The following is a 56,829-nucleotide window of genomic DNA, read 5'->3' on the forward strand; positions in this document are numbered from 1 at the left end:
AACCGGAAGCGGTCGTGCCGCTTCCCGTACCGGAACCCGGGACAGCCGGTGCCTGGGCAGGGACGGGCGAAGGGTCAACCGTCACCGGCTCGCCGGCCCCGGCATCCGATTCCGCGGCGGCCGGGGCCCGCAGCGGGGACGACGTACCCGCTGTGGCCACCACACCCACAAAGGAACCGGCGGAACCCGTGCCCTGCACAGCGTCAACAACGGCCAAGCCAAGAAGCGTTGTGCTTCCAGAAAGTGCGGCCGAATCCTCGGCAACAGCCTCGTCACGTGTTGGAACGACAGCGCCTTCGGAAAGATCGGTGCTGCCGCCGGGAAGATCGGCGCCGTCGGAAAGACCGGCATCCACCGGAACAACAGGCAGCTCAGGAACCACAACGGGCAGCTCAGGAACCGCAACGGGCAGCGGAGCGGTGCCTGTGACCAGGTCAGCGACGGGCTCCACAACGGGTTCGAGAACCGGAACGGCCCCGGCAACAGGTGGAACAACAACGTTCACCACAGCCGCGGTAGCTCCGTCCGCCACTCCAGCGATAGGAGCCGCGATGACCTTCACGGCACCGGCGGGAACCACCTGGCTCACCACCGGGACCGCTGCAACGATGTTGTCCGCGAGCCCAGAAACCTGGCCCACCACAGGCCGAAGCAAACCCGCAGAGGGTGCCGCAACAGCAGGGGCCGCAGGGGCAGCGGGTGCAGAGCCGGCAAGTTTGTCCGTGACCGAAGAAACCGAACTGCTAACCCCGCCCAGCAGCGACGTGGTGTCGGAAAGCACGTCCGCTGAGGCCGCCGGGGACGAAAACGTCAGCCAGGTCAGGGTCGCCGCGCCGGCAAGGAACACAGGACGCAGCGCACGCCACGAAGAACGAGCCTTAGCCATGCGTACCACCCCCAGTACCGTTGCATTCGACGGATGCCAAAAGCCTAAAACCAAATGTTGCAGAAAGTCTAGGATCTACTAAAACAAATCGACAAAATCGAATTGTCCTGCAAACCGCCATCACGAAGACGGCGGTTGCAGTCACACTTCGACTGCCGCATTTGAATTAGTTACCCGCAAAAGCGCCGTTCAATCCTCTACGAACTCCAGCAGGTCGCCGGGCTGGCAGCTCAGGACCCTGCACATCGCCTCCAAGGTACTGAAGCGGACTGCCTTCGCGCGGCCGTTCTTCAACACCGCAACGTTGGCGGGAGTGAGGCCCACACGGTCCGCGAACTCCCCCACGCTCATCTTCTGTTTGGCGAGTTCGACGTCGATGTGCACCACGATGGGCATCAGATCACCGCTTCCATGTCTGCCCGCAGGTCCGCTGCCTGGCGCAGCAGGGCACGCAGCACCACCACCACCAGGCCGAGAGCGGCGCCGGCGACCAGCATCAGGATCAGCAGGATCGGTACGCCGGGGTCATCCGCGTTGAGCACAACCACGGCGGAGAACACCGCGAACATGGTCCAGGCAGCGGCGATGGACCACACGATCGCGTCCACCCACACCAAGGCTCCCCTGGTGAAGATCTTGTCCTGCTTCACCATGCTGAGCAGCTTCCAGGTACTCACGATGACCACCTGGACGCAGGCTACCTCCAGGACAAACAGGATGGTCAGGGGCCACTGCAGGTGCCCCCGCTCCGGATTCTCCTGCGCCATATGGGCGAACTGGCCGGGGATGGACATGACCTGGAACAGGAGCAGCAGAAGGAATGCCACCACGAGGACAGTTCGAAGGGCGATGACCGCCAGACCGTTTATTCGCATGCATCGAGTTTCGGTTATTACTTATCGTAAGTCAATCGAGGTTGCCCCAGTGTCGCAGGACTCTCACGCCTAGTTAGGGGTGGTGAATGCGCCGATGTCCCGGCGGACGCGTTCCGGTTCAGCTCCGGCGGGCATGTTCGCTTGGTCCCGGACACCGTCGAATGAACCCACCGGACCCTTGTCCAGTGCCGCAAATACGGGCTCCAGGTCCTCCTGCTCAAGCCCATGCTCGGCCACAAGTTCGAATGTGAGGCGATTGGCCCCGTCTGAGGCAAGACTGTCAACCAGCACCCGCGCGATCTGGTGCGCAGTCCGCACCGACTTCGCCGGCCGCTCACTCACTCACCCAGGCGGCGACGGCGATCGAAGACTACGCCGAAACGGCCGGCAAGCGGGGTAAAGAGAACGACACGATCCACGGTACCCAGCCGGGCGATCCTGCCAAGGCGGCCGAAGCCATCCTGGCGATCGTGGACAGCCCGAACCCGCCGTCGCTGGCGGTGCTGGGGCAGGACGCTTGGGACGCCTTCGCCGCCGTCGCCGATGCGGAGCTCACTGAGCTGGAGGAGTGGAAGGACCTCAGCGTCAGCACGGGTATCGACGAATAAGGGCGGGGTTTTGAGGGCGGGGCGCCGGGCCATTAGGGCACGCAACAGTTCCGTAATTCATGTGATGCTTGTCACTAAAAGCGCTTTCCTGCTTCTGCCTTAGGGTTGCCTACCCTACAGTTCCTCGGGTGGGCATCTTTCCCCAAGGCCCACAGGGACCCCGGTCCGCCCTCACTCTTCCCCAGAAAGCAGTGCCTCAATGAAGATTCGCAACAGCGCTCTGGCCGGCATCGCCATCGCCGCCAGCGCCGCACTCAGCCTGTCGGCCTGCGCCGGCAGCCCCACGCCTGCCTCCACCGGCGCAGCCTCCGCTTCCGCCTCAACCGGAGCAGCCTCGGGCGAAATCACGGTGTACAACGCCCAGCACGAAAGCCTGACCAAGGAATGGATCGATGCCTTCACGGCAGAGACCGGCGTCAAGGTGACCATGCGGCAGGGTTCGGACACGGAACTGTCCAACCAGATCATCCAGGAAGGCGCGGCGTCCCCGGCCGACGTCTTCCTCACCGAGAACTCCCCCGCCATGACGCAGGTTGAGAACGCAGATCTCTTCGCTGATGTGGACAAAGCCACCACCGAGCAGGTCCCCGAAGAATTCCGGCCCTCCACCGGCAAGTGGACCGGCATCGCGGCCCGCTCCACCGTCCTGGTCTACGACAAGAACAAGCTGACCGAGGACCAGCTGCCCAAGTCCATGCTGGACCTGGCGAACCCGGAGTGGAAGGGCAAGTGGGCAGCTTCACCGTCCGGCGCCGACTTCCAGGCCATCGTCTCCGCCCTGCTTGAGCTCAAGGGAGAGGCTGCCACCGAAAAGTGGCTGGCCGGCATGAAGGAGAACTTCAAGGCCTACAAGGGCAACAGCACCGCCATGAAGGCAGTCAACGCCGGTGAAGTGGATGCTGCGCTGATCTACCACTACTACTACTACGGCGACCAGGCCAAGACCGGCGAGAACTCCAAGAACGTCACCCCGTACTACTTCAAGAACCAGGACCCGGGCGCGTTTGTGTCCGTTTCCGGCGGCGGCGTGCTGAAGACCTCAAAGAATCAGGCCGCGGCGCAGGCGTTCCTGAAGTTCATCACCGGCAAGAAGGGCCAGGAAGTCCTCAAGGACGGCACCTCCTTCGAGTACGCCATCGCCTCGGATGTCCCGGCCAACGAGAAACTGGTCCCGATTGCGGACCTGCAGGCGCCCACCGTTGACCCTGCCAAGCTGAACTCCGAGAAGGTCACCGATCTGATGACCAAGGCGGGACTCCTGTAATTTCGTGACTCCTGATCTATCGGCTCCCCCTCGAGGGAGCACGACGACGGCGGGCCGGGGCAGCAGCCCCCGCCCGCCTTTCGGCGTTTCAGCAGTGTCCATCCTGGCGGTGCTGATCGCGCTCTTTTCCCTCGTCCCCCTGGGGTACGTGGTTTACATGACGGTGGCAACCGGGTGGGACGCCGCCGTCGAACTCATCTTCCGGCCGCGGGTCCTCGAACTGCTCCTCAACACCCTCCTGCTGATGGCATTCACCGTGCCGCTCTGCCTTCTCCTGGGCGTGGCTGGCGCGTGGCTCGTTGAACGCACTGGGCTGCGCGGTGCCCGGATCTGGGCGGTTCTGCTGGCAGCACCCCTGGCCATTCCCGCGTTCGTCAACAGCTACGGCTGGGTTTCGGCCGTCCCGTCACTGGGCGGGCTGGGTTCGGGCGTCCTCATCGCCACGCTCTCCTACTTCCCGCTCGTATATATCCCTGCTGCCGCCACGCTCAGCCGGCTGGACCCGGCCATTGAGCAGTCGGCGGCTGCGTTGGGACTGGGCGCCTGGCGGACATTTTTCCGCGTGGTGCTCCCCCAGCTGCGGATCGCCATGACAGGCGGCGCCCTCCTGGTGGGGCTTCATCTGCTGGCCGAGTACGGGGCCTTCGCGATGATCCGCTTCGACACTTTCACCACTGCGATCATGGTCCAGTACCAGTCCACCTTCAACGGCGCCGCCGGGAACATGCTGGCCAGCGTCCTGGTGTTCTTCTGCCTCCTCCTGCTCCTCGCCGAAGTCCGTAGCCGCGGGAATGCAAGGTACGCCCGCATCGGATCAGGCGCACAGGCCAAGGCGCTGCGGCTGCCGTTGCGCGGTTACCAGGTGCCGGCGCAGCTCTTCCTGCTGGCGCTCACCGCGCTGGCCCTCGGGCTGCCCCTGTTCTTCGTGCTGCGCTGGACAGTAGCAGGCGGGGCGGACATCTGGGCCGCGGATGAATTCCTGCCTGCCCTCCTGACCACCCTCGGTTACGGCCTGGCGGGAGCGGTGGCTACTACTGCGGTGGCCTTTCCCATGGCCTACCTCGCCGTACGCCACCCTGGTTGGTTCAGCAAGTCCCTGGAACTTTCGAACTATGTCACCAGTTCACTGCCGGGCATCGTGGTGGGCCTGGCCTTCGTTACTGTCAGCATCCGGGTGGTCCCGGGGATTTACCAGACGGCGGGGGTGCTGGTGGCGGCCTACGTCCTGCTGTTCCTCCCCCGGGCCCTGGTAAACCTGCGGGCAGGGCTTGCCCAGGCGCCAAAGGAACTCGACGAGGCCGCGCAGGCACTCGGCAAGCCGCCGCTGCTCTCCTTCATCCAGGTCACCCTGCGGCTCACGGCACCCGCGGCCGCGGGCGGAGCCGCCCTGGTGTTCCTTGCCATCGCCAACGAACTCACTGCCACCCTGCTGTTGTCCCCCAACGGAACCCGCACGCTGGCCACCGAGTTCTGGAGCAAAAGCAGCGAAATTGACTACGCCGGCGCCGCCCCCTACGCACTCCTGATGATCCTGCTCTCGGCCCCCATGACCTACCTCCTCTTCCAGCAGTCCAAGAAAGTAGCCGGCCAGTGACCGAACAATCCCCTCCTCGGCTGCCGGAACCGCGGGTCGCCCCATCGGTGGCGCCGTCAACCAACAGCCACCTGGAGATCGCCGAGCTCACGCGAAACTTCGGCACGCAGGCTGTGCTGAAGGGCGTCAACCTCTCCGTCGCCAAGGGCGGAACCACCGCCATCGTTGGCCCCTCCGGCTCGGGCAAAACCACCCTGCTTCGACTGATTGCCGGGTTTGAGCACCCGGCTACCGGCAGCATCTCGCTCAACGGGAAGAAGGTAGCGGGGGACGGGGCGTGGGTTCCGGCCCACAAACGGCATATCGGGTACGTGGCCCAGGACGGCGCCTTGTTCCCGCATCTCACTGTCGCCAAAAACGTGGCCTTCGGACTTGACCAGGCCAATCTGGACGGCGGCCGGCGGGCGGTGGCGGACCGGGTCCGCGAGCTCCTGGAGATGGTGTCGCTGGATCCGGACATGGCTAAGAGGCGTCCGCACCAGCTTTCCGGGGGCCAGCAACAACGTGTTGCCCTGGCCCGCGCCTTGGCCCGTGAACCGGAACTGATGCTCCTGGATGAGCCGTTCTCCGCGCTGGATGCCGGACTCCGCGTAGCCACCCGCAGGGCGGTGGCCAAGGTCCTTAACCAGGCAGGTGTTACCACCATCCTGGTGACCCACGACCAGGCCGAAGCGCTCTCCTTCGCCGACCAGGTAGCGGTGATGCGCGGCGGAAAACTCGCGCAGATCGGCAACCCGTTTGTGGTGTACACCCGCCCCGCAGACCGTGCCACCGCCGAATTCCTGGGTGACGCCGTCATCCTGGACGCCTGGATGGAAGGGTCCTTGGCGACGTGTTCCCTCGGCGGGATCCCCGTCAGACGGCCACCGGCCCAAGGCCGGGTGCAGCTGATGCTCCGGCCCGAACAGATCCGGATCGCCGAGGACGGCCCCATCCGCGGCGTGGTGGTGGAGACCGACTATTTCGGCCCTGAAACCACGGTGCGTCTCAAGCTCGCGGTCCCGCCCGAACTGGCCAGCGGAGCTGACCACCGCTATCCGGGCGGCGGCGAGGTCATCACCATCCGGCACTGGAACGCCTCCCTCGCCCGGCCAGGGATGGAACTTTGCCTGCGCGTTGTGGGCGAAGGCGTGGCGTTTCCATCTGAATCCTGACCGGCCGAAGGAGGCTTCAGTGAATGCGGATTTCAGTCCGTGCGCACCTGGCCGGTGGCCGTGCCGCCGCGGCTGGATTCGGCCCTTACGGAGGTGACCTGGTAGGTCGGGCCGGGCTTGGCCGTCAGGGACCAGTTACCGAGCGAGTTGATCATGACCGTTCCCAGCTTGGTCTTGGCACGTCCGAAAGAGACATCGTAAATGGTGACCGACGCCGAACCGGACGGGACGGCTCCGCCGACCCTGGAGGTGCCCGCAATGGCCAAGTCCTTCCGGAGGCGGTGCCGTGCGGTGGTGATGCTAAGGACCTCGGTCTGCGCGGCCGGGGCTTCAGCCGTTGGGGTCGGGGTGGGCGTTGCTGTTTGAGTGGGTGTTGCGGTGTCCGTCGGTTCAGGCGAATCGCTTGAATCGTCACCATCGGCTGGTTCAGTATTTGTTGGTGCCGGTTCCTCCACCACCACCGGGGTGATGGGATGCGGCCGGGAAGCCTCGATGGGGTCGTTGGGGTCGGGATCGTTAGTGTCCATGCCCACGCTGAACTGGGCCATCATGTCGTGATCCTCGTGCGGGAGGTTGTGGCAGTGGATCATGTACCTGCCGCGGTGGTGCTCAAACTTCATGAGCAGCCGGACCGTCTCGCCCTCGCCAACGTAGACCACATCCTTTGGCCCGCGTTCGTAGTTGAAGGGTGCTTTCCCGTTGCGGCTGAGGATCTGGAAGTCCACCAGGTGAATGTGGACCGGATGGAACCAACCACCTGAGCTGTTTTCGATTTCCCAGATTTCCACATCATCAAGGTCTGGGTCTGCCAGGACTTTCCTGTAGCCGCTCTCCACTACCTCGTCCCACGTCATGCCGCCGAAGGTCCATATGTCGCCGTCCCGCTTCACGCGCATGCGCCGGGTCTTCACCGACTCGGAAGTCTTCAGGCTCATGGTGGTGCTCGAGGTGAGCAGTGTCGGCATGACCTTTGCGGCCGGTCCGGACGTATCCACCGGTTCATCAGTCACATCAAAAGCCATGACCCTGCCGGTGTAGTCGTAGTCCACGTTGTTTTTGTTGGACGCGTTCCGCAGTTCCACGCGCTTTCCTGCCGGGTACTTGGAGAAGTCGATGAGGATCTCATAGCGCTCCGCGCTGCTATGCCGCCATGACGTCACCTGCTGGGCCGAGGGCATCAGGCCACCATCCGTGGCGACCATTGTCACGGGATCCCCGGTGCTCAGGGAGAAACGGTAGGAACGTGAAATGGAGGCGTTAAGGACGCGGAAGCGGTAAATCCGCCGCTGGACCTTCATTACCGGCCAGGGAGCGCCGTTTACCAGGATGACGTCACCCCAAAGGCCGGAGTGGGTGTTGTCGTCGTAGCCCAGTGATCCGTCGGCCGCGAACATGGCATCAGAAATGGTCAACGGAACATCAAACTTCCCCTGCGGAAGCAGGCTGCGTTCAACTTCATCGTGCAGGTGGTAATGGCCCGCCAGCCCGGAATAAACGCTTTGCGAAGTGTTGTGGACAGCATGGTCGTGATACCAGAGAGTCCGGGCCGGCTGGAAGTTGGGGTACTCGTAGTCCTTGCAGTAGCCGAGTCCGGTCAGATCGTTGGCGTACCCGTCGAACTGCGGCAGCGAAGCCGAACCGTGAAGGTGGGTGGAGGTATCGAGGCGGTATCCCCACTGCGGATGGAGCAACGGCAGCACGTTGTCCATCATGAGAGTGATGCGGTCGCCCTGATTTACCTTGATGGTGGGGCCCGGGAACGTTCCGTTGTAGCCAAGGATGGGCGTCCTCAGCCCCGGCACAATATTCGCCGAACTGAGCTTCTGCTCAATGCGGTAATGGTGCCTTTTGTGGCCATCGGCATCCACCGTTGTTTTTGAGGGCGAAAGCACCGGAGGAACCGTCAAAGTCCGTTGGTAGGGCTTGGGCATGTTGCGGGCAGCCAGCCGGCTCGCTGATTTTGCGTCGACCGAACCCAGTGGGACGGCAAGCCCAAAGGCGCCGATGATTCCGATACCACCTATTTGCATTGCCTGCCGGCGTGAAATGGACATGCACACAGAGTGGCGGGAGCACATTGCGAAAACATTGGGAAATTCCGGGGACCCGGTGATGCCAAGGATTTCCCAAGCGGACCACGCCAAGCTGGCATGACATAAGAGGCCGCGTTGCCGTACGAACGGGATCAGGGCCAGCAGAGCGGCGGAAGGGGCGCAATGTCGCTGAGAACACAGGTAATGGCATGGCTGGCGCTGCTGGTGGGCGGGATGCTGTCGCTGGTCTGGGCCTACACCTACGGCAGCGGCGCGAACCCCGGCCTACTGGACAGGACAGGCCCGGCCGTGACCTGGGGCCTGCCCACCGCCAAGTTGGTGTTCAACCTCGCCAGTGCCGGCACCATCGGGGCCCTGGCGCTGGCGATCTTCGCACTCCCCCACGGTGGAGCCCCTCACCAACGGGCACTTCGACTTGCCGGATGCTCGGCGGCGGCCTGGGCTGTGGCCGCCGCGGTACACACATGCGCAAGCTTCCTGCTCCTTGCCAACCGGGCACCTACGGCGGGATTCGGTAATGAATTCCTGACGTACCTGACCAGTATTGACGCCGGCCGTGCCGGTGCCCTCAGCACCCTCTTAGCCGTGGCCGTGACACTAATGTGCTTCCGACTCAAGAGCCCGCGCATTCTTGCCGTCACCGCCGTCGTGGCTTTCGCAGGGCTGTTGCCGCTGGTCATGAAATCCCATGCGGCCGGCGGCACCGACCACGCCGACAGCACCACCGCCCTGTTCGTCCACGCGGCCACCGCGGCGGTCTGGCTCGGCGGCCTCCTGGCGCTGGTAGTGCTGCGACCAGTGCTGCTGGCGGGTCAGCTGGGCGTGACGGTACGCCGGTACTCGACCCTGGCGCTGATCAGCTTCATCGCCCTCGCAGTCTCAGGATTTTTGGGCGCCCTCAGCAGAATCAGTACGGTCGAAGCCCTGCTGAGCCCCTACGGTGTGATCGTCCTGGCCAAGGCCGGAGTCTTCGTCATCCTCGGGCTGTTCGGGGCGCTGCACCGGCGCTGGTCGGTGGGCCGCATTGAAAAAAACCCGGCCCGGGGCGGCAGGTACTTCGCCGGCCTCGCCGTCGTCGAACTCGCCGTCATGGGCGCCGCCTCCGGGATGGCTGCGGCACTGGCCCGAACAGAGCCTCCGCCGGCCGCCGGGTCCGGGAAGACGTCCGCCGGGGACTTCGCCGCCGGGCTGCCCGAGCCCGGCGTCTGGGAATACATATCCCGCTGGGCCCCTGACCCGCTATGGATCCTTGCCTGCGGCTTCGCCGTCGCTGCGTACCTGGCCGGCGTGCGGCGCCTCCAGGCCGAGGGCCGGTCCTGGCCCGCGCACCGCACGGTGGCGTGGCTTGCGGGAATGGCTGTCCTGTTCGTTGTCACGAACGGGGGCGTGCACGTCTACCAGGGCTACCTGTTTAATGCCCACGTACTGACCCAGATGATGCTCACCGCCGTGGTGCCGTTACTGCTCGTCCCCGCCGCCCCGCTGACCTTGGCCAAAGTGGCCGTCAGGGCCAGAACCGACGGCAGCACCGGAGTCAAAGAGTTCCTGGAACGGTCCGTTGAACCGGTTCTGGCAGCCCTGCGCAGGGATCCAATTCTGACCATGTTTATCCTCGCCGCGTCCCTGCTCGTCATCTACTACACCCCTCTGCTCGAATGGGCGGCCGTGGGACAAATTGGCTACAGCATCATGACCCTGCTCGCCCTGCTCACCGGCTCTCTCGCCACCGCGGCGCTCACCGCGGCCCCGGACCACGGGGCCGGCAGCAGCTCACGCAACCGGCTGTTTGTCCTGGCAGGAATGGCCGGCGTCTACGCTTTCGGCGGGTTGAAACTCATGGAGCAGGCACCTGCAATGGAAGTGCCCTGGTACACCTTGGTAGGCCAACCCTGGGGGTTGTCTCCGGCTGCTGCCGCGGAACTGGGCGGCCCCATTATGTGGTCCATCGCAGCCATGTCACTCGCCATCACAGCCGCCATGGTCATGGTTCGCCGCGGCCAAAGCCCACGGAACCAAAATCCGGGGCCGTCGGACAGCAGAGCCCGGGAGTCCGCGTCTGTACATGAAGAACTGGCCACTCCCTCTGCCTGACGGTAGCGGCTGGCTGGCTCTTTGACTCAGGGGTGGCGTTACAAGGTATTTCCGGGATAGTCCCGGAAGGCTGAGCACTGAACCGACAAACAAGGTCCGAGCGCTGGAGGCGGAGATGAGTACACGCTTGCTGCGTCTCGTGCGTCCGCTTCTGGTGACCGGAACCGTTTGGTTGCTTGCGGCCGGTGCGCATGTCGTCGGCGGAGGTACGCTTCCGGCGATGGAGACCTCGACGGCGTTGATCGCACTGGTCTTCCTGGCCGTCATGTTGGTACTGGGCCGCCGATTGTCCATGGGGAGAATTGCCGCCGTCGTTGGCATCGGGCAGGTACTGCTCCACCAGGCCCTCAGCCTGCTGTCCCATGAAGCCCCCTGCGTGAGTTCGCCGCACGGCGGTCTGCACCAGGCCGCCCCTGCCGGCGGGTGCCTGACCGGGGCCCCCGAACCCCTCATGCACGCCGACCCTGGGCTTGCTATGCCGCTGGCGCACATCCTGGCCACCGCTGCAACTGCGGCCCTATTAAACAGGGCAGAAGCAGCACTGTGGCGGGTCGTCGCCTGGTTTCGCCCCCTGACGCAGGCCCTCCAGCCCATCACCATCTTTTGGTACGGACAGCCCCGCGTTGGCTGCGGTTCCAGCCCAGTACCGACTCCCTGGCGGAACCACCGCGCCGCCGGTATCCGGGGGCCGCCGGCGCACGGCGTCTCCCCCAGTTGGCCGATCTGATTGCACAGGCCGGCGGAGGGAACGCTGCTGCCGTCAACCTACAATTTGCTGCCCTCCAAGCTTCCGATCCTGGGCGGCACCCAGCAAAGGACTTTTCCCATGGAAACCAAGCGTTCCCTCAAGGTGGCTGCCATTGGGGCAGCCACTGCCACTCTTATGACCTTCGGCCTCGGTGCGGCCTCCGCGCACGTGACCGTGACGCCCGACGCCCCCGCAGAAGGCGCCTCCACGCAGGTGACTTTCAGGGTTCCCAGCGAGTCGAAGACCGCCACAACCACAAAAATCAAGGTGGATTTACCAACCGATACTCCATTCACCTCGGTCCGGGTAAAGCCTGTTCCGGGCTGGACCGCTGAGGTGGTCAGAGGTCCGCTGCCGCAGCCGGTCACCGTGAACGGTGCCACCATCACCGAGGCACCCTTGTCAGTGTCCTGGACCGCCAACGACGCACCAAGCCAGTTGACGGAGGATCAATACCAGATGTTCTCCGTGCATATCGGGCGGCTTCCGAAGTCCGGTAGCACCGTGATGCTGCCGGTAGCGCAGTCCTACTCCGACGGCAGTGTCCGGAACTGGGATGATCCCGTGATCGAGGGCCAGGGCGAACCCGAGGACCCCGCCCCATCCTTCGTGACCACTGCCGCCCAGCCGGCACAACAACATGGCCACGCCGACACAGCTGCTGCAACCCCAGCCACTGAAGCGGTGGCCTCGGTGAGCTCGGATGCGCCCTCGCCGGCGCTGATCTGGGCAGCCTTGGCAGCCGGGCTGTTGGGGCTCGCCGCAGGCATTGCCGCGTTCTTCCGCTCGGGCCGAACCCGGAGGATCTGATTGCCAGGCCCCTGCCCGGCGTCGTCACACCAAGCGTGAGACAGCGCCGGGCAGGGGCTTTTTAACGTCCAGGAACGGCTCCTAGGGAATCCCTAGGAGCCGTTTCCGTTCCTTGGGAAAAACCAGTCATCGTGTCCCCGGACCGGGTGCTGCGGTCCCCTTCAGCGGGACAGTAACCAGCGTTTCCATAAGGTGAACTTCCTACTTTGTGAACATGCGTAAACCTCTTACGTACCAAAGATCAGTGAGGTTCTCATGAAAACTGCACCACACGAACCAGGAAAGCGGGGAGTCCGCGTCCAAGGTTATGGGAGGGCTGGGATCGTTGCGTCGGTTTCCGCCGTCCTCTGCGCAAGTTCCCTCCTGGCCATCCCCTCCGCCAACGCCGCCGTCCCGGAGTTCCCCAACAACGTGGTGGTCTTCCCCGACCGCGACTTCGTCACCATTGAGGGCTACCAGGAAAGGATCGGCCAGACCGCCACGGTGGAGGTCAAACGCGGCGGTGAAGTTATCGGTTCCGCGCAGAGCGAAGTGGTGGCCGGGGACGTAGCTTTTGAAATCAACCACCCCGGCGGAGTCTGCTGGGGCGCAGGGACAGGGTTGGCTGTCACCCCCGACATTAGGCCCGGCGACGCCGTAACCATCAAGTTCGGCGGCGTCGAGGCAGGGACAACCACCGTCCAGGACACCTACGTCAATGGTCCCTCCGTCCGCGAGGGCAACACCGTGATCGTCAAGGGTCATGTCGCGCCGGGGGTTAGCACTGAGCGGATGGAACAACGCATCGTCGAGCCCGCCCTCAAGGACACCAGCGTGGGGCGCCGCGACGCCCGCGCGGTCGCCGGAGCGGCAGGAGGGGACGACGGTTACATCTCCCGCCTTGAATTTGGCCTTGACGGCCCGAACACCTTCACCGCCACCTACGAATTCGACGAGGAAGCCGCCGCCGTGATTGCGGCTGCCGCCGGCGGTGCCCGCGCCATGGCCTGGGAAGCATCGGATGCGGACGACAACCGGCAGGGCTTGACCATTGCAGAGTATGGCGAGCTGGGCGGCCCCGGGATGGGCGGATGCCCGAACGGACCCCTGCAGACGGGCCCCAACGGGCCCACGGATGTAAAGGCGGCAAAAGTCAACGGCGAACTCAAAGTGAACTGGACGCCCGCCAAGGCCATCCCCGGGACGCCGGCCATCACCGGCTACCGCGTCACCGCCGTTGCTAAGACGATAAACGGCGCCGAGCGGGTGGAATCCGGTGTTCGCATCAGCGACCCGAAGGCCGCAGGCACCACCATCAAGGGCCTTTCAGCCGACGAACAGTACGACGTCCAGGTAGTGTCGGTCAGCAGCGTCGGTGAAACGTACCCGGCCATCGGCGCCATCCCCGAAACAGACACGACATCCCCCTCAGTGACGGCCTCGCCCGAGGGCGGTACCTTCAAAACCGCGCAGGAGCTGACGCTGACAGCCAGCGAACAGGGCAGCGACATCTACTACACGCTGGATGGAACAAACCCTGTTTCCGCCGGCGCCAGTGCCCCCGGCTCAACCCTTTACAAAGAGCCGATCAAGGTCACCGCAAACACCGCCTTTACCTACGCCGCCATCGATCCCTCGGGCAACGTTTCCGGGAACAAGACCATCGAGTTCAAGATCACCAACGATCCCGTACCGGCTGCCCCGGTCATCAGCACGGCTCCTGTCGCCGGGCTGGGAACGGCTGAAGTGTCCTGGACGGCACCCGACGCCGGTGCGGCGGGGCTCACCATTAGCGAGTACTCGGTTCAGGCCTACACTGGCACTGCCGCCTTTGGAGCGCCCAAGAAGGTCGCCGGGGACGTCACCAAGCTGGTCTACGACGGGCTGAACGGCGACACCGAATACTGGTTCACGGTCACCGCCAGCAACACCAACGGTGCAGGGGAACCCTCAGCGAAGAGTGCTCCCGTCACCGTGCAAGGTGCAGTTGTCGCGATTGCCGGCCCGGATCAGAGCGTAGCCCGGCGTACCACGGCAACCCCAGTCACCCTGGACGGCACCGGATCCACAACCCAGGCCGCCGGAACCACCGCCAGCCACAAGTGGGAGCAGGTCCTGACAGGGTCTACGGATCCGGACAAGGTCACCCTGAACGCCAGCACCACGCTGAAGCCAACCTTCAGCCTGCCGGTCTACAAGACCGGCATGACCAACAACCCGCTCACCTTCAAGCTGACGGTCACCGTCGGCACGACTGTCCGGACCGATCTGGTCAAGGTAACACCCGTTCCGGACAAGGTCACCATCGCCTCGGCTACATGGAGGAGTGGCGATATGCGGGTCAGCGGCAGCGGCAGCGTCCCTGGCGCCACGATCACTATCTTCAAAGCCAGTGCTACTGGCACTCGCACGGTAGTGAGCCGGGTGAACGTCACGGCGGCAGTCGCTCCGGCAACCGGCGGCACCTGGAGCCTGCGGCTGCGTGATAACGCCGCCGGCACCAGCAACCCCGGCAATCTTTGGATCGAATCCAACCTCGGAGGCACCGCCGGACCGCTGTCCACCACGAATAAGTAAGTCACCAATAAATAGAAAGCCCCACCGTAGCCCGGTGGCTCCCGGTAATTTTTCCGGAAGCCGCCGGGCTTCGGCGTGTCCCACGACGGGCGTGTCTCTGGTTAAGGCCCGCGGAACGTACGACGACGGCAGGTTGCCTTTCCCAGAAAGGTAACCTGCCGCCGTCGAACCCCAGTGAAGCCGAGCGTGTGCGTCTCTGACAGCGTCGCTGGCACTGCTCCTGATGGGCCGCCGTGCGGCTGAAGGAAGGGTCACGAGGCGCTGGCATGCGCGGGGCAGCTACCTGCTGCCTGCTGCGAGGTGCCGTGACCGCACTGGTGAATCTACGCGGCTTGGTAGCAGTGCTCGCAGGAGTTGAGCTGCCTGGGCAGTTGACATCACGCTGCTGTTGGCTTCGCTGGCACTACTTCAGGTCGGCCGTCGTGCGGCTGTGTGTGGCAAGAGTTCACGGGATCAACTGCACTAAGGCAGGGTTACGCAAGAAATGAGGGCCTCCTGGCCTTGAGATGAGTGTGGTGGCTCAAATCAATACCCGGAGGCCCTAGCCCCTCATATCAAATCTAGGTTGCCTTCAACACTGCTGAGTCCCTGCTGGAGGACTTGGCAGCAAGGTGCCGGCCGGCGAAACGGAGGGCGGGAGCGGCCACGCCGAACGCTGCGGTGACAGAAGTTCCGGCCCCCGGTGCTGAGCGGACTTCAAAGGTGCCGCCGGCCTGCCGAATGGTGTCCCCGAGGATCCTCAGGCCAAAATGACCTTCGGTGCGGGGTTCGCTGGGGTTGAAGCCGACGCCATCATCGGAAACTGTGAGCTGCGTCCGCTGGCCGGCCTGCCAGACCCGGATTCCGACCGATTGCGCGGAGGAATGCTTGCTGACATTGACCAGGGCTTCCCGCGCCACACGGTACAGCAGAACTGCCCGGTCCCGGTCGAGCACCAGCTTGTCCGGGATTTCAACCGTGAGGTCAATTCCACGCTCCACCAGGGGTGCCTCCAGCCTCGTGAGGGAAGCCTGGAGCCCGAGCTCCTCGAGGTCGGGGGGATAAAGTTCACTGGTCATGGCCCGCAGTGTGCGGATGTTGTTCTGCAGCATCGTCCGGGCATTTACGAACACGGGCTGCAGCTCAAGCGGACCGCGGCGCTCCTCCGATTCCAAGGCGTACGCCAGCCCGGACAAGTCCTGGATGACCTCGTCATGGAGTTCGCTGGCGATCTGGCGGCGCTCCTGGTCCGATGCCTCTATAGCGCAGCGCAGCATTGCGTTGCGCGCCGCCTGGTGTACCTGCATCCTCCGCGCCAGGCGGACGGCCGGAACCAGTTGCGTCAGCTGGAGGACCGCCAATGACAGCGCCATTGGCGGAACCATTCCCATCAGGACTGCTTGTTGTTCGAGGCGGACTCCGTCCCCGGAAGAGTACGTTTCGAAGATCATCGGGGCCCCATTCTGGGAAGCGGAGCGGGCGTAGACTTCCACGAGTTCGCCGGAGTTGGCCTCAAACTCGTTTTCCTCCCCGGTTTGGGTTTCAAAGGTTGCCGTCGCCGGCCCGCCTTCAAGAAGCTCGCGCGCCCACTCCTCCTGTTCGAAATCCTGCCCGATGAGCGACTCGACATCCGAGTAGACCACGCAGCCTTGCTCGTCCCACACCTTAATCCTCAGGACACCGCTCTCCGCCAGCCACGGTGCCAGCCTCTGGTCGAGCAGTTTCACTGCGGCGGGGTCGCGGGCAAGGAGCTGCTCAGTGATGAGCGGCCCAACCACGTTATCCGCAAGGCGTTGCGTGATGTCCCGGGCATTGGCCAGGGCATGCCGTTCCGCTTCGGCACGAACCCAGAAGGAAACCGGGATGGCAACAAGGAGGAGGGCCGCGAAACCGGCAATGAGGAACCGCGCCACAGCTGCCCGGACCTCACGCCGCTCAGCGGCATCACGGTCAATGTTGGCGGCATGAATGGGCTCCCCCGAAAAAAGTTTGCGCACGGTGAGTCTGCCGGTCACTGCCCCGAAGGTCCCGATGCAGACGGGATGGTGCTGCCCCACCTTGCCACCAGGGACGGATTCACAATCATGTTGCCGGCATGGGCGTGCCTTAGGGTGTCCAGCATGACTCCCAGGGCGCCGTCCTTCGGAAGGAATCCGCAGATACCCATGCGCGCGGCCTCCCGCAGCGCCTCCTGCGACGGGTTGCCCGTCAGCATCACGATCCGGGTTTCCGGCGCTTCGGACAGGATGCGCTCGGCAGCTTTGAGCCCTGAACCGTCAGGGAGGTACAGGTCCATGATGACGACGTCGGGTTCGAGGTTCCGGAACATGGTCACGGCGGATGCCACGGACTTCGCCGCTCCCACACTTTGCAGGTCCGGCTCGCGGTCCAGCGCCCCGGCAAGCAGGTCGGAGAACGTGGTGTGGTCATCAACGATCAGGATCCGCAGGCGTCCCGTTTCCTGCCGGGTCAGCACATCAGGATTCGTCATCAAACCAACGGAACCACTCTCCGTGAAGCCGTGACTGGGGCGAAGCGCCTCCGCTGGCCTGGAAGTTGCCGCCGTACTCCTCAGAAGCCTTGTCTGTGCCTCCCTCAGCGCCGGCCCCGGGGCACAGCCCAGTTCCTGGTCAATGGTTTTGCGGCAGCGGTCATAGGCCCTCAGGGCTTCCGTGTTCTCGCCATTCTGCTCGAGCCCAAGAATCAACGCGGTCCAAGCCCGTTCGTTGAGGGGATCCTCCTTTGCCGCCGCCCCACCCCAGGCGATAGCCTTGCCAACTTCCCCCACGGAGAGCGCAGTTTCTGCAGCCATGACGCGGGCCAGGCTGACCTGCGCTGCATGGGTGGCCCGCTCCTCCTCTGCCCAAGCGGGCAGCAGCTCGTCCCCCAGCAGCGGAGCGGATGCGAGGTCAAGTGCTTCTGTCAGCAGTGCGAGCGCCGCGCCCGGCTCCGCCTGGCCGGCCATTTTGGTCAGTGTCTCGAACCGGTCCAGGTCCAATTCCACCAATGACCGGTCGATGGCATAGCCGCCAGTGACCGTCCGCAGGGGGCCGCTCCGTCCGGTACCGGGCTGCAGGTGGCGCCGGAGGACGCTGACATAGCTTTCAAGGGTAGGCAGGGCCACGGCCGGGTGGTTGCCGCCCCACAGCAAATCCATAAGCCGGGTCTTCGACACTGCAGAGCCAAAATTCATCAGGAGAATTTCGAGTACCTGGCGGGGCTTGGGTCCACCAAGGTCGTTGGCGCTCAGCTCGATGTCGCCGCGGCGGATGGTCAAGGGACCGAAAACTGAAATTTGAAGCGCCGGCGTCTGCGGCGACACTTCGCTGACAAGGCCTGCTGGCCCGGTGCTATCTGCCAGTTCCAAGGTAATCACGAAGGTTCCCCCCAAAGTAGTCCGGTGGTGCGTGGTTCTCATTGAAAAGGGCGGGCTATTACGCGACAACAGTGGTCAGTACTCACATCTGGAACCGCGCTGCACTTGGTCCTACTTGCGGTACGTGGAACCTGGGCAGCACAACCTCAAGCAGACCCCCGGGAGCAGTGACCGAGCGGGCAGCGTTTACGCAGGTGAGCCCATAGGTCCTGCACTGGCGTCAAACATTGGGAAAAGCCTAGGTAAGGCTACGCAAGCGGCAATTCCGCCGCCAAAGCTTTCCCCAAGCAGGCCTACCTAATTTAGGAAAAACACGTAAATCCCCTAAGCACGATGCCAGTATGACGGGACAGAGATGACACCGCGGACCGTGATGACGGACGAAGTTTCCGCCGGGATGGGCACCACGTCGCTGAGCCAGCGCTGGCGCGTTGTCCGCGCAGAACTGCGCACCGTTCGCTTTCGGGTACTCGCCACGGTCCTGGCTTTCCTGGCGGCCGGGCTGCTGGTTACCGGCATCACTACCCTCGCCCTGGACCTGCGCACCCTCAACGGCCGTGTCAACGAAGAGCTCCTGCTGCAGTCCGCCCGTCTTCAAAACATTGCGGCGCAGGGCGCACCGGGCGGCGGGCCATACACGTCCCTCGACGGGCTGTTCACCGTATTCCTTCAAGGTGACGCTCCCGGAAGGTACGAATCGGTGATGGCGACCGTAAACGGCGGCAACACGTTCCTGCCCGCCGGAGAGCAGCCCACCGATCTCGCTGCTCCCGAACTGCTCGAGGCAGCCGGCGCCCGGCACGCTGAAAACCAGACTGTCTTCCATGACATGCCGCTGGACGGGCGGACGGTGCGCCTGGCCATAACCTCCGTATCGCTCGGAGACGGAAGCGCAGGCGGGTTGCTGGTCGCAGCAAACGAAATCGGCCGGCAGCGGGAGCAGATGATCGGGTCCTTCGGCACCTTTGCTGTGGCGTCGGTGGCCACGCTGCTGCTGGCCGGCGCCGTGGGCTTCGCGGTGACAGGCCGCCTGTTTGTTCCCATCCGGCGCCTTCGCCAGGCCACCGGCTCCATCACGTTTGGGAACCTAAGTACCCGCGTGCTGGTCCCATCCGGCGATGACGACGTTTCGCAACTGGCAAATGACTTCAACCGCATGCTGGACAGGCTGGAAACGGGCATCGCAGACCAGCGCCAGTTTGTGGACGACGCCAGCCATGAACTTCGGACACCCCTGACCATCATTGGCGGCCATCTCCAGCTGCTGCAGGCGGAAGATCCCAAGGATGTCAGCGAGACCCAGGTGCTGCTCCTGGAGGAGCTGGACCGCATGCAGTCCCTCGTCGATGAGCTCCTGATGCTGGCCCGCAGCGGCCGTCCGGACTTCGTCCGGTTGGAATGGATCGACGCCGACGCCTTCCTTCAGGCGGCAATGGACAGGATCCGCGTCCTGGCGGACCGTCGGTGGAAGATCGAAAGCATGCCCGGCGGCCACGTTCGTGCAGACCGCAACCGCCTCACCCAGGCCATCGAACAGTTGGCTGCCAATGCGGTGCAGTCCACGCGGCGCCATGACGCTATCTCCCTCGGCGCGGCCTGGACCGGGACGGACGGCGGCACCGTGCCCCCTGGACACCAGGAAACTGACCTTGGCGCCCTGGAAATCTGGGTGGCGGACACAGGGTGCGGAATCAGCCCCGCGGACCAGGAGCGGATCTTCCACCGCTTCGCCAGGGCCGGCGTATCCCGGGGCGAGGAAGGGTCCGGCCTCGGCCTGCCGATCGTCAAGGCCATCGCCGAAGCCCACAGCGGAACGCTTCGGGTGACTTCGCGGATCAATGAAGGCAGCCGGTTTGTGCTCTCACTTCCAGGAAGAACCCCATGACACGAATACTGATGGCCGATGACGAGCCACGGATCGCCAGCTTCATCACCAAGGGGCTCACGGCAGCCGGGTTCACCACCTCGTCCGTGGAGGACGGCATCCGGGCGCTCGATTACGGCAGCTCCGGGGAGTTCGACCTGCTCATTCTGGATATCGGCATGCCCAGAATGGATGGCCTTGCTGTGCTCTCGGCCTTGCGCGCCATGAAGTGCACGGTTCCGGTCATAGTCCTGACGGCCAAGGATTCGCTCCAAGATACCCTGGCAGCGCTCGACGGCGGTGCGGACGACTACATGACCAAACCGTTCCGGTTCGAGGAACTGCTTTCACGGATCCGCCTGCGGCTGCGCGATAGCCCGGCAGTCCAGGCGGCACCAGACCTCACGCACGGGGACGTCACCCTGGACGTTGACCTTCGCAGCGCAAAAGTCCAGGGCCGCACGGTGCCATTGTCTGCCCGGGAATTTGCCATGGCCCGTGCATTCGTGGAAAACGCGGGCAAGGTACTCACCAGGGAACAGCTGCTGAGCCGGGTGTGGGGATACGACTTTGACGGGTCCTCCAACGTGGTGGACGTCTATGTGGGCTACCTGCGCAACAAGCTTGGGCCCGAACGATTCCTGGCTGTCAGGGGTGCCGGTTACCGCTTTGTAGCCGCCCCTTCAGCCCAGCCCCAGCTCCAAACCGGTACATGAGAGGTCTCTCATAAAGGTCTCATTCCCCTCTCACCCCGGCCGGGCAGAGTGGGAAAACAAACCAAGAAAGGCGAGTTCGATGAAGAATTACTGGTATCTCCCCATCGCAGCTGTAGTCGGTGTCACGAGCCTTACCGTCTGGGGCCAGGCAAACGCCGGTCCGCCCCCTGAAGTTTCTCCCGGCGTGGTGGTAACGGCAGACGTGACGTCCGGCAGCAGCACCCCCGCGGCCGAAGACACCGCATCCCTGCTTCCCACTCAAACCCCCCCGGCCAGCATCACCGCGATCCCTAAACGCCCAACACAGGAAACGCAGCTCGTCCCCGCAGAACCGCAAACCTACGCACCGCAGCAATCCGCGAGCCCCTCGCACGAGGCCTTCGACGACAAAGGCGGGCTCAGGGCCGACAACATTTCCGACGACCCGCCGGGCGACGACAAAGGTGGGCTACGGGCCGACAACGTTTCCGACGACCCGCCGGGCGACGACAAAGGCGGACTGAGGGATAACGACGCTTCCGACGACGCCTTCGGCGACGATAAGGGCGGTGATCGGTAGCGCCTGACTAGGCCGCCCGTCCCAGCGTTGGGGCGGCGACGCCGATAAGGAAGGCCGCGTGGGCCGCCGCGCGTTGAAGTTATTTCTGCCCCGTCAGCAGGGTGCCTTGGACCGCCGTTAAGGGCACAGCCCCGAAGTCCCTGGAATCGATGGACACCCCGCGGTTGTCCCCTAAAACGAAGACGCTTCCGGCGGGGACCTCTTCAGGCCCGAAATATGTTGCGTCGATGCGGCTGTGGTCGATGAAAGGTTCGGGGACGGCGACGTCGTCGACGTACAGCTCCGAGTCGCGGATGGCAACGGTCTGCCCTTCTTTTGCGATGACGCGCTTGATCGCTGTCTGGCCGTCAACGGGGCTGGTGAAAGCCACCACCACGCCATTCTGGATCCACCCCGCGGCGGCAGCCGGCTTGTACAGGAGCACCACGGCGCCCGAAGGAATGGTGGGCTCCATGCTGTCCGACGACACTGTGAAAGGTTCCACCAGCCACGCGCGGACGGCAAGAATGGCCAGGGCAGGAATCAGCGCCATCAGAAGGAGGCGGGGCCAGCGGCCTCCGACTAAACGCACCTTTGGCAACGGCAGCAGACGGGGGCCCAGGAGCCGCCGCCTGCCGCGGCGCTGCAGCTGTGACGTGTTCAATCCTCGTCCTCATCCTCCCCTGCAGCTTTGGCCGCTGTCATGGGATCGTTGTTGTCCGCGTCAACAGCTCCTGACGGCGTGAAATCGTCATGGTTGGTCTCCTCTTTTCGTTGCAAAACCTTCTCGCACTCAGCTTGCAAATTTCCTGCAACGGTTCCCCATTCCTTGGAGAAACCGTGAACGCCGCTGTGAACCAGGACCATCAACCCCTACACACCAACACGCTGGCTTGGCTGCCGAAACTTGAGCCATTCTTGAGGCATCCTTGCCCATATCTGCCGGAGCCCTTGAGCCAGGCCGTGCACAGTAGTCCGTGTAAGGCCCAAAGCGCAGAGCAGTAGCTGGGATCTGGGTCCAGTAGCGAAGGCCTTTATTGGGGGAACATCTCAGGTCTTATCGCTTGGCGGTGTCGAGAAGCCGGCACCGCCAAGCAGGCCACTCATACGATTCGCGCCGCCGTACCCGCTGAACCGCTGGAAGCAGGTAGTCGCCCAATAAAAGCGAGTACTCGCTACTGGTGTACTTGCCAACCCCTCCACGTAACGTCCTGAAGAGCGTCACAGAAGCCTTTCTTCAACGTTTCAACTGTTCAGGGGGGACAGATTTTGGGGACAAATCCAGCGGTGCGAAAGCTGCACCATCAGGCCGGGGCCGATGACGGAGGCGGCGGGACAGCGTGGTTCCGCAAAGAGTCATCGGTCCCTACTACCTCGGGGCCTCACCTTGATGTCCGGGCCGAAAAGGACCAGGACCCCCTTGACCTGGAGGCCGAAACCGTCCTGAGCGATCTGCCGGTCGGGGCCCCTTCTCCCCATATCAAGTTGTAAGGCCGTGGACCTCGTGGCGGGAGGACAGCCGTGACTCAGCACGACGGCGACGCTCTGCCCCTGCTGGACAATTCAGTGCTGGAGAGGTTGCACATGGAACTGGACCACGACGAAGGAGTCTGGAAGGTCTTCATCCGTGACTTCGTGGCACATCTGCCTTTCAGGTTGGAAAGGGTCCGGTTGGCTCTGACCACCGGTGATACTGTCGCCGCCAAAGACGCAGTGCTCAGCCTGAAAACCTCAAGCCAGATGGTGGGCGCGGAACGGCTGGCGGGCCTTGCCCTTGACCTGGAGGGGGCCCTGCGGTTTGACTCCAAAGAGGGGGACCCGTCAGTTGTCCTGCCCCGAATTGCAACAGCCCATCTGACGGCGATCAGGCAATGCGCGGAACAGACCAGCTACCTCTTGAACCGGCACCTGCTTCAATTCCCTGGCCGGGTTTAGCTGTGGTGTCCCAGATTTCACAGGATTTTCCGGCGCGGTCAAGCAAATTTCCAATTTCAGAGCCGTCCGCGCGCCCTTCCGGCACCCTGCCTACGTGGGTAGTCTTAAGGGATCAGCAGCCTACTGACCTTTCCGGGGCTGGTGAGGGGGCTCCTGCAGGAGGGCTGTAAGTTTCACCGCCATCCGGACACTGCGTCACCGGTCCGGGTGCCTTCCTCATTGGAAACCCTTGAAACCTCTTCAAAATCAGCCCGATCCCCCTCCCGCCGGCGGCTTCCAACGAACTTTCGGGGTTGAGGAAGAATTCCTGCTCGTGGACCCTGTCTCGGGACAGCCGGTGCCAGTGGCGGAGCAGGCCCTGCGGCGCGGAACGAAAAGTCCCGGTACCGGCACAGGCCCTGCCCTGGCTCTGGAGGTCAAACAGGAGCAGCTTGAGGCAGTTGGCCCTGTCTGTTCAACCCTGCAGCAGATGGCAGAGTCCATCTTGCTGGGCCGGGTGATGGCCGATACAGCCGCTAGGGCGGTGGGCGCCAGGGCGGTGGCGCTGGCTACCAGCCCCTTGGCGGCCACGTCCACCCTGGTACCCCAGCAGCGCTACTTGAAGATGGCGGCCCGGTTCCATCTGACCCTTCGGGAGCAGTTGACCTGCGGCTTCCATGTGCATGTCCACGTCGCCTCAGGGGAGGAAGGGGTGGCGGTCCTGGACCGTATCCGCCGCTGGTTGCCCGTACTCCTGGCGCTAAGCGCGAACTCTCCGTTCTGGCAGGGAACCAACAGCGGCTACGCGAGCTTCCGCTACCAGGCGTGGAGCAGGTGGCCGACGGCGGGACCTTGCGAAATTTTCGGCTCCCTCACGGAGTACCGGCGACACGTTGAGGAGCTGCTGGCGGCCGGCGTGCCCCTGGACGAAGGCATGGTGTACTTCGACGCCCGGCTGTCCCGCCATCACCCCACCGTTGAGGTCCGCATAGCCGACGTCTGCTTGGAGGCAGCGCACGCGACGGTCATCGCCGCAGTAGTGCGGGCGCTGGTGGAAAGGGCGGCGCAGGAATGGCGGGCGGGTGTCCCGGTGCCCCGGGTTTCGGCCGCAAAACTTCGCTTGGCGAGTTGGATGGCCAGTGAAGCCGGCGTTGAGGGAAACCTCCTCCACCCCCTCCTGTACGCACCGTGCCCTGCGACCGAAGCTGTGCAGGCCCTCCTGAGATACATCCGGCCTGCCCTGGTCAGCAGCGGGGACGAAGAGCATGTGAAATTGGGGCTCGCCGGCATCCTCGCCTTCGGCACCGGCTCGCACAGGCAACGCGAAGCGATGGTCAACAGCCAGAGCCTCACCGCTGTGGTGATGGACGCCGTCGAAGGCACCCATGGAACAGCCACAGACCCTCACCACCGTCCCCGGCATCTCCACGCCACCTGAGGCCCGTGACGGGTGGAATGTGAAGGCTATGTGTGCTGAGATGAGGGGAGGGAAGCAGTTGGTTCACCAAGGGCCAGAATGCTGGAATTGGAGCGGTCATGGATACTGAATTGCCGCTGGCTGACGAGCTGGCCGCTGTCTATGCGCGGTTCTCCAACGTGCTCCTGACCGAGGAGACGGTCGCCAATGCCCTGAAGCTCATCACGGAAGCCGCGGTACTGGCAGTGGATGACGCCGCCGGAGCGGGCGTATCCCTCATGGATACCAATGGCAGCCGCAACAGCGCAGCTTCCACGAGCCTGATTGTGGCGCAGGCCGACACCCTCCAGTACGAACTTGGCCAAGGTCCCTGCCTGAGCGCGTGGGCCTCCGGACACCCGGTGGATATTGCAGACGTGCGAACGGACCTCCGCTGGCCTGAATGGGGCCTGGCGGCGAACGACTTGGGCCTGCGGTCCTGCATCAGCGTGCCTCTTCTTTCCGGGGACTTGGCTTTCGGTGCCATCAAGATCTACTGGGCAAATCCCAAGGCGGCGTCACACAGACTGATCCGGCTGCTGGAACTGTTTGCAGCCCAGGCCTCGATCTTCCTGGTTAACATACAAGCCCGCGAACGGGCCCGGATGTTGAGCGAGCAGCTCAAGTCCACCCTGACGCAACGCGATATCATCAGCACCGCCAAGGGCATCGTCATGGCCAGCCGTGGCATGGGCAACCACGACGCGATGCTCCACCTGATGGCCAGAGCCCTCCACGAGAACCGTCCGCTGCAGGAAGTGGCAGAAGAAACCATCGAGTCCACACCGGGACCCGATCATGACCGGGGGTGAACTATGGCGGTCCCTGGGGACGAGGACGAACAGCGCCAAGGCTTCCGGTTAGCATTCGAGGCTGCACCACTGACTCTTGAGCAGATCTGGATTAGATACTTTGGAATTGGAGGGAAGGTCGGGCTGACCGAGGTCCAGGCCTACGTTTATGGTGCCCTCAGCCTCCCTCCCATTGAACGCGATATCCTGGCGCACGCGCTGAACGAGTCCCTCAATGCCCTCGGGGTCAACGGGCGGCATGCCACCTACAGCCAGGCCATCCATCCCAGGGCAGACGAGGGCGAGCGGGACCTGTACTGACTGCAGGTATCTCCACTGCTCCTGTCGTTCTCCTCGCCATGCTTCTAGCATGGAGATTGTGGGCACAGACAGGCACAACGAGGACTTCCAGCAACTCCACCAGCTCATCGCCGAGAGCGAGGATGTCAAAGGCTTCCTCGACGGAATGATCGGGAATGCTGCTTCAACCCTTAGCAGGACCACCGGTGCACCCATTGCCTGTGCTATAACCCTGCGCCGGCACAAACGGACAGTTACGGTCGCCGGCAGCAGCGAGACAGCGGTGGTTTTGGACCGCATCGAACAGGACCTCGGACACGGGCCCTGCCTGGACGCCATCCGCACCTACACAACAGTGCTGCTGGCCGACACCGGGACCGACCAGCGATGGCCCCTGTACTCACGGGGCCTGAATGCCGCAGGCTACAAAAGTGTTTTGGGCGTTCCCGTGGACCTGGGCGAAACGGCAACCGCGTCCCTGAACTTCTTTGCCCCCGTCACCGGACTGTTCACGGAGGAAGCCATCAGCGAGGCCACGGTCTTTACGCACACTGCGGGACAGGCACTGCGGCTGACCCTGCGCATCATCACCGCCGAACTGCTTGCAGATGACCTCAAAGCCGCAATGGAGAGCAGAACGTCCATCGACCTTGCCTGCGGCATGATCATGACGCAAAACCGCTGTTCCCAGGAAGAGGCCTACCATTTCCTCCTCCGGGCATCCAACAACCGCAATCTGAAAGTCCATTCGGTTGCCCTGGAAATCATCCGGCGGCTATCGGGCACCAAACAAACGGTCACCCACTTCGAGGACTAGCATCGTCCGCAGCACCCGCCGTTGTCATCCTTTGGACGGACCCCGTCTTACATGCCCGCCGATAGACTCGAGAGATCATTTGCAGGCACATGTTTGGGGAACAGCCTTGAGCGAAGCACTCGTCCATATCAACGGTTTCCGGATGGACTTTGGGGACACAACAGTCATCCGGGATCTGTCCTTCGACGTCCACAGGGGTGAGACCTTCGGGTTCCTGGGCAGCAACGGCTCCGGGAAGACCACCACCATCCGGGCGCTGCTGGGGATCTACCAGCCCACAGCCGGGACACTTCACATCGACGGGAAGCCGTTCCGCCCCGAAGACGGCGGACGCCTGGGGTACCTGCCCGAGGAGCGCGGCCTGTACAAGAAGGAAAAGGTCATCGACGTGATGACGTATTTCGGCCGGCTCAAAGGCCTGGACCGGCACGCCGCCAGGACCTGGTCCCTGGAGTACCTGGAGCGTGTCGCCCTGGCGGATAAGGCCGGCGCCCAACTGGACAAGCTTTCCGGCGGGCAGCAGCAGAAGGTCCAGCTTGGCGTGACCATCATGAACGAGCCTGAGCTGCTGATCCTGGACGAACCGACAAAGGGTTTTGACCCGGTCAACCGGCGCCTGCTGATGGACATCATCGGCGAGCAGAAGACCAAGGGCGCCACCGTTGTGATGGTCACCCACCAGATGGAGGAAGTGGAACGGCTGTGTGACCGGGTGATCCTGCTTAAGAACGGCACCGCCGAAGCCTACGGGACCATCGACGACGTCCAGAACCAGTTCGGCGGACGGGTCCTCCGGCTCCGTCACAGCGGCCCGGTCCCGCCGTCGCCCCGCTACACGGTCACGGTAAGCGAGAGGAACTACTCCGAGCTATCCATCGCCGATGACACGGACGAGGCTGACATCCTCAAGGAGCTTATCGCCGCCGGTGTCACGGTCCGGTCCTTCACCACCACCAAGATCTCCTTGGAGGAGATCTTCATCAGGATCTACGGCGCCCAAAACCAGGTCGCGACCAGCAACTTCGAGATGGCAGAGGCATAAGACGGACATGGCACAGCACAACCTCAGTACCGTCATCAGCTTCGAGTTCTTCCGGACCGTCGGCAAGAAGCGCTTCTGGATAGGCACCCTGGCCGTGCCGTTCATCATGGCCGTCGTGTTCGGCCTGCTCTACGCGTCCAACACCGCCACCGACAGCGCCGCCGACGCCCAGAAGAGCGCCGAGTTCAGCATCTCCTATACGGATGCGTCAGGGCTCATCACCCCTGAGCAGGCGGGGGTGTTCGGAGCGACGACGGCGGCCTCCGCCGAGGAGGGTTTGTCCGCCGTCCGGTCCGGCAGCGTGGATGCCTTCTTCGACTTCCCCGCCGATCCGGCCACGGAAGCCGTAAAGGTGTACGGCGCCGACCAGGGCCTTTTCGAGAACAACAAGTACTCCGCCGTTGCGCAGGCCATGCTGACCCGGGCGGTCGACGCCCGCATCGGCTCGGCCGAGCTGTCAACCCTTGCCGGCACGGAAGCGACCGTTGACCTGAAAACCTACCGCGACGGCGTCGAAGCCGGCGGGTTCATGTCCGCGGTGCCGCCGTTGTTCTTCCTGGTCATTTTCTATGGCCTGATCATCCTGCTGGGCGGGCAGATGCTGAGTTCCACGCTGGAGGAGAAGGAGAACAGGGTCACCGAAATGATCCTGACCACCCTGAAGCCCACCACTCTGATCAGCGGCAAAGTCCTGGCCCTGTTCGCAATCGGGCTCCTGCAGATGGTCATCTTCTCCTCCCCTGTGGTGATCGGGTACCTGTTCTTCCGCGATCAAATCAACATCCCGGACTTCAACCTTTCCGCACTGGTCTTTGAACCGGTACCGATGATTACCGGTTTCCTTATCCTCGTGGGGGGCTTTGCCCTTTTCACCAACACGCTGGTGGCGATCGGCGCCATCATGCCCACGGTCAAGGAAGCCGGAAACTACATGGCGGTCATGATCGCCTTGATCTTCGTCCCGTTCTATGCCGTGTCCCTGATCTTCTCCAATCCCCAGGCCCTCATCGTGCAGGTCTTCACCTACTTTCCGTTCTCCGCCCCGGTCACCGCGCTGCTGCGCAACGGCTTGGGCTCACTGGGTGCGGTAGAAGCAGCCTTCGTCATCGCCATCCTTTACATCGGCGCGGTGCTGATGTTCTTCCTGGCCGTGCGGCTCTTCCAGTACGGCTCCATCTCCTACGCCTCGCGGGTCAACATCAAGACAGCCCTCAGCAGCGGCCGCCGCACGCCGGGAATTGCCGGCACTTCGAAGAGCTGACGCCAGGGAAACGGCGTACGCTGGGGAAACGAACATTCCAGAGTCCCGGCTCCTCCAACCGCGGCCTTCGAAGGGTGCAACTGATGAAAGCGTTAGTCATGGTGATTGTCGCCGTCGCCGTGCTCCTCCTTGTTGTGGGCTTGGCCGTCAATACGCTGAGCTTCCTCCTGGGGGTGGCTCCCGTGCTGCTGGTCGTGGCAATCGTCCTCCTGCTCCTGGGCCGTTTCAAGGGACGCCGCATCCCCCGCTGATAGGGCAAAACGGCAATCCGAGGTTGTGCACGCCGACTGATGGCCAAGTGTATTGACGGCTTGGGCGATGCGCGGGACCATCGGATGAAAGCCAGCCCCGGAACTTTTATCTCCTGCGCCGGCGAAGCGAAAGGAAGGCAGGGATGAAGAGCCAACCCATGTCGGAGAGTGCGGTGCTTCCTCATGGCGCGGCCGGGCCGTCAATGTCTGCTGCGGCTGAGTTGTTCAAGGCCATTGCCCATCCGGTCAGGGCGCAGATCCTGGAACTGCTCAGCCGCGGCGATTCCTCAATTCCCGAGCTCTGCGAGGGCACCGGGGTTAAGGCTACGCATCTGTCCCGGCACCTCACCCAAATGCGAGGGCAGCACCTGATTCAGTGCTTGCGTTCGGACGGCCGGCTTGTCTATCGGCTGGAACACCCGGAAGCCGCAGATTTGTTAGCCGTTGCCCGCTCCCTGCTGCAAGCCAGGGCGGTTGCGTCCGTGGCCAGCGTCGGCCGAGCGAGCGCCTCCTCCTGGTCGACCCCGCAGCTCAGGTCCGGGGCTGCTCCCGCCTCCCGGCCGGACGTCCCGTCCCAGGCAGCCTTTTCGGACGAGCAGGTCTCGGCTTTGGAGGCCACCTTGGCATCGCGTTCCTTGATAGAGGACGCATGTGAAGCGATAGCTGCGCGAAGCGGCTGCAGCAGGGACACAGCTGCCTGGCAATTGATCATGACTGCAAATGAGCGTCACCTGACACTTCGTGAGGCTGCGGACGCGGAACTGCGCAGGCCTCAGGAACGGCGCCGAGCCTGACTCTGCCTGTCACCCCGGCCCCTGCCCGGCCGCTCTGAAGAGGCGTCTTATTCCGGCAGTCCCTTGACCTCTCCGGGTGCGGAGGACCACACTCGAAGTAGGGATTGACGAATATGTCTATCGGTCAATTCCCGTTCTTCTCATCGCTTTCAAACTTCTTCTCGGCGGCACGCACAGGCGGAGAAGAAGCCGTACCAGGAGCCAAGGTTTCCTTGGCATGGGGGCTCGTGGTGCGGAAATAGGTGCGGAGGGGACAGCGTGGTCCCCTCCGCCTCTAACCATATTTCGAAGGAGCATGTCGTGGTCATTGACAACCTGTGGGACCGGCTGGAACCCGAGACTCGGCAATGGTTCGTCAATAATCCGGGGTGCATCATCCTTCCCCGGTCCGTCGGGGCAGCGATAAGCAAGGCGACCGGGGTCCTCCTCGAACAGGACCGGCACGGTGAGACTATCGTCTCCCCCACTGACCGCGATTTCCTCCGCGCCACGTTGCAAGGGCACCGAGCCCACTCAGGGCCGCGGTGAATCCCGTAGGCCACTGATCACGGCAATCCTCGTCCCGCAACAGATCGCTTGTTAGTAAGCCGGGACCAAGCCCGTGACCAGTGTGCCGAGGCGGGCAGCTGCCGCCAGCTCCAGGCCAGTTTCCGCGAACGTCAGGTTGTCGCCGCTGATGACCAGGACACGCCCTGCGCCGGCGGCCTGCAGCCAGGCGGCATCATTGGGGTTCCCTCTGTCCAGCTGCTGGGAACACATCAAGAGTCCGTCAACGTGCAGCTGGACAGCTCCGCCGCCGGCCACGGTGCAGATGCAAGTGTTCCCGGCCGGAAGTGCCCGCTCCAGGATGTCGCTGTAGCGGGCACTGGTAGACATCTGGAATCCGTGATTCAGCAGGAGCGAGACCAGCGCGGATGTCATCTCCCCGCCCGCTTCCCCAATAACAACGTTAGGTACCAGGGTGTAGGCCAGCACAGGAATGGCCGCCGTCCCCCACCCTTCTCCGCCAACGACCAACCGCGCACCCACGGAGATCACGCCTTCCACCAGTCCAATTGCTTCACGCATACTCAGCCCGGGTTCCTGACACTGCAGATGACAGACGACAGGATCGAAAGTCAGCGACGATACGCCGTCCGAATCGGATCCTTCGGTGATGAAGACCATCAGGGACAAGGCCGCTCCGGGGCCGAGAGGTAGCCGGCAGGCTGCGCAGCGGCTGGCAGTGGCTTTGACCGTCTCGACGTATTGGGCTGTGTCCCTGCCCTTGAAGGCTTCGAGTCGTTCGTCCCAAGCGACGTTGCTGGTGATGGGCATTTCCGAAATCCAATCCGTGATGCGTTCCATCGACGCGCGGCACGAGTGGGCTGTTCACGTCTTGGAGCGGGAGACCTGGTAGCCGGGCTTGGCATCGCATCTGGGGTGCGACGCCAAGCCCGGCGCTGACCGGAATGAGTTATGGGGGCCTAACTCCCCAGCCAGCTAGTGACAGATTGACGCCTCAGCCTTGCGGAAATCCTATGGAGCTATGGCGCGAGGCCCACAAGGAAATCCCTAGCTGCCCTGATGAGATGTACCTTCCTTCCTCCATACGGAGGGCCCATCCGTCCCGTTGGACGCCTACCAGGCCGCCCAATCGATACTCCACGGCCGTCGTGGAGGACACGGCCTCAGGATCCGTTCGTGGCACAAACAGGGTCCACAGGGAAGGCCTCCCACGCCGCGGGCGTGGGAGGCCTTCCTGTGTGTGTTGGAGCAGGATCGCTCCGTAGTGGGGAAGGGGTTAGAGGATGCTGGTCATGCTGTTCCAGCCCGCGCCGAGGTAAACCCTGGGCAGCCACTTGCCGGCACCATTCCCGGGGTACAGCCACAGCTTGCCCGAACCATCCCGAGCCAGCGCATCGACGTTACCGTCACCGTTGAAATCACCCGGACCAACAATGCTGGTCATGCTGTTCCAGCCGGCACCGAGGTAAACCCTGGGCAGCCACTTGCCTGCACCATTCCCGGGGTACAGCCACAGCTTGCCCGAACCATCCCGAGCCAGCGCATCGACGTTACCGTCACCGTTGAAATCACCCGGACCAACAATGCTGGTCATGCTGTTCCAGCCGGCACCGAGGTAAACCCTGGGCAGCCACTTGCCTGCACCATTCCCGGGGTACAGCCACAGCTTGCCCGAACCATCCCGAGCCAGCACGTCGGCTTTACCGTCACCGTTGAAATCACCCGGACCAACAATGCTGGTCATGCTGTTCCAGCCGGCGCCCAGGTAAACCCTGGGCAGCCACTTGCCTGCACCATCCCCGGGGTACAGCCACAGCTTGCCCGAAGTATCCCGAGCCAGCGCATCGGGGTTCCCGTCACCGGAGAAGTCATGGCGATCGAGGCCGGCCGGCACGTTGATGACAAACTCCCATTGTCCGAGTGGGCTGATGTTGCCGGCACCGTCGACCGCGATCGCACGAAGCGTTGAGGTCTGAGTGATGGCAATGGGCTCGGTGTACAGCGGACTGCTTACCGTGGGATCGGTGCCGTCGGTGGTGAACCGGATGGCTGCGCCCTCGCTGGCGGAGAGGACCGCCGTCGTGGCTGCCGTGAAGGTACCACCCGGGGTGGTGGTCGTCAGCTCCGGAGCTATCGAGTCCACTGTGTAGACCTCGGTAACGACCGCCGAGGGCACACCCCCGTTCACCGCGATGAATTTCAGGGTGGTGGTTCCCTCTTCGAGGGCGATCTCGCCGGTGTAGGGGGTCCCGTCCTCCGCGGTGGGTTCTGAACCGTCCATGGTGAAGAAGATCTGCGCACCTTCGGGAGTGGCACTCAGCGTGACGGTTTGGGATTCATTGAAGGTGCCGCCTGCAGTGCTTGCCGCCGCCGTCGGGGCCTCCGGAGGCGTGGCACCGACCGTGCGGCCCTGAACCACGAAGTCTGTGGTTGTGCCCAGGCTTCTGTTGACCGGTTCACCGAATGGGTCCTTGAGATGGCGGATCTCGAAGGAGTTGGTGTTGTACGGGCTGCCCGTTACGGCGTGAGGTGTGGAACCGTCACCGAGGTAACCCTCAGGTGCTCCCTCAGTCCACCGTAGGAACGGCCCGACCTTCTGCTCAAGCAGCGGGGTGAAGTCGCCGTTGCCGTTCATGCTGCCGAGGTCTTCCGTGTAGCGAAGGCTGCCGGTGTCATCGGCGATAACCTCAAACGTCCCGTAGGGATGGATGATCTGGTAGGTCGAGCCGACCTCAAACACATCGTCACCGCGGACACGGATGCGTCCGAAGGCAACCTCGTCTCCGGCGATAACCGCCTCGCCGCTGAAGGCTGCTTCCAGGGCGAGGGTCAACCGCACTTCTTCTCCCTCGACTGGCAGGAAGGCTTCAGCGGCCCACCAGAAGGACTCTCCGGGGAAATTATCAGGGAAGGATGGGTCGTTCTCCGGCAATGGCAGTTCCTCGATGATTGGGCACAGCGGATCGTCGAGGCACAGGTCCAGTTGAACTCCGGTGTGATCTTCCAGCCACGAGGGATATCCGTGGCCACCTGGAACTACTGGACCCATGGCCTTCAGGTTGTGGATGACGTACCGGAAGTTCCGGATTTCTCCTGCAGCGCCTTCCCCATTGACCGACATAGCCCGAATGAGAGTGGTGCTGCCCACCGTAATGGGGGTGCCGTCGTACTCCTTTGTTGAACCGGTGGCCCCGCCGTTGTCGTACGTCGGCTCGGAACCATCGAGCGTGTAGTACACAGTTGCCGGTCCCGCGCCCTCCGCGGTGGTACCGGTGAGGGTTACCTGCTGGGGACCCGCGTAATTGGGCGCAGCGGCGTCCGGTGTCGCGGCGATCCATGGGCTCGTCGCATCGAGATTGTAGGTCTCGCTTTTGATTCCCGTGCGCTGGGCCGGCTCGGTGAGGCTGACCGCCATATACCGGAGTTCCGTGGTGCCCGGGGTAGCGAGCGACACTGGGGCAACGTCGTTATCATTTAGTGACGGCTGCCACACTTCTCCGTGGCTGACGGAGCCGTCCTCGGCGACCACAGGGTCTGTACCGTCGGTTGTGTAAACAATCTTCGCCTCATCGGGGAAGGACGCCTGGATGTTGACCGTCAGGGCTTGATTGTAGGTGCCACCGGGCTTGTCCACTCCGGCGCGGACAGTGGCGATCTTGCCCTGCACCGCAAAAAGATTCGTTTCAACCGGTGCTGGGATGCCCGGGCCCTCAATGCGGAAGAAGTTCGTGTTGAAGGGGCTGCCCGTTACTGTGTGTTCTACGTTGGGGTCACCGATGGATCCGGCATAGGCAGCAGGCACGGGCGAATCCCACTGAAGGAACGGGCCCCAGCTGCCGGACAGTGGTTCATTCCAGGTGCAGGGCTGCTGCAGGCAGCCGATGTCCTCCGTGAAGCGCACCCTTCCGCGATCATCCGCAGTGACTTCATAGACGCCGTACGGCGTGGTCGCCTTGTAGGTGGCGTTTGGAGTCATGTCGTCCAGCCGGATCCGCATGCGGGCGAAGGCAGCCTGCTGTCCGTTGATAATTTCTCCGGCGCCTCCAAACGCCGCTTCCTGGGCCATGATGAGGCGGGCGTCCTGCCCGTTCGGCAACGTCAGCGATGCCTCGGCCGACCACCAGAAGGATTCGTCCGGGAAATTTCCGGGAATCGCCGGCGGCTGGGATGGATCGTAGCCTGCCCCGACAACGGGGCAGACATTGACGTCGTCGAGGCACAATTCGAGTCGAAGGCCGTTCTGGTCCCCGTACCAGTACGGGTAGCCCGTTTCGGGGTTGACTGGTCCAAAGCTTCCCTCTGCCCCCGATACAGCCGCTGGAAGTAGTGCGGGTTGAGGCGCTGCCCCGGCAGGTAGTGGACTGAATGTGGACAAGAGCACAACCGCCGAGGCAGCAATTCCGGTCCCCCTCCACATCCTGCTCGCGCGGGAGGTACCCCCCGCTGCCGTGCGTGTACTGTCCAAATTCATGATTGTCTCCCCCGTTAATTCCGAAACCCCCGACGAGCGAGACTGCTGCCGGGCGTGGCAGGAAAGAGACCTGCCCAGGGGCCACTGTTCCGAGGGGACCTTCGGAATACCTTGAGGTGGTACCTAAGTAGCACGTAGCCCTGCCGTCGGATATTCGAGTATTCGGTACCCGCGCCGTCGGAAGCAGCAGCTGATAACGTCACGTACGGCTTGGCGGTAGCGTCTACTGCGCGCGCCGTTCAGGGGCTGCAGGCAACAGCAAAGGGACCGGGCGCATGGAGAAACCGTTAGTCAGCACAATTCCCGCACCTCCGGCCGCCGCACCTGGACGTATTGCCGGACCGACCCACGGCACCCCAGACCCTTCCGGGCGGGACCGGTACCTGGACCTGCTGCGCGCGCTCGCCCTGATCCGGATTGTCGCCTACCATACCTTCTCCGGCGTAGCCTGGCTGAGTCTGGTCTTCCCTTCCATGGGCGTCATGTTCGCCCTCGCGGGATCCCTGATGGCGCGCTCCCTCGAGCGGCCTGCCTTGGGTGTTCTGAAAAGCAGGGCCCGGCGCCTGTTGCTGCCTTTGTGGGTCTACAGCGCCACAGTTCTGATTCTCCTGCTCTGGCAGGGCTGGACTCCGGACCAGGAAGAGGGCCGCTCCTGGCCCGAAATCCTTTTGTGGTTCATCCCGCTCGGTGACCCGCCCTACCCGGTAAGCGTTGGTTCTGACGCAGGCCTGGTCGATAGCTTGTGGGCCCACGAGGCCGGAGTCATCCTCTGGTACATCCGTGCCTACTTCTGGTTCATGCTTTTGTCTCCCCTGCTGCTCGCGGCCTTCCGCCGGCTGCCGTGGATTACGCTGGCGGCACCGCTCGGGATCATGGTGCCCATCGCCGCCGAATGGGTGACGCTGCCCGACTGGGCGGACAGTGGCGTCACCGACTTTGCCACCTACGGCTCCTGCTGGGTTCTCGGCTTCGCCCACTACACCGGCATGCTGCGCAGGATCCCGTGGTGGATCGTATTCTCAGCCGGACCGGTGATCATGGCTCTCGGCTTCCTCTGGGCCGCACCCCAGCTTGAAGAGACGGGCTGGGACCTGAACAACATTCCCTGGGTAGAAGGCCTGTGGGCCCTGGGGTTCTGCGCGATGCTCCTGCGGGTCTCCCCATCCTGGAAGACGCTGCCCCGGCCGCTCAGGATCCTCGACAGGCCAGTCACCCTCATCAACAACAGGGCCGTCACCATCTATCTCTGGCATACCCTGCTGCTGTCGGTCTCTTACGCGATCGTCGACAGGCTCTACAACAACGACCAGATTGCCGAGGCCATGCCCTGGCTGCTGGAGAGCGAGTGGACCCTTTTCGTTGGCATCTGGCTGCTCCTCGCCATCGTGTTCCTCACTATCGGCTGGGCCGAGGACGTGGCTGCCAGACGGACCCCGCAGCTCTGGCCGGACAGATAACGTCCGCTGTCCGCCTTCGAGTCCTCGGTTCTTGGAAAAAGCTGGGGTTGTGCGGCACGCAGCCCAGGCCCTGAAGCAGGGATGCAGGGTCTTCCCAAGGTCGATCCGCCACTGTGACGGTGGCGGGGAAATCCACTTCTCGGCCTGGCCTTGAAGGTACTGGGGGCCATTAATGGAGAGTCATCTGAGGAGTCACCATGTTTTCCAAATCTGTTGACCGGCCCGAGATGCCAGACGGAGCGCGCCGCGCCCGCCGGACAGACCGCCAGCCAATGACTACAACCGCCCGCCGTCTTGCCGCTGTGGTCTCCGGCGCGCTGCTGGCCGCATCGCTTGCACCGCTCGCTGCCCTTCCGGGCAGCGCTGCCACAGCAGGCATGGGGCCGGTGGATGAGACAAACGGGTTTCCCACCTGGTATTCGGACGGGACCGTCCGCCTGCAGCTCTGCTACGAAGCAGGGAAGGGCTGCCTTGTCGAACCACCCAACCCGGACCTGCCCGCATCTTACCCGGACAATTTCCCTGACGAAGCCTTCTGGTTCGCAGCTGAGGCGTCCAGCGGCAACCTGGGCCTTTATGAAGCCGCTCTCGAAGCAGCACATGCCAATGAAGCTGTGATCGACGGCGATCAGATGGGATTCGGCAGGCTGCGGTTCCGGCTGGACGGGCTTCAGGCCGGACAGTCCTACACGATCACCCACCCGTACGGGGTCCACACCTTCGCGGCCGACAACTTCGGGGAAATCAACGAGACCCTCGATCAGGGCGCCTGCGCCCCGAACGAGACGACGGCCTGCGACTGGGCAGGCGTCGGCGCCGGCTTCCTGGGAGATTACCGTGCCGGTTCAACAGCCACTTTCCTCAAGCAGGTCGGGGCACCTGCCGGCACCATCGGCGACATCAACACCGCCCGGGCCGTCACCGGCGCTCCCTCAGGCAACAACTTCGTGCGGGTTGACGGACCGAACGCCGGTGGACCCGGCGTTGACACACTGACGGTCAGCACCTTCACCGTCCAGGGCCTCATCGCCGAGGGCACCGAAGGCGGTCCCTCGACGCCGGATCTGGCCGCAGCCAGCGACAGCGGCCGCTCCTCAGCGGACAACGTCACCAACGTGACCGCGCCGACCCTGTCCGGTACGCTGCCGGCGGGCACCACAGGGCCGGTTGAGCTGGTGGTCAACGGCGGTGCAGCCCAGGCAGCCACGGTTACCGGCTCCACGTACTCCTTGAAGCTGGCGCCGCTGGCCCAGGGACGCCACACCGTGCAGGCCCGTGCCGGAGCCCTGACCTCCGGCACACTCACCTTCACCGTGGACACGACGGCGCCGGCTGTCGCCGTGACGGCTCCATTTCCGTCCACGCCCAGCCTGGACAACACTCCGACGCTGAACTTCAGCAGCGCTGATCCGCAGGCACGGTACGAATGCCGGCTGCTTCCCACCAACGGCGACTGGGACCCGACCTGCACGTCGCCGAAGACCTGGGACGCCCAGACCAACGGCTTCTTCACCTTCAGCGTCCGCGCGACGGACACGGCCGGAAACACGGGTGTTGTCGCCAACCGGAACGTCCGAATTGGTACGGGTACCGGCGTCACCAGCACCGCGCGGGACTTCAACGGCGACGGGCGTGCTGATCTCGTGGCACGCGACTCAAGCGGAGTGCTGTGGACCTATCTCGGCAACGGCGCAGGCAGCTTCCCCAACCGGATCAGGGTCGGCGCCGGCTGGAACGTCATGAACTCGATCAGCGCAACCGGCGACCTTACCGGTGACGGCCGTGCTGACATCGTGGCCCGCGACTCCAGCGGAGTGCTGTGGACCTACCGCGGCAACGGCTCCGGCACCTTCCCCACCAGGGTTCGCGTTGGGGCAGGCTGGAACACCATGAAGAACATCAGCGCAGCCAGTGATGTCACGGGCGACGGACGGAATGATTTGCTCGCCACCGACTCCCAGGGAGTCCTGTGGAGCTACGCCGGCAACAACACCGGCATCTTCCCGTCCCGCATCAGCGCCGGCGCAGGTTGGGGCGCCTTTGCGGTCAACGCCGCCGGTGACCTCAACCGGGACGGCAGGGCCGACCTCGTGGCCCGCGACGCCAGCGGAGTTCTGTGGTCCTACATGGGCAACGGCGCCGGCGCCTTCCCCGCCCGGGTCAGTGCAGGCGCAGGCTGGAACACCATGAATGCCATCAGCGGCGCTGCGGACCTCAACAGCGACGGACGTGACGACCTCGTGGCCCGCGACAGGAGCGGAGTTCTCTGGTCCTACCTGGGCAACGGCGCCGGCACCTTCCCCACCCGGGTAAAGGCCGGCGGCGGCTGGAACATCATGAACGCCCTCAGCTAAGGCACTGCATAGTCTGACCAATGCAAGTACCGCCCGCGTACATGGAGTACGCGGGCGGTACTTGTCTGGACGCCTGTCAGAGCCGAGCGTCGATATGGCTCTGCACGATGGCAGCGAGTGTCCGGAGTACCTGCTGCTCGGACGGCGGGAAGGCCCGGGGTTTTTGGTCGATGATGCACAGGGTTCCGATGTTCCAGCCGCGCGGCCCGTGCAAGGGATAGCCGGCGTAGAAGCGGATGTGCGGCTCCCCCACAACCAGCGGATTGGACGCGAAACGTTCATCCTCAAACGTGTCGTTACTGATCAGCATCGAGTTGTGTTCCACCGTTGCCGCGCAAAGCGCAATCTGACGGGGAGTCTCCTCGCGGAGGGGCCCGAAGACAGACTTGAAGTACTGGGCGTCTTCGGCGATAAGTGACATTGAGGCAGCACCAACGTTGAAGAATTTCCTAGTGGCAGCCACAATCCGGTCAAAGGTCTCCTCCCGCCCGCTGTGCAGAAGGTCCGTTTCGCGCAGAGATTCCAGGCGTTCCGCCTCTGCACGTTCAGGAGTCAGCAGGAAGCTCCCTGCGGCGCCCAGGGCCGAGAACGCGTGCTCACGGGTCTTCTTCCGGCTGGCCGGCCTGGCTGCACCACGGCCGGGTTCAAGCCTCGGCCAGGCCAGCGCACCATGAAGGTACGCGTCCAACTCGAACTCCGACCACTGGGAGCGGCCGCGATTAGCAGGCAAAAGTTTCCGGGGATCTACACCGATTGTGGCAGCGAGCTCAAGCCGCCGCTCCATCTCTTCATCCACACCGTCCAACTCCAAACCACATCGCACTTCACGAACCAAGTTTTTCCGCAGCTGCGCAAAAACCATGTTGATAAGGCTACTTACTACTTCACCTCCAAGGCTACCCCGCCCACACAAAAAGGCATGCGTATCGGAAACTGGCAATGGAGTCGTGACCCAATTTGTCCTCAACTACTCATAGGATTTCTTGCATGAGGATTGCCGTTGCAGGGGGAACAGGAACCGTGGGGCGCCACGTCGTCGAGATAGCACGCGAGCGCGGTCATGACGCCATCAGCCTGAGCCGATCCGAGGGCGTGGACCTGGTGAACGGCCGCGGCCTCGACCAGGCGCTCCAAGGTGCGGAGACAGTCATTGACGTGTCCGGCATCCAGACCATGTCCACCAAAAAGGCAGTGGACTTCTACACCAATGCCACCCAGAACCTGCTGGCGGCGGAGAAGAAGGCCGGCGTGCGTCACCATGTGGCGCTCTCCATCGTGGGCATCGACAAGGCAACCTCGGGACTGTACGCCGGAAAGTTGGTGCAGGAGGACGAAGTCAGGCACGGCGGAATACCCTGGTCCCTCCTGAGGTCCACGCAGTTCCACGAATTTGTACCGATGGCAGTCAGGGCCGTCTCGGCCGGGCCGCTGGTTCTGGTCCCGAAAATGTTCACCCAGCCGGTGGCTGCCCGGGAAGTTGCCGAAGCCTTGGTGATTGCAGCAGAGACAGGGCCTAAGGGGCGGCTCCCCGATCTTGGCGGGCCCCGCGCCGAAAAACTTGCCGACCTGGTCCGCGCTTACCTGCAGAAGACGGGCAAGCGGAAGCGCATCGTGCAGCTGAATGTTCCCGGCCGCATGGGCAAGGCAATGCGGAAGGGCGGGCTGATTCCCAAGGCGGGTGCCGACGTCGGACGCCAGACATTCCAGGAATGGCTGGAAACGCACCAAGACAAGTAGCCCCCGCAGGGGTAAATTCGAGTACCCGCTACTCGTGCCCTCCCCCGCAGCCCCGCCTAGATTCGAAGTGCAGCCCGCGAATTACTCGCGCGGGCGAGGTTCGAACGGGGGCGTGACGGTGACGGTACATGTGGCGGGCGCCAGCAGCCGGGTAGTAAAGGCCGACGGCGGAAGGCGGGCGGCGGCGGGCTCCGCCGGCTTGGAGCCGTGGCCTGAGCCGTCCGGGTTCCTGCTGGACCTGGTCACGGACGTAGCGACCGGCGTCGACTCCCTGCGGCGGCTCGCTGAGACCGCGGCAGTGGCCCTCACGGGGTACACCGGGGTCCAGATCGACTGCGCCGCCACTCTCACCACGCCGCAGGGCGCTCCGATCCGGGCGGCCAACAACGGCCGTGCGGCTGCCCTTGCGGCTATGGAAAAGGATCTCGACGACGGCCCTTTGGCCCAGGCCATAGAGGCAGGCAGTCCCGTGGTTGTGGCGGCCGACGGCGGCCCTCCCCTGCGGTGGCAGGCTTACCGGCAGCGGTGCCTCGACGCCGGCTACGGCGAGGTCCTCGCCGTTCCGGTCCGGCTCGACGCCGGAATGTCTTGCGCGCTGGCTTTCTTTGCCCCGCCGGAGGTCCGGTTCGCACCTGAGGCGGTCAGCCAAGCAACGTGGTTGGCGGGCGTGGCGGGAAGGAGCCTGAGGCTGGCCCTTGAGGTCCAAAGCGTCCGTGCGGCCGGGGACAACCTGAAGGCCGTCCTGGAAAGCCGGACCTCCATCGACGTGGCCTGCGGGGTGATCATGGGCCGGAACCGCTGTTCCTATCCGGACGCGTTCAGCATGCTCGCCGGTGCCTCAACCCGCAAGGGCCTGCTGGTGCGCGAGGTGGCCGAGGGAGTCCTGAACAATCTTCCAAGCGGCGCACCGGGAACCCGGTTCGAGGTCTGAACAGGAGAATACCTGCATGGAGATCACGCTCGGTGAGGTGCCTGTGCACTACGCGGAGCACGGCAGCGGCATGCCTGTTCTCGCTCTGCATGGCGCAGGTGTGGATCATCGAGAGATCGCCGGCGCCCTTGAACCGGTCTTCGGAGACGTCCCCGGTTTTCGGCGCCTGTACCCGGACCTGCCCGGGATGGGCCGCACCCCGGCGCCGGAAACGATCACGAGCAACGACGACGTCCTGGACCTGCTGCTCCGGTTCATCGACAGCACTATGGGTGGTGAACCGTTTCTTGTCATCGGCCACTCCTATGGCGGGTACCTGGCCCGTGCGATTGCAGGCCTGAAACCCGAACAAGCCGCAGGGCTGGCGCTGATCTGTCCGGTCGGTGCGCACACGCTCGATGTCCCGAACCATGAAGTCCTTGTCTCTTCGGCCGATCTGCCCGCCGGACTGGACCCCGATCTCGAGGCGACCTACCGCGACTACTTCGTGGTGCAGACCGCCGAAACCCTGCGCCGGTTCCACGAGCGTGTGGCTCCGTCGGTGGAACTTGTTGACGAGCCGGGCCTGACGCGGATCTTGTCGCATGCGTCTTTGTTGAGTGGCTCGCGCGGGTACGTGAGCGGAGCTAGGGCTGGCTGTCAATGGTCCGTGGTCGCCGGGCTGTGTCCAGGTGCTTCCGGAGGGCGTAGGACGTCTGTCCGGCACGTTGCTTGATCCGATGCAGGTAGTCCACGGCGAGCCGGGGCAGGGCAACAGCCGGATCAGATACCCGGGTACCTTCACGCTGGGCTGCCTCAAGGTCAGCGGCCAGGGCGGCAAGGCGTTCGGCGCCCACCATCTGGCTGGCGGTCTTGAGGCTGAGGACCGCATCCATGGCGCCGGCGGCATCACCGGTAGTCAATGCCACGCGCAGCTTTTCGATTCTCAGGGGCAGGGCCGTGATGAAGTTCTGGACAAACACCCTCCAGACGTCGTATTCACTGAGGTCCTCGCGGAGCCTCTCCAGCACTACGTGGTCCAGGAGGGGCTGGGGGGTTCCTGGGGAGCTTATCCAGGCCGACGTTCCGCCCGGGTGGGGGCTACTGGCCTTGTGCAGTGGAGTGGTAGTAGTGGTCATGCTTGGACGGTACGGAGTGGATACTGGGGGAACCCTGCGGCCGCACCTTGAGGTTTCCTAGCGGGTCCAAGGTCTTTTTTGGTCCTGAAGAAATGGAAGGCCCTGATAGGCTTGTGGTTCGCTTGGTGTCCGCGTGCAGGGCATCGAGCATGGCTGCTGTAGCCCAACGGCGGATTATTGCACCCTGTTGAGAAGAGCCGCAAATGGCGCGATCACGTCTTTTGGGACGCTATGGCAAAGCTCGTAGCTCCGGGGCACCAACTGCGCATGACGGGCCCGGCGGCTGCGGATTACATCCTGACCAGCTACCCGGCCCTGGTCTGAGCATATTGACGTCGTTAACGGACACCTACGTCCCCTGGGACGTTCACCAGCCCCGCGGGAAACGCCCGTGGTGCGCAAGCTGCGATACGGACCTGCACCTCGTCGCTGAATTCCCGGCCGTCAGAGGCAGGCAAAGCGGGACACTCGCCGTCGCCGTCCGCTGTTCGCAGTGCCGCTTTTCACGCGTTGTGGACACCACCGCGGATCACGTCGCAGCCCTACCCGGGCTATCATTCGAACCCAGGACAGAGCAAAGGAATACCCAGGACATGACTTTCATCAACAACACCACCGGGTCCAAAACCACTCTCAATGGCGGGCACATGCACCTGGCCAGCCTTGAGGACCTTGACCTCACGCCCGCCGGCCTCGCTGACGCCCCCGCACGCGAAGAAGACCGCGAAAGCATCGTGCACACCGGCAACAGCTAACAACCTGCAGAACCCCAGGCGGAAAATCAGCCCGGACAAGGGAAAGCCCCTCCTAGGAGGGGCTTTCTACGTAGTGGTCAATTGTCTTCTGATATAGGTCAGCGGTGATGCACTCCCCCTTCCCGGACGCCCCCTAGCGCCCATCCGGACTATGACAAGAACAGACTTTAGTAAATTGGCCCCGGGCTCGTAAAGGGGTTCTGCGAAGAAAATTTTAGGAACCGCAAGAGATTAGCTTCATAGGGTTTTCTCAGGGTGGCGGCGTTATGCTGCTCGCTATCTGGCCGCAGACGAGACGATTGGACTGCGAAGATGCCCAACACCAGCACTGCCGCCGGGAACGTACGGCTCACGGCATGGCGATCGACTGTCGCCCTTTTGGCCTCTGCCCTGCTCTGCCTGGTGGCCGGATGCGGGGCGGAGGGCCCTGTTCCACCACCACCTGTCCCCACCGTAGAGGTGGACGATCTGAGCATCGCCGTCCCCGGCTACGTCGATCCGAGTGACTCGGGATACTGGCAGTCTGTCATTGAAGCCGCTCCGCAGGTCCGCGATGTCATCGTCAACGCCGACAGCGGACCCGGGGCGGTGGTGCACGAACCGTACGTCCAGCTGATCGGGACCCTGCGCGATGCCGGTGTCAGGGTCCTGGGCTATGTGTCTACAGGCTGGGGCGAACGTGACCCCAAGACGGTTTACTCTGAAATCGACCGCTGGCGTGAGTGGTACGGCGTCGACAACATTTTCATGGACGAAGCAGCATCCGTTCCAGAGGAGGTGGGCACCTATGCCGACTACTCCGCCACGGTCCACGAAGCCGGCGGCATGGTGGTGCTCAACCCGGGGCTCATCCCCGACCGTGGCTACTTCGAGTACGCCGATGCCATAGTGACGTTCGAGGATTCAGCTAATAATTACTTCGCCACGCGGACCCCGCAGGGCTGGCTTCAGGCGGAGACAAACACCGAGGTGTGGCACATTGTCATTGGCGCCCCGCTGGACCAGCTTAGTGGCGTGGTGGACCGCGCCCGCCAGCACGGAGCCGACAAGGTCTACGTGACCGACGACGTAGCCCCGAATCCGTACGACCGCCTCCCTCGATACTGGTCGGGCCAGCTGGACGCAGCCACGAAGTAGGAGATGCAGGCGGAGGACTGCGGTGAGCAACCTCACTCAATGTGCGGTGTGGCGTTGACGTAGGTACTGTTCTTCGGGTGCTAAAAGACACGAGACATATCCTTGCCCCCATGCTCACCCTCGCTGTGGCCGGCGGGCTGCTCGTCGGCGTTTCCGCTCCCGCCGGCGCCGCTTCCTGGCCACTCGGCTGGTGGAACTGGATCACCGCCAACGCCCAGTCCGCGGCTTCTGCGAAGACTTCCGCAACTGCGGTGAGCCGGACGCCCGCACCGGCTCCGTCAACGTCCGCTCCTGCTGCCGCTCCGACGACGACGTCTCCCGCTGCTGTTCCCGTAAAGCCGGCCCAGGCCAAGGTTCCCGCTCAGGCGAAGCCGGCTCCCTCACAGGTTCCCGCTCCCGCGAAGCCAGCCCCGGCCAAGGTCCCAGCTCCCGCGAAGCCCGCTCCCGTGCAGGTTCCCGCCAAGGCAGCTCCCGCTGCGTCGGCTCCTGCGCCGGCAGTCCCCGCGGTTCCGGCTCCCGAACCCGCTGCGCCGGTTCCCGCTCCCGCGGCGCCGGCCCCCGCCGCCAGCGGCACGCCGTCCAACGCCGTGGCCCTGCGGTCCTTCGAGCTCATCAATCAATACCGGTTAACCAACGGCCGCGCTGCCCTGCGCTACAACACCGGGCTCGAAACCGTGGCACAGAACTGGTCAACCACCATGATGAGGGACATCAACGCCAAAGGCCGCGATGGTTTCCGGCACAACCCGGACGCGAGCGCCCAGATCCCGTCCGGCTGGACCCGTACCGCGGAGAACATCGCCGTGAACGCCGACGCCGATGCGCTCTTTGCCGCGTGGAAGGCGTCCCCCGGCCATAACGCCAACATGCTCAACGCCAACCTGACTGACTTCGGCTTCGGTTCGGCCCGGCTTTCCGCCGGTTCCCCGTACGGGGCGCAGTGGGTCGCCACCCAAAACTTCGCCACCTACGGGAAGTAAGCAAAAGGAACGACGGCGGGTGACCGCCGTCGTTCCTTGTCTTCAGGGATGCGCCTCACGAGGCAGGCAGCGAATGTCGCGCGCAGCAGCACCCGAAGGTCAGCGGCGACCCGGTCGCCCCGCTAGAGCTCGTGCACGTCTGCGTCGTTGCGGCCCAGCGCGGGGCTGTTGGCAAGTCCAGCCGGTCCGCCATCCCGTGAGCTGCAGGCGTCGCAGCGTCCCACGAATTGATGAGGGCAGTCCGAGTTCTGGCCGTCGGCGGATGGGAGCGTTACATGCATCGGCTTGGCTAGCGCATCAGGGCGTAGGCCACGGTGGCTACACCAACCAAAAGGACGACACCAAACAGGGCGAACTTCTGCACGCCCCGCGTGGCTTGTTGAGGCTGTCTTCGGCGCCCGTGCTTCCGCGCTATAACCTGTGCCATGCTTCACCCTAGCCAACTTCAAACCCGTTCACCCGCGTACAGCGGTACTTGTCTTTTAGTATCGGAGTTACTTGGCGTGGGTATGATCGGGCCTGCACCACCGCTCAAGATGCGATCGTCGCCCACATGACGTCGGCGAAAAGGGAGACCACCATGACAGCGAGTTCGATCATCGAGTACATCGACAGGTACGACGGTGATGTACGGGATCGGCTGCTGACCGTGTACGAACTGATCAAATCGGCCGTACCCGATGAAGCGGTGGAATCCATCAGCTGGCGTATGCCCACCTTCAAACTTGGCACCGAGCCGTTGTTCTTCTTCACCGGAACAAAGCGCCATATCGGGTTCTAACCGACTTCGGACGCGATCGCGCATTTCTCGACTGAGCTGGCCGCATATGGAACCACCGAGCACGCTATCCAGCTGCGACATGATGCCCCGCTCCCCACCGAGCTCATCCGCGAGATAATCGCCTGGCGGCTACAGCAGCTGCCGTCAGGCAGGGTTTGAGTCAGCCGCCCCGGCGCACAGCATTGTTGGTGAGAAACCGGCCAGTCCTCATTGGGTCAGGCGGGCCCAGGACTCCAGGAACTTCTCAGCAATGTAGGCTTGGCCGGCGGTGTTTGGGTGGACGCCGTCGAAGTTGAAGTCCGGACTGTTGGCACTCGTAAACCAGCCAGCCTCGAGGGCGTTAACAAATGGAGCGTTGGCAGCTGCGGCACCAGCGCGGACAGCGCTGTTCGCGCCCCGCAGTTCCTCGGCGACGGGCTGGGGCGCCGATGGCCCAAGCACCACCACCTGGACGCCCGGCCAGAATCTGCGGGCCGCCTCGATGGTCTGAGCCGTGGCAGCTTCAACTTCATCGGAGTTGGGGATTAGGGCATCGTTTTGTCCGCCTTGAAGAAAAAGGACGTTCGGCACGAAGGCCGGGTTAGCAGCAATCTCCCGCAACCGGACTTCGTACTCCCTGCCCAGCTCGTCCTGCTCCCCACCGCCCCAGGCGAACCCGGTTCCTGGCACGCCATCAATGTTGGTGGGGTATCCGAGCTGCCCGGCAACGAGGTTCGCCCACCCTTGGTCCGGCTGATCTGCACCAACACCGGCAGTGTACGAATCACCGACAATAAGGAGGACGGGCTCGGCCGGCAGCTCAATTCCGGGCTGTCGGGCGGTTGCAGTAGCCGTTGGCGTGGGTGTCGGTGTGGCTGTGGGGGTCGGAGACGCAGTAGCCGTGGGTGTCACCGCCGGGGAACTTGCCGGCACAGGGACGGATTCGACGGCGCCGCGCGGACCCATCAAGGCGATGGCTGCCACCCCGAAGGCGGCCACTGCCAGCACAAAAAGTGCTGCGTACTTGATCCACTCATGCTTGGCCACGCTAAGTCCCGCCGAATCTTGTCACCGGCACATCCTACCGGCTCGACTTGCAGCGCGGATGGCATAGCGGATGGCATGCTCGTCGACCCTTCCCCGGGAAAGATGCCCCTCAGGATTGATCTTCCATGTGCAGGGTTGTGGCCCCGCTGGTCAAGAAAAAGCAGGAAACTTAGGGGAAATTGGTGCGCCAGGGTAATGGACAACAAAACTTATTACCCGTTTCATGACACCTGACAGAGGCCGAAAACATCATCGAACAGGTAGTCACTTTTCTCTTTACCGAGTAGTAACGGTAGTCCGGCGGTACTTGGTTCGAGTAGTAATTACTCGTGCCACGAGTACGTTGACCGTGGTCGGCTTAGGTGACCAGGGGCAAACTAGAGCGAACTGCCATTTAGCCCGTCGCCAGTCATTCAACTATCGGACGCATTTGCAGTCCAGGGGACAAAATATGACATCGAGAACCGATAATGTTGTGCGCCCAAATTCGACTACCGACATTCATTGTGCGGCGGGTAACCCGCCATCCCCCATGGCGCCGGAGATTACCGAAACGGCCGTCGTTGCACAGAAGTTGACGGAACCCGCCTTCTCCTTTGACGTTGCCATCCTTGGTCTCGGGTATGTCGGCTTGCCGACGGCCCTGGCCCTCAACGCGGCAGGGCGAAGGGTGCTAGGGCTGGATGTCTCTGAGGAACGGTTGGAGGTGATCCGTTGCCAGCAAGCTGACTTACTGCCATCTGACAAGGCGCGCATGGTGAATGCCCTGCGCAGTCCCGATTTCACGATGAGCGCCAACCTCTCCTTGTTGGCAGAAGCGGCGGCCGTCATTGTGTGCGTGCCCACACCTGTGGATGCGTACATGGTTCCAGACCTAGGCATTCTGAGGGCCGCCTGCGCCTCAGTGGTGCAACATGCTGTTCCCGGGCAGCTTTTGATGTTGACGTCGACCACATACGTCGGTTCAACCCGCGACCTTCTTGCACTTCCGCTTGCTGCGAAGGGTCTGATTCCCGGGCAAGACGTGTTTGTCGCTTTCTCGCCTGAACGAATAAATCCTGGTGTAGACGCATTCTCGCATGAGGACGTCCCAAGGGTTGTAGGCGGGACCACTCCTCTTTGCGGAAAAAAGGGAGCGGAACTGCTGGGGTTAAGCGCCCAGAGTGTTCACGGCGTCCCCTCCCCGGAGGTGGCAGAAATGACGAAACTGGTTGAAAATACCTTTCGTGCAGTAAACATCGCATTAGCCAATGAATTCGCGGACATATGCCGCGAACTCGGCTTGTCGGTGATCGATGTCATAGATGCTGCGTCCACGAAGCCATACGGATTCATGCCCTTCACACCCGGCCCGGGTGCCGGTGGGCACTGCATACCCTGCGATCCCCACTATCTGTTGTGGCAACTGCGTAAGGCGCGAGTCGGAGCACCGCTGGTGGAGCATGCGATGACTGGTCTTGCCGGCCGTCCGCTCAAAGTTGTGGAACGGGCCCGGCGGATACTGTCAGATCGAAACCACGGTGTCTCGGGATCGCGTGTGCTCGTTCTTGGAGTGGCCTACAAACCGGACGTCGAAGACCTCAGGGAATCGCCGGCGCTGGAAATTATTGCAGCGATGATTGCGGACGGAGCGGAAGTTGCTTATTACGATCCCTGGTGCCCCAGTGCCCCTGATGGCAACGGAGGGCAGCTGAAGTCGATTACCGCCCCGGAAACCTGGAATGCAGACCTAGTGATACTGCACACAAGGCATTCTGTAATGGATGTAGATTGGCTGGCGGATGCGCCAGCCGTACTCGACACTACTTACCGGCTGCCCGAGCACGCCAACGTAAGCCGGCTCTAGATGAGTCGGCAATCGGTGGCTCCGCGTTCTGCCCAGGCGCTGGTACCGGCGGGGCATGGCGTTGAAGATCTCGCACCTGCGGTACCAAGGAGGCCGCGGGCGGCTTTCCGGCGTGGCCGGGAAGCCAAAAGGGCGCCCCTCCCGCGCCTGCGGCTCGAACGAGGTGTTTTATACCTTGCGCTGACAGCCATCGTCGTCGTGATCTGCACACTCAAGGCCCTGACCGTAAACAACTTCGAAGACTCGCCCTTTTGGGCGACGTACAGCATAGTTGTACTGATTTTCATCTTTGGCAGGTTCGGCTTGGCATGGCGCTACCGCCCAAGCTTCAGCGCTGGGGTGGCAACATACCTGCCATCCGTTGCGATCATTGTGCCGGCCTACAACGAACAGGACGCAATTGCTGCCACGCTCCGGTCCTGCCTCGCGGCGGACTATCCCAGCCATCTAATTCAGGTGGTGGTGGTCGACGACTGCTCCACGGATATGACGCTCGATAGGATCCGCGAAGTGGAAGCCGAATTCCCTGGCCTTTTGGTGGTTGCGGCTGAGGTGAATCGCGGGAAGCGCCATGTCATGGCGGCGGGGATGCAGGCCGCGCGGGACGCGGACATTTTGGTCTTTATCGACTCGGATTCCATCATCGAACCCGGCGCTGTACGGTCGCTTGTCCGCTACTTCGAGGACTCCACGGTCGGCGCCGTCTGCGGACACACCGATGTGAGCAACAAGACAACCAACCTGCTAACCCGTATGCAGGCGATGCAGTACTACATCGCCTTCAACGTCTATAAGTCGGCGGAGGCGCTTTTCGGGTCGGTCACCTGCTGTTCGGGTTGTTTCTCCGGGTACCGGCGTAGCGCCATCGAACCTATCACCGCAGCCTGGGTGGGGCAGCAATTTCTGGGTCAGCCGAGCACATATGGAGATGACCGCAGCCTCACCAACTTCCTGCTTCCGAACTGGCGGATACTCTTTGCTCCGGATGCCAAGGCACAAACTGCAGTGCCGGACCGGCTGTCCAAGTTCTTACGCCAGCAGCTCCGTTGGAAAAAGAGCTGGCTGCGCGAGTCAACCCGGGCAGTCAGGATAATGTGGCGAAAGCCGCCCCTGATGGCCATCTTCTTCTATCTCGGCGTGCTGCTGCCATTCGTCGCCCCCCAGGTTGTATTCAGGGCATTTTTCGTCTCGCCGCACTTTCTGGGATCTGCACCGTTCTGGTACCTGGGCGGAGTTGCTGCTGTCGCCCTCTTCTACGGCCTGTATTACCGACTGAAAACGATGGAACCGGAGTGGTATAAGGGCATCTTATTTTCACTGTTCTACGTCACAGTTCTCGTGGCACAACTGCCTTACGCCCTCCTAACCATTCGTGACTCGAAGTGGGGCACCAGATGAGCAACCGCGTTTTGACCCCGAAGCCGGACGGCTCTCCTCGGAACTCATCGAAGGGCCGCGACCTATGGCACCGCGTGGTGTCAATGTTTATTAGCTTTGCCCTGGTTGCCGTCGTTGTTGGATACGTTGTGGGTCCGGCGGCTTGGCAGTGGACGGCAGCGACTGACCGCCAGGCTGAACTCAGCGACTACACCGACAGGGTCTTCGAGCAGTTCACGAATATTTCAGCGCCGCCCTCCGACACGGATCTGGTTGCCCAGCTCAAGGCCGCCTCTACAAGCCCACAAGCGGGACCAATCGTCCTGACGTACCACGACATCGGCTATAACAGCAGTGAATATACAGTCACGCCGGAGGCCTTCGCATCGCAGATGCAGCTGTTGGCCGACGCCGGGTGGCAGACACTGTCGGCTGGTCAACTAAGCGACTGGCTCGATGGCAAGCCGCTGCCCCCGCACTCTGTTCAGATCACCTTCGACGATGGAGCACACGGCATTTGGCAATACGCCGACCCGATCCTGGCCCGCAACAACCAGCGTGCTGTGGCATACGTCATCACCGGGTTTGTCGGAACCCGGAACCCGTATTATGCAACGTGGTCTGAGCTCACGCGCATGCATGCCAGCGGACGCTGGGACATTCAAGCACATACCCATTTGGGACACATCGAGATACCAACGGACGCGGCGGGCCACACCGGGCCGTTCCTGACCAACCTCCAGTACCTCCCCGAAGCAAACCGGGTGGAAACGCCAAGCGAGTTCCGGACGCGCGTATCGGAAGACCTCCTGGAGTCCAAGAAGCAGCTTGTCACGCACGGCTTTCCGGAGCCACAGTTCTTTGCCTATCCCTTTTCAGCGCACACCGAGGTTGCGGGCGTAGAAGGGGTTTTGGGTGAAGCCGTCCAGTCGCTGTTCAAGGCCGCCATGCTTGACACGCCCCGTGCGGCTGTTGCCACCAGGCCATCGGAGCTCGCGGTTGGCAACGTGGACCGCATGGACATGACGTCCGACGTTTCGATCGAAACTTTTGCCGAACGCATTTTGGCGGTCAGCCCCATTAGCCCGGCCGGCGTCCAGCCCCTGTCCATAGCTAACCAGTGGACCACCTACACCGAAGACCACGTCCGGTTGACCATGGACGACAGCGGCGGCGCCGTAATCGACCCGGGACCCCTTGGTTACGTCGGTCGTCTCTTTGCCCCGCTCAAGACGGGGCTTTGGAATCGCTACACCGTGGATGCCGTTCTTGGTGGGTTCGGAAGGGCCGGGGAGGGTACGGCAACCGGTTTGACCGTGCTGACCAAAGATCCCCAGCAGGTAGACATCTCGGTATCAGCGGACAGCTACACGATCTCCCAGTTGAAGGGGACCGAAGTCCGGGTGCTCGCCCAGGGGAAACTGCCGGTCGCCGGCAGCCACCAGGCAGAAGTCGCTGTCGATTTTGGAAGTGTCACTGTCAAAATCGACGGGCGACAAGTCAGCTCTACCCCGCTGGTTCGCAGCGGAACCTACGTGCCGGCTGGTGGCATACAGCTAACGGGCTACCGGCAAACGGCGGAAAGCCCCGTTCCTCGGGTACTCGAGCTGTCGGTGCGCTAGGAGCCAGGGATGGTGCTGGGACACATGACATTGAGGGTGGCAGCCGCGTTCCTGAGCGCCCTGGGCGTGTTTGCGTTGTGTGGATGCGGGGGCACGGATGCTACAGAATCTGTTCAAGGGCAAGGGGACGCCTACGACGCGGCGGTCCTCGCAGACCGGCCGGTTGCCTACTGGCCCATGGCCCATGGCCCATCGGGCACCGAACCGGACAAAACTGGGTCCGGGCATAACGGCCGGTATGGCAGTTCGCTGGGCGACAACAGCACACTCCCCAATGGCTCGGCCGCTGCCACTTTTACGGGTGAACAGTATCTGGAGGTACCTGATGCCGAAGACCTTCGGCCCGCGACCACTGGTGAATTGACCATCGAAGGCTGGATTCGCCCTGACACGCTTGCCTTCCGGAATGAGGAAAGCACAGGATACGTCCACTGGCTGGGTAAAGCCGGCGGCGAGCAATACGAGTATGCGGCCCGGATATACTCGGCCGGCAACGCCGAAGAAAGGGAAAACCGGATCTCGGGTTACCACTTCAACTTGCCCGGCGGACTGGGTGCCGGATCCTACTTCCAGGACCCAGTCACGCCGGGGAAATGGATTCACTATGTCCTCGTCATCAACAGGACCGCGTCCAGTGATGAATATCCGCATGGCTACACAAGCATTTACAAGGACGGGGTGTTGCGGGACCAGGACGATCTGAGCATCGACGGCAACCGGGTGGCCGCCGAACCGGGGCATGCGCCCCTGCGCATCGGAACGAGTGACTTCGCGTCTTACTTCGAAGGGGCCGTGGGCAACGTGGCCGTCTATAACTACGAACTCCCGCAACCGCAGATCCTTCGTCATTACCAGTTGATGACAGGGCAAGGGTACACAGAGGGAGCATCCCTCGGCCGCTAGTGGCGGTGCCGCCGAAGGGTTAAGCAACCGTGACCTTCCGGTCGTTCCTTCGGTGCACAAGACCGATTACTGTCAACTCCACCATCGGGGACGACGGAAGAGGCACGATGAGCATCGACATCGAAATTGGCAGCAGCCTCAGCAACGAGGACGCAGCGCATTTTGCGGCCAAGACCGCGGCAATCACCACAGCGATGCAACGCGTACGGGAAAGGCACCCGGCATACAGCTGGGTGTGGACAGACGAGATCCGCTGCAGGGGATGCAATGCCAGCCTCGACATACCGATACTCGCCAGCACGAACGCCAACGCGGACAGGGCTTTTCAGGCACATCAGGCCGCCCAGCTGGATGCCTTGTTGGCCGCTGACGGCATGACCGCCGCGAACCGTGAATTGTAGGTACGCCTAGTGTTCCCGGCGGGTCTCCTGGAGCCGCTTGATGAACCAGCGCGACTGCTCCGGCCCGTAGGGCAGAACCGGGATGGCCTTGGTGGCATCGTTCGGGGTGTCGCGGATGGACCCGCGGGCCTGGCGTACCGCGGTGGTCATGGTGTTTGCCATGGTCTTGACGAACTGGTCGCTGCACGGCTTCCCATGCCCCGGGATCAGGAACTCGTAGCGGTGGCGGAGGGCTGAGATGTGCCGGAGCGCGTCCGCCCACTCCTCCGGGTACGAGTCCTCGAAGGACGGGTGGGCGCCCTGCTCTACGAGGTCACCGACGTAAAGAGTAGTGGGGGTGCCCACCAGCAGGTCGCCGTCGGTGTGGCCGCGGCCCAGGTAAAACAGGGTGGCAGTCAGCCCGCCAAGATCCACCAGCACAGGCTGGTCCTTCACGATGGCGTTAGGGACCACGAGTTCCACGTCCTGGCCCTCGCCAACAGACATCTCCGGCTCCAGCGTCCCCACGAAGCGGCGCTGGAGGTCCCCGCGTTCATTGATCTCCGTAGCGCAGTTCTGGTGCGCCCAGAACTCGGTGACGCCCGCCGCCGCGAACTCGGCGTTGCCAAAGAAGTGGTCGTAATGGGCGTGCGTGTTAACAACCACGAGCGGCAGCTGGGTCTTCCCCCGCACCGCGTCCAGGATCTCCCGCCCCTGCCGGGGCCCGCAGCCGGTGTCGATCACCATGGCCCGCTCGGATCCCACGATCAGTCCGGTGTTCAGAAGCGATCCTTCGGTTACCAGCACATAGTTGTTCGCGCCGACTTCGAGCCATTCCGACATTGTTTCTCCGTACCTCCGGCAAAGCAGTGTTCGTTCGTCTAGCCGTCGATTCTACCCAGCACTTCTTGGAGTTGCCGGAAAACACTCGGAGAATAGCTTCCCAGCGGACGACGGCGGCACGCACCGCCGTCGTACGCCTTACCTATGACGGCATCCTCCCAGGCGGGCAGCGAGGCATTCCGCCGCTACCCTCGCCCGGCAAACAGAACTGAGGCCACGTGCCGTGCAGCCTCCCGCGGATCGGCCGGCAGTCCGGCAGGCAGGTTGCCGCTGAGCCAAAGCGTGGCGAAGCCGTGCACCAGGGACCACGCCGCCAGTGCCGCGTCTTGCGACGCCGGACCTGGTTCCGTGGCCGCGAACGGGGCCACCCCCCGGCGAAGGGACTCGCCCGCGAGCGCCTTCGCAGCGATCAACTCCGGGTCATCTGCCCGGTACAGCTCCGGCCGGAACATAACGGCGAAATGGGCCGGGTGCCCCACGGCGAAGCCGACATAGGCCACGCCCACCTCCAGGAAGTCGCCCGTTTGCTGCTGTGCCTCAGCCAGCGCGTCTGCCAGGAGCCCGAAGCCCTGAACCGCGACGGCGGTCAGCAGACCTGCCTTGTCCCCGAAGTGGTGGGCGGGGGCGGCATGGGAGACACCTGCGCGCCGGGCGAGGTCACGCAGGCTCAGCGCCGACGGGCCGGACTCGGCAATGACGTCAAGGGCAGCACTGATGATCGTGCTCGGGAGGTTCTTGTGATGGTAAGTGGCAGGCGTGCTCATAGCCCAAGCCTAGCGTCGATCTAGCCATTGACAAGTTTGCGCTCCTGAGTAATCTAGTCAGTGTCAAGATCATTCGATGCACCTGAAAGGAACGCATCATGGCACCACTTATCACCCTCCTGGCCGTCACCCTCCTGCTGCGCGCCGCCGGCGTTGCCGGCATCCGGGGGCTCCGGTCCTGGCACACCAGCCTGCGCGGCGGGTTGGCGGCCATGTTTGCCCTTACCGGGGTGGCACATTTCAATGACATGCGCGGTGACCTTATCGCCATGGTGCCGCCTGCCCTGCCCCATCCCGAACTACTGGTCACCGTGACGGGTGTGCTGGAACTGCTGGGGGCCGCGGGTTTGCTCCACCGCCGGACCGCGCCCTGGGCGGCCGGCGGGCTGGCCCTGCTGATGGTGGCGATGTTCCCCGCGAACGTCTACGCCGCGCTATCCGGACTCATGGTCAACGGGGCACCGGCCACGGCGCTCCTGCCGCGGACGCTGATGCAGCTGGTATTCATCGCCGCCGCGATCGCCGTGGTACTCCCCTACACCAGGACGCTGGCCCGCCGCCGATCAGCGCACCCTTACAGTGCCGCGCGCCAGGAACCACAAAGCCTTCACAAGTAAGGCAACATGCCGCGGCGGCGGGGTCATCGGAGATTTTCCGGCGAGCCCGCCGCCGCGTGGGCTGCAGAAGACGTACGACGGCGGCACGCGGCCGCCGCCGTACGGCCGCCTTCCGGCGGGAGTCCCGGCATCAATTGAGAGAGCGTTTGAGCTAAACCGACATCAAGTGAGCGAGGGTTGGAGTTAGACCGACATCAATGGAGCGAGCGTTGGAGTTTAATCGACATCAAGTGAGAGAGCGTCGGTTGGGGGGTTAGATGTCGGCCAGGAGGCTGTTCGGGTTTTCGAAGGCGTCGGCCACGAAGCGGAGGAAGCCGGCGGCGGTGCCGCCGTCGCAGACGCGGTGGTCGAAGGTGAGCGTCAGCTCGGTGACCTTCCGGACTGCCAGCTCGCCGTTCACTACCCACGGCTTGTCGATGATCCGGCCCACCCCGAGGATGGCCACCTCCGGGTGGTTAATGATCGCCGCGGAGCCGTCCACGCCGAACACGCCGTAGTTGTTGAGGGTGAAGGTTCCGCTGCCCAGTTCGGTTGGCGTGGCCTTACCCTGGCGGGCGACGTCGGTCAGCCGCCGGATCTCCGCGTCCAACTCGCGCGCAGTCAGCTTCTCGGCCGCGCGGACTGACGGCACCACGAGGCCCCGGTCGGTCTGGGCGGCGATGCCGAGGTTGATGCCGTCGAACGAGACGATCTCCTGGGATCCGTCTGCCGCGGTTTCGATGCGCGTGTTCAACTCCGGGTACTTCTTGAGCCCGGCGGTGACAAAGCGCGCGATGAACGCGAGCAGGCCAGGCACCTGAGAGCCGCCCGCCTTGAGCCCTTCGCGAAGCTCAATCAGCGCTGTTGCGTCGACATCCACCCAGACAGTTGCCTCGGGAATTTCCGAGCGGCTCCGTGCCATGTTGGCGGCGACTACCTTGCGTACTCCCTTGACAGGCGTCCGGGAGGAGATGGCCAAGCCCGTCCGGGCATCGGCGCCCTTGGTTTCAGTGCCCTGAGTTTCGACAGGCTGAACCACCGGGCTCGGCTCAACCGCCGGCCGAGGCTCAACCACGGGCGTAGGACTGGTGATGGCCGCTTCAACGTCGCGGCGCATGATCAGGCCGCCCTCGCCGGAGCCGGGGAGTTCGCCGAGGTCGACGCCGTGCTCCCGCGCCATACGCCGGACCAGCGGGGAGATCACCGCACCGAGCTTACCGGGGACCCGGGTGCGCAGGAGCGAAAGGTCCATGTCGGCACTCGCCGCCGGCCCGCCGTCGGCCGCCCCATCCTCCAAGGGAAGGGTAGTGATGGCGGCAGCCGCCGATGACTTGCGTGCCCGGGTCCGCCGGGCAACGCCGTGGCCGCCGGGAGTACCGTAACCGATCAGAACATTGCCGGATCCCGCCTTTTCCTCTTCGCGGTACAACTCAGCTTCGGCCTGGGCGGGGGTTTCGACAGGCTCGTCCAACGGGTCGCCAAGTTCTGTTTCAGCAGGCTCAACC

52 protein-coding genes (1 of these 52 only partly in view) are annotated in these 56,829 nt (G+C 63.5%); 36 read left to right on the forward strand and 16 right to left on the reverse strand.

What is annotated here, in order from left to right:
- From CXQ88_RS14385 to CXQ88_RS21845, 4 genes are all read right to left on the reverse strand, one after another.
- Positions 1 to 886 (reverse strand): hypothetical protein (locus CXQ88_RS14385; RefSeq protein ID WP_146069218.1); only part of this gene is annotated, 886 nt, incomplete at its 3' end.
- Between the two features lie 189 nt (positions 887 to 1,075).
- Positions 1,076 to 1,282, reverse strand: a complete 207-nt coding sequence (locus tag CXQ88_RS14390; protein ID WP_104044843.1) for a helix-turn-helix domain-containing protein — start codon at positions 1,280 to 1,282, stop codon at positions 1,076 to 1,078.
- The gene (locus CXQ88_RS14395; RefSeq protein ID WP_104044844.1) at positions 1,282 to 1,761 is read right to left on the reverse strand and encodes a DUF2975 domain-containing protein; all 480 of its coding nucleotides are present in this window, start codon (positions 1,759 to 1,761) and stop codon (positions 1,282 to 1,284) included. Before CXQ88_RS14395 ends, CXQ88_RS14390 begins: the two co-directional genes overlap by 1 nt.
- A 69-nt stretch (positions 1,762 to 1,830) precedes the next feature.
- Positions 1,831 to 2,103, reverse strand: a complete 273-nt coding sequence (locus CXQ88_RS21845) for a hypothetical protein (RefSeq protein WP_219816334.1) — start codon at positions 2,101 to 2,103, stop codon at positions 1,831 to 1,833.
- Positions 2,104 to 2,231: 128 nt separating this feature from the next.
- Between CXQ88_RS21845 and CXQ88_RS21850 the strand changes: the two genes are divergently transcribed.
- The 4 genes from CXQ88_RS21850 to CXQ88_RS14415 all read left to right on the forward strand — a co-directional run bounded on the left by CXQ88_RS21850 (position 2,232) and on the right by CXQ88_RS14415 (position 6,381).
- Complete coding sequence (locus tag CXQ88_RS21850; RefSeq protein WP_181037529.1) at positions 2,232 to 2,369, forward strand: hypothetical protein; 138 nt, start codon at positions 2,232 to 2,234, stop codon at positions 2,367 to 2,369.
- Between the two features lie 199 nt (positions 2,370 to 2,568).
- Positions 2,569 to 3,633: an iron ABC transporter substrate-binding protein gene (locus tag CXQ88_RS14405; protein ID WP_104044845.1), complete on the forward strand. Its 1,065-nt coding sequence runs from the start codon at positions 2,569 to 2,571 to the stop codon at positions 3,631 to 3,633.
- Between the two features lie 4 nt (positions 3,634 to 3,637).
- Positions 3,638 to 5,227, forward strand: coding sequence for an ABC transporter permease (locus CXQ88_RS14410; RefSeq protein ID WP_181037530.1), 1,590 nt, complete (start codon positions 3,638 to 3,640; stop codon positions 5,225 to 5,227).
- Positions 5,224 to 6,381, forward strand: a complete 1,158-nt coding sequence (locus tag CXQ88_RS14415; protein WP_181037531.1) for an ABC transporter ATP-binding protein — start codon at positions 5,224 to 5,226, stop codon at positions 6,379 to 6,381. Before CXQ88_RS14410 ends, CXQ88_RS14415 begins: the two co-directional genes overlap by 4 nt.
- A 32-nt stretch (positions 6,382 to 6,413) precedes the next feature.
- Here the strand turns inward: CXQ88_RS14415 and CXQ88_RS14420 are convergent, their stop codons facing one another.
- Positions 6,414 to 8,435 (reverse strand): multicopper oxidase family protein, encoded by a 2,022-nt coding sequence (locus CXQ88_RS14420; RefSeq protein WP_104044932.1) that lies wholly within the window; start codon positions 8,433 to 8,435, stop codon positions 6,414 to 6,416.
- 162 nt (positions 8,436 to 8,597) lie between these two features.
- On the opposite strand from CXQ88_RS14420, the gene CXQ88_RS14425 reads away from it, so the two are divergent.
- From CXQ88_RS14425 to CXQ88_RS14440, 4 genes are all read left to right on the forward strand, one after another.
- A complete protein-coding gene (locus CXQ88_RS14425; protein ID WP_104044847.1) occupies positions 8,598 to 10,526 on the forward strand; it encodes a cytochrome c oxidase assembly protein in 1,929 nt (642 codons plus the stop codon).
- 115 nt (positions 10,527 to 10,641) lie between these two features.
- Entirely contained in the window at positions 10,642 to 11,253 is a 612-nt protein-coding gene (locus tag CXQ88_RS14430) for a hypothetical protein (RefSeq protein ID WP_104044848.1), read from the forward strand.
- 99 nt (positions 11,254 to 11,352) lie between these two features.
- Entirely contained in the window at positions 11,353 to 12,084 is a 732-nt protein-coding gene (locus CXQ88_RS14435) for a YcnI family copper-binding membrane protein (RefSeq protein ID WP_104044933.1), read from the forward strand.
- A 255-nt stretch (positions 12,085 to 12,339) separates the two neighbouring features.
- A complete protein-coding gene (locus tag CXQ88_RS14440) occupies positions 12,340 to 14,640 on the forward strand; it encodes a chitobiase/beta-hexosaminidase C-terminal domain-containing protein (protein ID WP_104044849.1) in 2,301 nt (766 codons plus the stop codon).
- Positions 14,641 to 15,200: 560 nt separating this feature from the next.
- Here CXQ88_RS14440 and CXQ88_RS14445 read toward each other — a convergent pair.
- Together CXQ88_RS14445 and CXQ88_RS14450 are read right to left on the reverse strand one after the other, a co-directional pair.
- Positions 15,201 to 16,616: a sensor histidine kinase gene (locus CXQ88_RS14445; RefSeq protein WP_258061883.1), complete on the reverse strand. Its 1,416-nt coding sequence runs from the start codon at positions 16,614 to 16,616 to the stop codon at positions 15,201 to 15,203.
- 14 nt (positions 16,617 to 16,630) lie between these two features.
- On the reverse strand, positions 16,631 to 17,995 hold the full coding sequence (locus CXQ88_RS14450) for a BTAD domain-containing putative transcriptional regulator (RefSeq protein ID WP_258061884.1): 1,365 nt from the start codon (positions 17,993 to 17,995) through the stop codon (positions 16,631 to 16,633).
- Between the two features lie 355 nt (positions 17,996 to 18,350).
- On the opposite strand from CXQ88_RS14450, the gene CXQ88_RS14455 reads away from it, so the two are divergent.
- From CXQ88_RS14455 to CXQ88_RS14465, 3 genes are all read left to right on the forward strand, one after another.
- The gene (locus CXQ88_RS14455) at positions 18,351 to 19,880 is read left to right on the forward strand and encodes a sensor histidine kinase (RefSeq protein ID WP_104044851.1); all 1,530 of its coding nucleotides are present in this window, start codon (positions 18,351 to 18,353) and stop codon (positions 19,878 to 19,880) included.
- Entirely contained in the window at positions 19,877 to 20,575 is a 699-nt protein-coding gene (locus CXQ88_RS14460; protein WP_104044852.1) for a response regulator transcription factor, read from the forward strand. The genes CXQ88_RS14455 and CXQ88_RS14460 overlap by 4 nt, the downstream gene beginning before the upstream one ends.
- A gap of 79 nt (positions 20,576 to 20,654) precedes the next feature.
- A complete protein-coding gene (locus CXQ88_RS14465; RefSeq protein ID WP_104044853.1) occupies positions 20,655 to 21,134 on the forward strand; it encodes a hypothetical protein in 480 nt (159 codons plus the stop codon).
- Between the two features lie 79 nt (positions 21,135 to 21,213).
- Here the strand turns inward: CXQ88_RS14465 and lepB are convergent, their stop codons facing one another.
- A complete protein-coding gene (gene lepB / locus CXQ88_RS14470; protein WP_258061885.1) occupies positions 21,214 to 21,777 on the reverse strand; it encodes a signal peptidase I in 564 nt (187 codons plus the stop codon).
- Between the two features lie 857 nt (positions 21,778 to 22,634).
- Between lepB and CXQ88_RS14485 the strand changes: the two genes are divergently transcribed.
- The 10 genes from CXQ88_RS14485 to CXQ88_RS14525 all read left to right on the forward strand — a co-directional run bounded on the left by CXQ88_RS14485 (position 22,635) and on the right by CXQ88_RS14525 (position 30,267).
- A complete protein-coding gene (locus CXQ88_RS14485; protein WP_104044857.1) occupies positions 22,635 to 23,048 on the forward strand; it encodes an Hpt domain-containing protein in 414 nt (137 codons plus the stop codon).
- 229 nt (positions 23,049 to 23,277) lie between these two features.
- Positions 23,278 to 24,465 carry a glutamate--cysteine ligase gene (locus CXQ88_RS14490; RefSeq protein ID WP_104044858.1) on the forward strand — a complete coding sequence of 396 codons (1,188 nt, stop codon included), beginning with the start codon at positions 23,278 to 23,280 and terminating at the stop codon, positions 24,463 to 24,465.
- A gap of 98 nt (positions 24,466 to 24,563) precedes the next feature.
- Positions 24,564 to 25,295 carry a GAF and ANTAR domain-containing protein gene (locus CXQ88_RS14495; protein ID WP_104044859.1) on the forward strand — a complete coding sequence of 244 codons (732 nt, stop codon included), beginning with the start codon at positions 24,564 to 24,566 and terminating at the stop codon, positions 25,293 to 25,295.
- Positions 25,296 to 25,298: 3 nt separating this feature from the next.
- Complete coding sequence (locus CXQ88_RS14500; protein ID WP_104044860.1) at positions 25,299 to 25,595, forward strand: hypothetical protein; 297 nt, start codon at positions 25,299 to 25,301, stop codon at positions 25,593 to 25,595.
- Between the two features lie 49 nt (positions 25,596 to 25,644).
- Positions 25,645 to 26,391, forward strand: a complete 747-nt coding sequence (locus CXQ88_RS14505) for a GAF and ANTAR domain-containing protein (RefSeq protein ID WP_104044861.1) — start codon at positions 25,645 to 25,647, stop codon at positions 26,389 to 26,391.
- Between the two features lie 142 nt (positions 26,392 to 26,533).
- Entirely contained in the window at positions 26,534 to 27,433 is a 900-nt protein-coding gene (locus CXQ88_RS14510; protein ID WP_104044935.1) for an ABC transporter ATP-binding protein, read from the forward strand.
- A gap of 7 nt (positions 27,434 to 27,440) precedes the next feature.
- A complete protein-coding gene (locus CXQ88_RS14515) occupies positions 27,441 to 28,694 on the forward strand; it encodes an ABC transporter permease (RefSeq protein ID WP_104044862.1) in 1,254 nt (417 codons plus the stop codon).
- 83 nt (positions 28,695 to 28,777) lie between these two features.
- Positions 28,778 to 28,945, forward strand: a complete 168-nt coding sequence (locus CXQ88_RS21855; protein WP_181037532.1) for a hypothetical protein — start codon at positions 28,778 to 28,780, stop codon at positions 28,943 to 28,945.
- A 143-nt stretch (positions 28,946 to 29,088) separates the two neighbouring features.
- A complete protein-coding gene (locus CXQ88_RS14520) occupies positions 29,089 to 29,739 on the forward strand; it encodes a metalloregulator ArsR/SmtB family transcription factor (RefSeq protein ID WP_104044863.1) in 651 nt (216 codons plus the stop codon).
- Between the two features lie 300 nt (positions 29,740 to 30,039).
- Positions 30,040 to 30,267 carry a hypothetical protein gene (locus CXQ88_RS14525; protein WP_104044864.1) on the forward strand — a complete coding sequence of 76 codons (228 nt, stop codon included), beginning with the start codon at positions 30,040 to 30,042 and terminating at the stop codon, positions 30,265 to 30,267.
- A gap of 51 nt (positions 30,268 to 30,318) precedes the next feature.
- Here the strand turns inward: CXQ88_RS14525 and CXQ88_RS14530 are convergent, their stop codons facing one another.
- Both CXQ88_RS14530 and CXQ88_RS14535 read right to left on the reverse strand, forming a co-directional pair.
- Positions 30,319 to 31,056 carry a hypothetical protein gene (locus CXQ88_RS14530; RefSeq protein WP_146069219.1) on the reverse strand — a complete coding sequence of 246 codons (738 nt, stop codon included), beginning with the start codon at positions 31,054 to 31,056 and terminating at the stop codon, positions 30,319 to 30,321.
- A 466-nt stretch (positions 31,057 to 31,522) separates the two neighbouring features.
- Positions 31,523 to 34,621, reverse strand: coding sequence for a chitobiase/beta-hexosaminidase C-terminal domain-containing protein (locus CXQ88_RS14535; RefSeq protein WP_181037533.1), 3,099 nt, complete (start codon positions 34,619 to 34,621; stop codon positions 31,523 to 31,525).
- A gap of 371 nt (positions 34,622 to 34,992) precedes the next feature.
- Here CXQ88_RS14535 and CXQ88_RS14540 point away from each other — a divergent pair, with 371 nt between their 5' ends.
- Entirely contained in the window at positions 34,993 to 36,174 is a 1,182-nt protein-coding gene (locus CXQ88_RS14540) for an acyltransferase family protein (protein ID WP_104044867.1), read from the forward strand.
- A gap of 197 nt (positions 36,175 to 36,371) precedes the next feature.
- On the forward strand, positions 36,372 to 38,528 hold the full coding sequence (locus CXQ88_RS14545) for a VCBS repeat-containing protein (protein WP_104044868.1): 2,157 nt from the start codon (positions 36,372 to 36,374) through the stop codon (positions 38,526 to 38,528).
- Positions 38,529 to 38,604: 76 nt separating this feature from the next.
- Here the strand turns inward: CXQ88_RS14545 and CXQ88_RS14550 are convergent, their stop codons facing one another.
- Positions 38,605 to 39,324 (reverse strand): GAF domain-containing protein, encoded by a 720-nt coding sequence (locus CXQ88_RS14550; RefSeq protein ID WP_181037535.1) that lies wholly within the window; start codon positions 39,322 to 39,324, stop codon positions 38,605 to 38,607.
- Positions 39,325 to 39,515: 191 nt separating this feature from the next.
- On the opposite strand from CXQ88_RS14550, the gene CXQ88_RS14555 reads away from it, so the two are divergent.
- The 3 genes from CXQ88_RS14555 (at position 39,516) to CXQ88_RS14565 (ending at position 41,911) form a co-directional block, all read left to right on the forward strand.
- Positions 39,516 to 40,265 (forward strand): SDR family oxidoreductase, encoded by a 750-nt coding sequence (locus CXQ88_RS14555; protein WP_104044870.1) that lies wholly within the window; start codon positions 39,516 to 39,518, stop codon positions 40,263 to 40,265.
- A gap of 112 nt (positions 40,266 to 40,377) precedes the next feature.
- A complete protein-coding gene (locus tag CXQ88_RS14560) occupies positions 40,378 to 41,196 on the forward strand; it encodes a GAF and ANTAR domain-containing protein (protein ID WP_258061887.1) in 819 nt (272 codons plus the stop codon).
- Between the two features lie 16 nt (positions 41,197 to 41,212).
- Positions 41,213 to 41,911: an alpha/beta fold hydrolase gene (locus CXQ88_RS14565; RefSeq protein WP_258061888.1), complete on the forward strand. Its 699-nt coding sequence runs from the start codon at positions 41,213 to 41,215 to the stop codon at positions 41,909 to 41,911.
- Here CXQ88_RS14565 and CXQ88_RS14570 read toward each other — a convergent pair.
- Entirely contained in the window at positions 41,823 to 42,314 is a 492-nt protein-coding gene (locus CXQ88_RS14570) for an Hpt domain-containing protein (RefSeq protein WP_104044871.1), read from the reverse strand. The genes CXQ88_RS14565 and CXQ88_RS14570 overlap by 89 nt on opposite strands.
- 593 nt (positions 42,315 to 42,907) lie before the next feature.
- Between CXQ88_RS14570 and CXQ88_RS21860 the strand changes: the two genes are divergently transcribed.
- From CXQ88_RS21860 to CXQ88_RS22390, 4 genes are all read left to right on the forward strand, one after another.
- Complete coding sequence (locus CXQ88_RS21860; protein WP_181037536.1) at positions 42,908 to 43,069, forward strand: hypothetical protein; 162 nt, start codon at positions 42,908 to 42,910, stop codon at positions 43,067 to 43,069.
- A gap of 312 nt (positions 43,070 to 43,381) precedes the next feature.
- The gene (locus CXQ88_RS14575; RefSeq protein WP_104044872.1) at positions 43,382 to 44,206 is read left to right on the forward strand and encodes a spherulation-specific family 4 protein; all 825 of its coding nucleotides are present in this window, start codon (positions 43,382 to 43,384) and stop codon (positions 44,204 to 44,206) included.
- 110 nt (positions 44,207 to 44,316) lie between these two features.
- Positions 44,317 to 45,186, forward strand: coding sequence for a CAP domain-containing protein (locus tag CXQ88_RS21865; protein WP_104044873.1), 870 nt, complete (start codon positions 44,317 to 44,319; stop codon positions 45,184 to 45,186).
- A gap of 580 nt (positions 45,187 to 45,766) precedes the next feature.
- Positions 45,767 to 45,967 (forward strand): iron chaperone, encoded by a 201-nt coding sequence (locus CXQ88_RS22390; protein ID WP_258061889.1) that lies wholly within the window; start codon positions 45,767 to 45,769, stop codon positions 45,965 to 45,967.
- A gap of 207 nt (positions 45,968 to 46,174) precedes the next feature.
- Here CXQ88_RS22390 and CXQ88_RS14590 read toward each other — a convergent pair whose 3' ends face one another.
- On the reverse strand, positions 46,175 to 46,993 hold the full coding sequence (locus tag CXQ88_RS14590; protein WP_258061890.1) for an SGNH/GDSL hydrolase family protein: 819 nt from the start codon (positions 46,991 to 46,993) through the stop codon (positions 46,175 to 46,177).
- Positions 46,994 to 47,444: 451 nt separating this feature from the next.
- Between CXQ88_RS14590 and CXQ88_RS14595 the strand changes: the two genes are divergently transcribed.
- The 5 genes from CXQ88_RS14595 to CXQ88_RS14615 all read left to right on the forward strand — a co-directional run bounded on the left by CXQ88_RS14595 (position 47,445) and on the right by CXQ88_RS14615 (position 53,142).
- Positions 47,445 to 48,839, forward strand: coding sequence for a nucleotide sugar dehydrogenase (locus tag CXQ88_RS14595; protein WP_104044874.1), 1,395 nt, complete (start codon positions 47,445 to 47,447; stop codon positions 48,837 to 48,839).
- On the forward strand, positions 48,840 to 50,237 hold the full coding sequence (locus tag CXQ88_RS14600; protein ID WP_104044875.1) for a glycosyltransferase family 2 protein: 1,398 nt from the start codon (positions 48,840 to 48,842) through the stop codon (positions 50,235 to 50,237). It begins immediately after the preceding gene.
- Positions 50,238 to 50,320: 83 nt separating this feature from the next.
- A complete protein-coding gene (locus CXQ88_RS14605; protein ID WP_258061903.1) occupies positions 50,321 to 51,838 on the forward strand; it encodes a polysaccharide deacetylase family protein in 1,518 nt (505 codons plus the stop codon).
- Positions 51,839 to 51,847: 9 nt separating this feature from the next.
- Positions 51,848 to 52,741 carry a LamG domain-containing protein gene (locus tag CXQ88_RS14610; protein WP_104044877.1) on the forward strand — a complete coding sequence of 298 codons (894 nt, stop codon included), beginning with the start codon at positions 51,848 to 51,850 and terminating at the stop codon, positions 52,739 to 52,741.
- 107 nt (positions 52,742 to 52,848) lie between these two features.
- Entirely contained in the window at positions 52,849 to 53,142 is a 294-nt protein-coding gene (locus CXQ88_RS14615) for a hypothetical protein (protein ID WP_104044878.1), read from the forward strand.
- Positions 53,143 to 53,148: 6 nt separating this feature from the next.
- On the opposite strand, the gene CXQ88_RS14620 is transcribed toward CXQ88_RS14615, so the two are convergent.
- Entirely contained in the window at positions 53,149 to 53,964 is an 816-nt protein-coding gene (locus CXQ88_RS14620; RefSeq protein ID WP_104044879.1) for an MBL fold metallo-hydrolase, read from the reverse strand.
- 185 nt (positions 53,965 to 54,149) lie between these two features.
- Positions 54,150 to 54,728, reverse strand: coding sequence for a TetR/AcrR family transcriptional regulator (locus CXQ88_RS14625; protein ID WP_104044880.1), 579 nt, complete (start codon positions 54,726 to 54,728; stop codon positions 54,150 to 54,152).
- Between the two features lie 98 nt (positions 54,729 to 54,826).
- On the opposite strand from CXQ88_RS14625, the gene CXQ88_RS14630 reads away from it, so the two are divergent.
- Entirely contained in the window at positions 54,827 to 55,345 is a 519-nt protein-coding gene (locus CXQ88_RS14630) for a DoxX family protein (RefSeq protein WP_104044881.1), read from the forward strand.
- 253 nt (positions 55,346 to 55,598) lie between these two features.
- Here the strand turns inward: CXQ88_RS14630 and CXQ88_RS14635 are convergent, their stop codons facing one another.
- A protein-coding gene (locus CXQ88_RS14635) for a dihydrolipoamide acetyltransferase family protein (RefSeq protein WP_104044882.1) crosses the window boundary here: on the reverse strand, positions 55,599 to 56,829 show its 3' portion. 263 nt of this gene lie beyond the right edge of the window; only the last 1,231 of its 1,494 coding nucleotides appear in the window; its start codon lies beyond the right edge, outside the window; the stop codon is at positions 55,599 to 55,601.

The sequence above is a fragment of the Arthrobacter sp. ZGTC412 genome (assembly GCF_002929215.1).
Taxonomy (GTDB): Bacteria; Actinomycetota; Actinomycetes; order Actinomycetales; family Micrococcaceae; genus Arthrobacter.

Excerpts from the sequence above, each read along its gene's own strand:
- CXQ88_RS14620 (WP_104044879.1), bottom strand. The coding sequence starts at position 53,964 with ATGTCGGAATGGCTCGAAGTCGGCGCGAACAACTATGTGCTGGTAACC.
- CXQ88_RS14625 (WP_104044880.1), bottom strand. The coding sequence starts at position 54,728 with ATGAGCACGCCTGCCACTTACCATCACAAGAACCTCCCGAGCACGATC.
- CXQ88_RS14495 (WP_104044859.1), top strand. The coding sequence starts at position 24,564 with ATGGATACTGAATTGCCGCTGGCTGACGAGCTGGCCGCTGTCTATGCG.
- CXQ88_RS14575 (WP_104044872.1), top strand. The coding sequence starts at position 43,382 with ATGCCCAACACCAGCACTGCCGCCGGGAACGTACGGCTCACGGCATGG.
- CXQ88_RS14610 (WP_104044877.1), top strand. The coding sequence starts at position 51,848 with ATGGTGCTGGGACACATGACATTGAGGGTGGCAGCCGCGTTCCTGAGC.
- CXQ88_RS14510 (WP_104044935.1), top strand. The coding sequence starts at position 26,534 with ATGGACTTTGGGGACACAACAGTCATCCGGGATCTGTCCTTCGACGTC.
- CXQ88_RS14430 (WP_104044848.1), top strand. The coding sequence starts at position 10,642 with ATGAGTACACGCTTGCTGCGTCTCGTGCGTCCGCTTCTGGTGACCGGA.
- CXQ88_RS14500 (WP_104044860.1), top strand. The coding sequence starts at position 25,299 with ATGGCGGTCCCTGGGGACGAGGACGAACAGCGCCAAGGCTTCCGGTTA.
- CXQ88_RS14465 (WP_104044853.1), top strand. The coding sequence starts at position 20,655 with ATGAAGAATTACTGGTATCTCCCCATCGCAGCTGTAGTCGGTGTCACG.
- CXQ88_RS14605 (WP_258061903.1), top strand. The coding sequence starts at position 50,321 with ATGTTTATTAGCTTTGCCCTGGTTGCCGTCGTTGTTGGATACGTTGTG.
- CXQ88_RS14440 (WP_104044849.1), top strand. The coding sequence starts at position 12,340 with ATGAAAACTGCACCACACGAACCAGGAAAGCGGGGAGTCCGCGTCCAA.
- CXQ88_RS14455 (WP_104044851.1), top strand. The coding sequence starts at position 18,351 with ATGACACCGCGGACCGTGATGACGGACGAAGTTTCCGCCGGGATGGGC.
- CXQ88_RS14505 (WP_104044861.1), top strand. The coding sequence starts at position 25,645 with ATGGAGATTGTGGGCACAGACAGGCACAACGAGGACTTCCAGCAACTC.
- CXQ88_RS14545 (WP_104044868.1), top strand. The coding sequence starts at position 36,372 with ATGTTTTCCAAATCTGTTGACCGGCCCGAGATGCCAGACGGAGCGCGC.
- CXQ88_RS21860 (WP_181037536.1), top strand. The coding sequence starts at position 42,908 with ATGACTTTCATCAACAACACCACCGGGTCCAAAACCACTCTCAATGGC.
- CXQ88_RS14600 (WP_104044875.1), top strand. The coding sequence starts at position 48,840 with ATGAGTCGGCAATCGGTGGCTCCGCGTTCTGCCCAGGCGCTGGTACCG.
- CXQ88_RS14420 (WP_104044932.1), bottom strand. The coding sequence starts at position 8,435 with ATGTCCATTTCACGCCGGCAGGCAATGCAAATAGGTGGTATCGGAATC.
- CXQ88_RS14530 (WP_146069219.1), bottom strand. The coding sequence starts at position 31,056 with ATGCCCATCACCAGCAACGTCGCTTGGGACGAACGACTCGAAGCCTTC.
- CXQ88_RS14520 (WP_104044863.1), top strand. The coding sequence starts at position 29,089 with ATGAAGAGCCAACCCATGTCGGAGAGTGCGGTGCTTCCTCATGGCGCG.
- CXQ88_RS14405 (WP_104044845.1), top strand. The coding sequence starts at position 2,569 with ATGAAGATTCGCAACAGCGCTCTGGCCGGCATCGCCATCGCCGCCAGC.
- CXQ88_RS14595 (WP_104044874.1), top strand. The coding sequence starts at position 47,445 with ATGACATCGAGAACCGATAATGTTGTGCGCCCAAATTCGACTACCGAC.
- CXQ88_RS22390 (WP_258061889.1), top strand. The coding sequence starts at position 45,767 with ATGACAGCGAGTTCGATCATCGAGTACATCGACAGGTACGACGGTGAT.
- CXQ88_RS21855 (WP_181037532.1), top strand. The coding sequence starts at position 28,778 with ATGAAAGCGTTAGTCATGGTGATTGTCGCCGTCGCCGTGCTCCTCCTT.
- CXQ88_RS14515 (WP_104044862.1), top strand. The coding sequence starts at position 27,441 with ATGGCACAGCACAACCTCAGTACCGTCATCAGCTTCGAGTTCTTCCGG.
- CXQ88_RS14565 (WP_258061888.1), top strand. The coding sequence starts at position 41,213 with ATGGAGATCACGCTCGGTGAGGTGCCTGTGCACTACGCGGAGCACGGC.
- CXQ88_RS21865 (WP_104044873.1), top strand. The coding sequence starts at position 44,317 with ATGCTCACCCTCGCTGTGGCCGGCGGGCTGCTCGTCGGCGTTTCCGCT.
- CXQ88_RS14540 (WP_104044867.1), top strand. The coding sequence starts at position 34,993 with ATGGAGAAACCGTTAGTCAGCACAATTCCCGCACCTCCGGCCGCCGCA.
- CXQ88_RS14395 (WP_104044844.1), bottom strand. The coding sequence starts at position 1,761 with ATGCGAATAAACGGTCTGGCGGTCATCGCCCTTCGAACTGTCCTCGTG.
- CXQ88_RS14390 (WP_104044843.1), bottom strand. The coding sequence starts at position 1,282 with ATGCCCATCGTGGTGCACATCGACGTCGAACTCGCCAAACAGAAGATG.
- CXQ88_RS14630 (WP_104044881.1), top strand. The coding sequence starts at position 54,827 with ATGGCACCACTTATCACCCTCCTGGCCGTCACCCTCCTGCTGCGCGCC.
- CXQ88_RS14615 (WP_104044878.1), top strand. The coding sequence starts at position 52,849 with ATGAGCATCGACATCGAAATTGGCAGCAGCCTCAGCAACGAGGACGCA.
- CXQ88_RS14435 (WP_104044933.1), top strand. The coding sequence starts at position 11,353 with ATGGAAACCAAGCGTTCCCTCAAGGTGGCTGCCATTGGGGCAGCCACT.
- CXQ88_RS14460 (WP_104044852.1), top strand. The coding sequence starts at position 19,877 with ATGACACGAATACTGATGGCCGATGACGAGCCACGGATCGCCAGCTTC.
- CXQ88_RS14425 (WP_104044847.1), top strand. The coding sequence starts at position 8,598 with ATGTCGCTGAGAACACAGGTAATGGCATGGCTGGCGCTGCTGGTGGGC.
- CXQ88_RS14555 (WP_104044870.1), top strand. The coding sequence starts at position 39,516 with ATGAGGATTGCCGTTGCAGGGGGAACAGGAACCGTGGGGCGCCACGTC.
- CXQ88_RS14570 (WP_104044871.1), bottom strand. The coding sequence starts at position 42,314 with ATGACCACTACTACCACTCCACTGCACAAGGCCAGTAGCCCCCACCCG.